General features: G+C 66.8%; 55 protein-coding genes and 1 tRNA gene (1 of these 56 cut by a window edge). 39 read left to right on the forward strand and 17 right to left on the reverse strand.

Annotated elements, in window-relative coordinates; genetic code table 11:
• Positions 1–225 precede the first annotated feature (225 nt).
• Positions 226–300 (reverse strand) — tRNA-Glu (locus BN1263_RS06320).
• 52 nt (positions 301–352) lie between these two features.
• On the opposite strand from BN1263_RS06320, the gene pcnB reads away from it, so the two are divergent.
• From pcnB to BN1263_RS06360, 8 genes are all read left to right on the forward strand, one after another.
• Positions 353–1,732, forward strand: a complete 1,380-nt coding sequence (gene pcnB / locus BN1263_RS06325) for a polynucleotide adenylyltransferase PcnB (protein WP_058980266.1) — start codon at positions 353–355, stop codon at positions 1,730–1,732.
• Between the two features lie 3 nt (positions 1,733–1,735).
• The gene (gene folK, locus BN1263_RS06330; RefSeq protein WP_058980267.1) at positions 1,736–2,221 is read left to right on the forward strand and encodes a 2-amino-4-hydroxy-6-hydroxymethyldihydropteridine diphosphokinase; all 486 of its coding nucleotides are present in this window, start codon (positions 1,736–1,738) and stop codon (positions 2,219–2,221) included.
• Positions 2,222–2,255: 34 nt separating this feature from the next.
• Positions 2,256–3,071 (forward strand): 3-methyl-2-oxobutanoate hydroxymethyltransferase, encoded by an 816-nt coding sequence (panB, locus tag BN1263_RS06335; protein ID WP_058980268.1) that lies wholly within the window; start codon positions 2,256–2,258, stop codon positions 3,069–3,071.
• The gene (gene panC / locus BN1263_RS06340) at positions 3,068–3,907 is read left to right on the forward strand and encodes a pantoate--beta-alanine ligase (RefSeq protein WP_058980269.1); all 840 of its coding nucleotides are present in this window, start codon (positions 3,068–3,070) and stop codon (positions 3,905–3,907) included. Before panB ends, panC begins: the two co-directional genes overlap by 4 nt.
• A gap of 159 nt (positions 3,908–4,066) precedes the next feature.
• Positions 4,067–4,447, forward strand: a complete 381-nt coding sequence (gene panD / locus BN1263_RS06345) for an aspartate 1-decarboxylase (protein WP_005409061.1) — start codon at positions 4,067–4,069, stop codon at positions 4,445–4,447.
• Entirely contained in the window at positions 4,444–5,958 is a 1,515-nt protein-coding gene (pgi, locus tag BN1263_RS06350) for a glucose-6-phosphate isomerase (RefSeq protein WP_058980270.1), read from the forward strand. Before panD ends, pgi begins: the two co-directional genes overlap by 4 nt.
• 280 nt (positions 5,959–6,238) lie before the next feature.
• Entirely contained in the window at positions 6,239–6,445 is a 207-nt protein-coding gene (locus BN1263_RS06355; RefSeq protein ID WP_010484314.1) for a DUF6229 family protein, read from the forward strand.
• An 80-nt stretch (positions 6,446–6,525) separates the two neighbouring features.
• Entirely contained in the window at positions 6,526–9,423 is a 2,898-nt protein-coding gene (locus BN1263_RS06360; protein ID WP_058980271.1) for a type 2 lanthipeptide synthetase LanM family protein, read from the forward strand.
• A gap of 21 nt (positions 9,424–9,444) precedes the next feature.
• Here the strand turns inward: BN1263_RS06360 and BN1263_RS06365 are convergent, their stop codons facing one another.
• Positions 9,445–10,008, reverse strand: a complete 564-nt coding sequence (locus tag BN1263_RS06365; protein WP_005409063.1) for a response regulator transcription factor — start codon at positions 10,006–10,008, stop codon at positions 9,445–9,447.
• Positions 10,005–11,231, reverse strand: a complete 1,227-nt coding sequence (locus BN1263_RS06370) for an ATP-binding protein (protein WP_019661188.1) — start codon at positions 11,229–11,231, stop codon at positions 10,005–10,007. Before BN1263_RS06370 ends, BN1263_RS06365 begins: the two co-directional genes overlap by 4 nt.
• Before the next feature lie 114 nt (positions 11,232–11,345).
• Between BN1263_RS06370 and ispG the strand changes: the two genes are divergently transcribed.
• The 3 genes from ispG to BN1263_RS06385 all read left to right on the forward strand — a co-directional run bounded on the left by ispG (position 11,346) and on the right by BN1263_RS06385 (position 14,189).
• The gene (gene ispG / locus BN1263_RS06375) at positions 11,346–12,611 is read left to right on the forward strand and encodes a flavodoxin-dependent (E)-4-hydroxy-3-methylbut-2-enyl-diphosphate synthase (protein ID WP_058980272.1); all 1,266 of its coding nucleotides are present in this window, start codon (positions 11,346–11,348) and stop codon (positions 12,609–12,611) included.
• Positions 12,592–13,341: a phosphatase PAP2 family protein gene (locus BN1263_RS06380; protein ID WP_058980273.1), complete on the forward strand. Its 750-nt coding sequence runs from the start codon at positions 12,592–12,594 to the stop codon at positions 13,339–13,341. Before ispG ends, BN1263_RS06380 begins: the two co-directional genes overlap by 20 nt.
• A 200-nt stretch (positions 13,342–13,541) precedes the next feature.
• Positions 13,542–14,189 (forward strand): response regulator, encoded by a 648-nt coding sequence (locus tag BN1263_RS06385; RefSeq protein WP_058980274.1) that lies wholly within the window; start codon positions 13,542–13,544, stop codon positions 14,187–14,189.
• Between the two features lie 328 nt (positions 14,190–14,517).
• Here the strand turns inward: BN1263_RS06385 and eda are convergent, their stop codons facing one another.
• From eda to zwf, 5 genes are all read right to left on the reverse strand, one after another.
• Positions 14,518–15,177, reverse strand: coding sequence for a bifunctional 4-hydroxy-2-oxoglutarate aldolase/2-dehydro-3-deoxy-phosphogluconate aldolase (gene eda, locus BN1263_RS06390; RefSeq protein WP_058980275.1), 660 nt, complete (start codon positions 15,175–15,177; stop codon positions 14,518–14,520).
• A 204-nt stretch (positions 15,178–15,381) separates the two neighbouring features.
• The gene (gene edd, locus BN1263_RS06395) at positions 15,382–17,298 is read right to left on the reverse strand and encodes a phosphogluconate dehydratase (protein WP_058980276.1); all 1,917 of its coding nucleotides are present in this window, start codon (positions 17,296–17,298) and stop codon (positions 15,382–15,384) included.
• Positions 17,299–17,356: 58 nt separating this feature from the next.
• On the reverse strand, positions 17,357–18,079 hold the full coding sequence (gene pgl, locus BN1263_RS06400; protein WP_058980277.1) for a 6-phosphogluconolactonase: 723 nt from the start codon (positions 18,077–18,079) through the stop codon (positions 17,357–17,359).
• Positions 18,076–19,083: a glucokinase gene (gene glk, locus BN1263_RS06405; RefSeq protein WP_019661196.1), complete on the reverse strand. Its 1,008-nt coding sequence runs from the start codon at positions 19,081–19,083 to the stop codon at positions 18,076–18,078. Before glk ends, pgl begins: the two co-directional genes overlap by 4 nt.
• Positions 19,080–20,516, reverse strand: coding sequence for a glucose-6-phosphate dehydrogenase (gene zwf, locus BN1263_RS06410; RefSeq protein ID WP_058980278.1), 1,437 nt, complete (start codon positions 20,514–20,516; stop codon positions 19,080–19,082). Before zwf ends, glk begins: the two co-directional genes overlap by 4 nt.
• A 352-nt stretch (positions 20,517–20,868) precedes the next feature.
• On the opposite strand from zwf, the gene BN1263_RS06415 reads away from it, so the two are divergent.
• The gene (locus BN1263_RS06415; protein WP_058980279.1) at positions 20,869–21,951 is read left to right on the forward strand and encodes an ABC transporter ATP-binding protein; all 1,083 of its coding nucleotides are present in this window, start codon (positions 20,869–20,871) and stop codon (positions 21,949–21,951) included.
• A gap of 159 nt (positions 21,952–22,110) precedes the next feature.
• Here BN1263_RS06415 and ygfZ read toward each other — a convergent pair whose 3' ends face one another.
• Positions 22,111–22,986: a CAF17-like 4Fe-4S cluster assembly/insertion protein YgfZ gene (ygfZ, locus tag BN1263_RS06420; protein WP_058980280.1), complete on the reverse strand. Its 876-nt coding sequence runs from the start codon at positions 22,984–22,986 to the stop codon at positions 22,111–22,113.
• Between the two features lie 39 nt (positions 22,987–23,025).
• Between ygfZ and BN1263_RS20025 the strand changes: the two genes are divergently transcribed.
• From BN1263_RS20025 to BN1263_RS06465, 10 genes are all read left to right on the forward strand, one after another.
• Positions 23,026–23,196: a DUF1674 domain-containing protein gene (locus tag BN1263_RS20025; protein ID WP_074901279.1), complete on the forward strand. Its 171-nt coding sequence runs from the start codon at positions 23,026–23,028 to the stop codon at positions 23,194–23,196.
• A 56-nt stretch (positions 23,197–23,252) separates the two neighbouring features.
• Positions 23,253–23,645 (forward strand): succinate dehydrogenase, cytochrome b556 subunit, encoded by a 393-nt coding sequence (gene sdhC, locus BN1263_RS06425; RefSeq protein ID WP_005416132.1) that lies wholly within the window; start codon positions 23,253–23,255, stop codon positions 23,643–23,645.
• Positions 23,642–24,028, forward strand: coding sequence for a succinate dehydrogenase, hydrophobic membrane anchor protein (gene sdhD / locus BN1263_RS06430; protein ID WP_005409077.1), 387 nt, complete (start codon positions 23,642–23,644; stop codon positions 24,026–24,028). Before sdhC ends, sdhD begins: the two co-directional genes overlap by 4 nt.
• Positions 24,029–24,059: 31 nt before the next feature.
• Positions 24,060–25,850 carry a succinate dehydrogenase flavoprotein subunit gene (gene sdhA, locus BN1263_RS06435; RefSeq protein WP_014036803.1) on the forward strand — a complete coding sequence of 597 codons (1,791 nt, stop codon included), beginning with the start codon at positions 24,060–24,062 and terminating at the stop codon, positions 25,848–25,850.
• Positions 25,851–25,916: 66 nt separating this feature from the next.
• Positions 25,917–26,702, forward strand: a complete 786-nt coding sequence (gene sdhB, locus BN1263_RS06440; protein WP_005409079.1) for a succinate dehydrogenase iron-sulfur subunit — start codon at positions 25,917–25,919, stop codon at positions 26,700–26,702.
• A gap of 98 nt (positions 26,703–26,800) precedes the next feature.
• Entirely contained in the window at positions 26,801–27,049 is a 249-nt protein-coding gene (locus BN1263_RS06445) for an FAD assembly factor SdhE (protein WP_019661201.1), read from the forward strand.
• Positions 27,000–27,449 (forward strand): hypothetical protein, encoded by a 450-nt coding sequence (locus BN1263_RS06450; protein WP_021202023.1) that lies wholly within the window; start codon positions 27,000–27,002, stop codon positions 27,447–27,449. Before BN1263_RS06445 ends, BN1263_RS06450 begins: the two co-directional genes overlap by 50 nt.
• A gap of 23 nt (positions 27,450–27,472) precedes the next feature.
• Positions 27,473–28,714, forward strand: a complete 1,242-nt coding sequence (locus tag BN1263_RS06455; protein WP_019661203.1) for a lipoprotein-releasing ABC transporter permease subunit — start codon at positions 27,473–27,475, stop codon at positions 28,712–28,714.
• Positions 28,707–29,420 (forward strand): lipoprotein-releasing ABC transporter ATP-binding protein LolD, encoded by a 714-nt coding sequence (gene lolD, locus BN1263_RS06460; protein WP_019661204.1) that lies wholly within the window; start codon positions 28,707–28,709, stop codon positions 29,418–29,420. The genes BN1263_RS06455 and lolD overlap by 8 nt, the downstream gene beginning before the upstream one ends.
• Positions 29,421–29,609: 189 nt before the next feature.
• Positions 29,610–30,059, forward strand: coding sequence for a DUF6491 family protein (locus BN1263_RS06465; protein WP_058980281.1), 450 nt, complete (start codon positions 29,610–29,612; stop codon positions 30,057–30,059).
• A gap of 72 nt (positions 30,060–30,131) precedes the next feature.
• On the opposite strand, the gene BN1263_RS06470 is transcribed toward BN1263_RS06465, so the two are convergent.
• The 3 genes from BN1263_RS06470 to ftsY form a co-directional block, all read right to left on the reverse strand.
• Entirely contained in the window at positions 30,132–30,401 is a 270-nt protein-coding gene (locus BN1263_RS06470) for an oxidative damage protection protein (RefSeq protein ID WP_058980282.1), read from the reverse strand.
• A 5-nt stretch (positions 30,402–30,406) separates the two neighbouring features.
• Positions 30,407–31,531, reverse strand: a complete 1,125-nt coding sequence (mutY, locus tag BN1263_RS06475; RefSeq protein ID WP_019661207.1) for an A/G-specific adenine glycosylase — start codon at positions 31,529–31,531, stop codon at positions 30,407–30,409.
• Between the two features lie 94 nt (positions 31,532–31,625).
• A complete protein-coding gene (gene ftsY, locus BN1263_RS06480) occupies positions 31,626–32,906 on the reverse strand; it encodes a signal recognition particle-docking protein FtsY (protein WP_058980283.1) in 1,281 nt (426 codons plus the stop codon).
• 129 nt (positions 32,907–33,035) lie between these two features.
• Here ftsY and BN1263_RS06485 point away from each other — a divergent pair, with 129 nt between their 5' ends.
• Positions 33,036–33,335: a hypothetical protein gene (locus tag BN1263_RS06485; protein WP_058980284.1), complete on the forward strand. Its 300-nt coding sequence runs from the start codon at positions 33,036–33,038 to the stop codon at positions 33,333–33,335.
• A gap of 180 nt (positions 33,336–33,515) precedes the next feature.
• On the opposite strand, the gene htpG is transcribed toward BN1263_RS06485, so the two are convergent.
• On the reverse strand, positions 33,516–35,408 hold the full coding sequence (gene htpG / locus BN1263_RS06490) for a molecular chaperone HtpG (RefSeq protein ID WP_058980285.1): 1,893 nt from the start codon (positions 35,406–35,408) through the stop codon (positions 33,516–33,518).
• 732 nt (positions 35,409–36,140) lie between these two features.
• Here htpG and rsmD point away from each other — a divergent pair.
• From rsmD to BN1263_RS06520, 6 genes are all read left to right on the forward strand, one after another.
• Positions 36,141–36,719 (forward strand): 16S rRNA (guanine(966)-N(2))-methyltransferase RsmD, encoded by a 579-nt coding sequence (gene rsmD / locus BN1263_RS06495; RefSeq protein WP_058980286.1) that lies wholly within the window; start codon positions 36,141–36,143, stop codon positions 36,717–36,719.
• Between the two features lie 26 nt (positions 36,720–36,745).
• On the forward strand, positions 36,746–37,255 hold the full coding sequence (gene coaD, locus BN1263_RS06500) for a pantetheine-phosphate adenylyltransferase (RefSeq protein ID WP_005416145.1): 510 nt from the start codon (positions 36,746–36,748) through the stop codon (positions 37,253–37,255).
• Positions 37,256–37,315: 60 nt separating this feature from the next.
• Positions 37,316–37,807 carry a hypothetical protein gene (locus tag BN1263_RS06505; protein ID WP_010484374.1) on the forward strand — a complete coding sequence of 164 codons (492 nt, stop codon included), beginning with the start codon at positions 37,316–37,318 and terminating at the stop codon, positions 37,805–37,807.
• Between the two features lie 132 nt (positions 37,808–37,939).
• Positions 37,940–38,221 carry a YfhL family 4Fe-4S dicluster ferredoxin gene (locus BN1263_RS06510; RefSeq protein ID WP_010484376.1) on the forward strand — a complete coding sequence of 94 codons (282 nt, stop codon included), beginning with the start codon at positions 37,940–37,942 and terminating at the stop codon, positions 38,219–38,221.
• Positions 38,218–39,948 (forward strand): gamma-glutamyltransferase, encoded by a 1,731-nt coding sequence (ggt, locus tag BN1263_RS06515; protein WP_058980287.1) that lies wholly within the window; start codon positions 38,218–38,220, stop codon positions 39,946–39,948. The genes BN1263_RS06510 and ggt overlap by 4 nt, the downstream gene beginning before the upstream one ends.
• A gap of 119 nt (positions 39,949–40,067) precedes the next feature.
• On the forward strand, positions 40,068–40,955 hold the full coding sequence (locus BN1263_RS06520; protein ID WP_019661213.1) for an MBL fold metallo-hydrolase: 888 nt from the start codon (positions 40,068–40,070) through the stop codon (positions 40,953–40,955).
• A gap of 40 nt (positions 40,956–40,995) precedes the next feature.
• On the opposite strand, the gene BN1263_RS06525 is transcribed toward BN1263_RS06520, so the two are convergent.
• Together BN1263_RS06525 and upp are read right to left on the reverse strand one after the other, a co-directional pair.
• Positions 40,996–41,289, reverse strand: coding sequence for a PsiF family protein (locus BN1263_RS06525; protein ID WP_019661214.1), 294 nt, complete (start codon positions 41,287–41,289; stop codon positions 40,996–40,998).
• Positions 41,290–41,475: 186 nt separating this feature from the next.
• A complete protein-coding gene (upp, locus tag BN1263_RS06530; RefSeq protein WP_005409099.1) occupies positions 41,476–42,108 on the reverse strand; it encodes a uracil phosphoribosyltransferase in 633 nt (210 codons plus the stop codon).
• Positions 42,109–42,326: 218 nt separating this feature from the next.
• Here upp and BN1263_RS06535 point away from each other — a divergent pair, with 218 nt between their 5' ends.
• From BN1263_RS06535 to BN1263_RS06550, 4 genes are read left to right on the forward strand one after another with little or no spacing between them, the layout of a single operon-like run.
• Positions 42,327–44,840, forward strand: a complete 2,514-nt coding sequence (locus BN1263_RS06535) for a TonB-dependent receptor (RefSeq protein ID WP_448226378.1) — start codon at positions 42,327–42,329, stop codon at positions 44,838–44,840.
• Positions 44,837–45,955 (forward strand): NHL repeat-containing protein, encoded by a 1,119-nt coding sequence (locus tag BN1263_RS06540; protein ID WP_058980289.1) that lies wholly within the window; start codon positions 44,837–44,839, stop codon positions 45,953–45,955. Before BN1263_RS06535 ends, BN1263_RS06540 begins: the two co-directional genes overlap by 4 nt.
• A gap of 14 nt (positions 45,956–45,969) precedes the next feature.
• Positions 45,970–47,319, forward strand: a complete 1,350-nt coding sequence (locus tag BN1263_RS06545) for a purple acid phosphatase family protein (protein WP_260832919.1) — start codon at positions 45,970–45,972, stop codon at positions 47,317–47,319.
• 10 nt (positions 47,320–47,329) lie between these two features.
• Positions 47,330–47,944 (forward strand): inorganic diphosphatase, encoded by a 615-nt coding sequence (locus BN1263_RS06550; protein WP_021203979.1) that lies wholly within the window; start codon positions 47,330–47,332, stop codon positions 47,942–47,944.
• Between the two features lie 19 nt (positions 47,945–47,963).
• On the opposite strand, the gene BN1263_RS06555 is transcribed toward BN1263_RS06550, so the two are convergent.
• Positions 47,964–48,548 (reverse strand): hypothetical protein, encoded by a 585-nt coding sequence (locus BN1263_RS06555; protein WP_058980291.1) that lies wholly within the window; start codon positions 48,546–48,548, stop codon positions 47,964–47,966.
• A gap of 109 nt (positions 48,549–48,657) precedes the next feature.
• Here BN1263_RS06555 and BN1263_RS06560 point away from each other — a divergent pair, with 109 nt between their 5' ends.
• Entirely contained in the window at positions 48,658–50,073 is a 1,416-nt protein-coding gene (locus tag BN1263_RS06560; RefSeq protein WP_058980292.1) for a cryptochrome/photolyase family protein, read from the forward strand.
• A gap of 140 nt (positions 50,074–50,213) precedes the next feature.
• Positions 50,214–50,909, forward strand: coding sequence for a YiaD family glycine zipper/OmpA-like lipoprotein (locus tag BN1263_RS06565; protein WP_005416156.1), 696 nt, complete (start codon positions 50,214–50,216; stop codon positions 50,907–50,909).
• Positions 50,910–51,102: 193 nt separating this feature from the next.
• Here BN1263_RS06565 and BN1263_RS06570 read toward each other — a convergent pair whose 3' ends face one another.
• Positions 51,103–52,134 (reverse strand): LysR family transcriptional regulator, encoded by a 1,032-nt coding sequence (locus BN1263_RS06570; RefSeq protein ID WP_005416157.1) that lies wholly within the window; start codon positions 52,132–52,134, stop codon positions 51,103–51,105.
• 146 nt (positions 52,135–52,280) lie between these two features.
• Between BN1263_RS06570 and BN1263_RS06575 the strand changes: the two genes are divergently transcribed.
• The 4 genes from BN1263_RS06575 to BN1263_RS06590 all read left to right on the forward strand — a co-directional run.
• Positions 52,281–52,508, forward strand: coding sequence for a hypothetical protein (locus BN1263_RS06575; RefSeq protein ID WP_058980293.1), 228 nt, complete (start codon positions 52,281–52,283; stop codon positions 52,506–52,508).
• The gene (locus BN1263_RS06580; protein ID WP_058980294.1) at positions 52,505–53,275 is read left to right on the forward strand and encodes an SDR family NAD(P)-dependent oxidoreductase; all 771 of its coding nucleotides are present in this window, start codon (positions 52,505–52,507) and stop codon (positions 53,273–53,275) included. Before BN1263_RS06575 ends, BN1263_RS06580 begins: the two co-directional genes overlap by 4 nt.
• Before the next feature lie 91 nt (positions 53,276–53,366).
• Entirely contained in the window at positions 53,367–54,593 is a 1,227-nt protein-coding gene (locus BN1263_RS06585; protein ID WP_019661223.1) for an efflux RND transporter periplasmic adaptor subunit, read from the forward strand.
• Between the two features lie 127 nt (positions 54,594–54,720).
• Positions 54,721–55,738: the beginning of an efflux RND transporter permease subunit gene (locus tag BN1263_RS06590; protein ID WP_058980295.1), read on the forward strand. 2,153 nt of this gene lie beyond the right edge of the window; only the first 1,018 of its 3,171 coding nucleotides appear in the window; its start codon is at positions 54,721–54,723; the stop codon falls past the right edge of the window.

Raw genomic sequence — 55,738 nt, forward strand, 5'->3', positions numbered from 1 at the left:
CGTCCAGAGCCGGTGGGGTCACCCAGGGCAGGAACGTTGGCGCCATGGATGGCGCCATCGAGCCCCCATGGATGGGTTTACGGCGTGTCCTGCCCTGGGTGACCCCACCGGCTCAAGCCGATTGCAGGGAGGCGCCAAAGCGACCAACCCGACCGCAATCACTGCAATCCCGGAAAACAGAAAAGCCCGCACAAGGCGGGCTTTTTCGGTTCCTGCTGCGGCGACTGGCGCTCCCTAGGGGACTCGAACCCCTGTTTTAGCCTTGAGAGGGCCACGTCCTAACCACTAGACGAAGGGAGCGTAACTGTGTCGCTGCCGAGGCAGGAGCGCTAGTATATGCACCTCGATGCCATTGGGCAATCCCGAAACTTCAACCGGAAGCGCCAACATCATTTCCTCTGCTACATCACCGTTCAGCCTGCGCGTCATCCCGCGCGACCAGCACACGATCTCCCGCAAGGACATCAGCCCGAACGCCCTGCGCGTGCTTTATCGCCTGCGCGATGCCGGCTTCGGCGCCTACCTTGTCGGCGGCGCGGTGCGCGATCTGCTGGTCAATGGCCAACCCAAGGATTTCGACGTGGCCACCGACGCCACGCCCGAGCAGGTCAAGCAGCTGTTCCGCAACTGCCGCCTGATCGGCCGCCGGTTCCGCCTCGCCCACGTAGTGTTCGGTCGCGAAATCATCGAAGTCGCCACCTTCCGCGCCAACAGCGATGACGGCAGCGGCGACCGCGAGATGGAAAACGGCATGCTCGTGCGCGACAACGTGTACGGGACCATCGAAGACGACGCCGTCCGCCGCGACTTCACCTGCAACGCCCTGTACTACGCCATCGAGGATTTCTCGGTGCGCGACTACACCGGTGGCTTCGAGGACGTGCAGGCGCGCCTGATGAAGCTGATCGGCGACCCGGTGCAGCGCTACCAGGAAGACCCGGTACGCATGCTGCGAGCGGTGCGCCTGGCGGCCAAGCTCGGCTTCCAGATCGAAGAGGGTACTGCCGCGCCGATCCCGCACCTGGCCGGCCTGCTCAACGAAGCCGCGCCAGCGCGCCTGTTCGAGGAAGTGCTCAAGCTGTTCCTGTCCGGACACGGCGTGGCCAGCTTCGAAGGCCTTGAGCGTTACGGCCTGCTCGACGTGCTGTTCCCGGAAAGCGCCAAGGCGCTGAAAGCCAACCGCACCGGCGCGCTGCGCCGCATGCTGGTCGAGGGCCTGGCCAATACCGATGCGCGGGTGGCCAACGACGAACCGGTCTCGCCGGCGTTCCTGTTCGCGCTGCTGCTGTGGCCGGCGTTCTGCCGTGCACAGGCGACCCTGCTCAAGCAGGGCGTGGCACCGGAAGAGGCGCAGCGCCGCGCCGCCGACCGCGTCACCGTGCAGCAGTTGAGCACCGTCGCGCTGCCGCGCCGCTTCTCGCTGCCGATGCAGGAAATCTGGCTGCTGCAGTCGCGCTTCAGCTCGCGCCAGCGCAAGCGCGTGTTCCGCACCCTGACCCATCCGCGCTTCCGTGCCGCGTTCGATTTCCTCAGCCTGCGCCAGGTGGCGTCGTCCGAGCACGCCGCCGATGTCGAGTTCTGGCGCGAAGCGCAGGCGCAGTCCGGGCGTGAGCTGGAGTCGTCGCTGGATGCGATGCACAGCGAAGAAGGCGATGACGAGAGCGGAGCGCCGCGCAAGCGCCGCCGTCGCCGCCGTCGTCCGGGTGCCCCGGCCGGTGCAGCGGGCGAGTAGGCGATGACCCCTGCCTGGATCGGCCTCGGCGCCAACCTCGGCGACGCGGCCGCCACCGTCGGCGCGGCGATTGCCGCGCTGGACGGCCTGCCCGGGACCCGGCTGCGCCAGGCCTCGCGGCTTTACGCAACGCCGGCCTGGGGCAATGAAGACCAGCCGCCGTTCGTCAATGCGGTGGCCTCGGTCGAAACCACCTTGCCGGCCGATGAGCTGCTGCAGGCCATGCTGGCGCTGGAGCAGCGCTTCGGTCGCGTGCGCGATCCGGCAGTGCACTGGGGCCCGCGCGCGCTGGACCTGGACCTGTTGTTGTACGGCGTGCAGGAGCTCGACCAGCCCGGGCTGAAGGTGCCACACCCGTACATGCACGAACGGGCCTTCGTGTTGGTGCCGCTGGCCGAAATCGCGCCGGATCTGGTCATTCCCGGCCACGGCCGCGTGCGGGACGCAGTGGTGCGGGTGGACGCCTGCGGGATTGCCCCGATAGGGTGATAATGCCCGGGTTATCTCCCCCGGTTATCAGCACATGAGCACCCACGCAGACAGCAAGCCCTGGACCGTTCCCGCCCTGGCCGAGGCCAAGCGCAATGGCCAGAAGCTGGTCATGTTGACCGCCTACGACGCCGGCTTCGCCCGCACTTTCGACGCCAATGGCGTTGACCTGATCCTGATCGGCGATTCGCTGGGCATGGTGGTGCAGGGCCATGATTCGACCCTGCCGGTGACCGTTGCCGACATGGTCTACCACACCCGCGCCGTGGCCCGGGTGCTGCAGCGTGCGCTGCTGGTGGCGGACCTGCCCTTCGGCGCCGATGCCACCCCGGAGCGCGCGTTGGATGCCTCGCTGCAGCTGCTGCAGGCCGGTGCCGAGATGGTCAAGATCGAAGGTGCCGGCTTCAAGGTCGACATCATCCGCTACCTGGTCGAGCGCGAGATTCCGGTCTGCGCGCACCTGGGCCTGACCCCGCAATCGGTGCTGCGCCTGGGCGGCTTCAAGATCCAGGGCCGCGGCGATGCCGCCCGTCGGCTGGTCGAGGACGCAAGGGCGGTGGCCGCTGCCGGCGCCAGCATCATGGTGCTCGAATGCGTACCGACCCCGGTCGCCGCCGAAGTGACCGCTGCGGTGGAGGTGCCGACCATCGGCATCGGTGCCGGCCCGCACTGCGATGGCCAGGTGCTGGTGCTGCACGATTTCCTCGGCCTGGACAGCGGTCATCGCCGCCCCAAGTTCGTCAAGGATTTCCTTGCCGAAGGCGGCTCGGTGGCCGGTGCCACCCGTGCCTTTGCCGACGCCGTGCGCGACGGCAGTTTCCCCGACGAACAGCACGCCTACGCCCAATGATCCAGACCTTCAACGAGCTCGGCGCGCTGCGCGGGCTGATCGCCCAGTGGAAGCGCGAGGGCCTGCGCGTGGCGCTGGTGCCGACCATGGGCAACCTGCATGGCGGCCACCATTCGCTGGTGACCCAGGCCCGCCAGTACGCTGACAAGGTGGTGGCCAGCATCTTCGTCAACCCGACCCAGTTCGGGCCGAACGAGGATTTCAGCCGCTACCCGCGCACGCCCGAGGCCGATGTGGCCGGGCTGGAACAGGTCGGCTGCGATGCGGTGTGGCTGCCCAGCGTGGAGGCGATGTATCCGCTGGGCGTGGACAAGACCACGCGCATGCACGCGCCGGGTGTCAGTGAAGTGCTTGAAGGTGCCAGTCGCCCGGGTCACTTCGACGGCGTGTGCACGGTGGTGGCGCGCCTGTTCCTGCAGGTGCAGCCTGACGTGGCCGTGTTCGGCCGCAAGGACTACCAGCAGCTGGCTGTCATCAGACAGATGGTGGCCGAACTGTCGTTCCCGATCCAGATCGTCGGTGCCGAGATCGTGCGTGACGAGGATGGCCTGGCCAAGAGTTCGCGCAACCAGTACCTGAGCGCAGAACAGCGCCCGGTCGCGACCGCCATTCACCGCACCCTGCTGGGCATGCGCGAGGGCTACGTGGCCGGTCACCCGCGCGAACGCATCGAGGCCGATGCCACCGCCGCACTGCAGGCGGCCGGTTTCCAGGTCGACTATGCGGTGCTGCGCACCCCGGAGCTGGCCGAGCCGACCTTCGACGGCGGTGGCCGCGTGGCGCTGATCGCCGCGCGACTGGGTACGACCCGGCTGATCGACAACCTGGAATTCTGAGTTCCGGCGGCGCCGCGCGATGCATGGGGTCAGATGCCTTTTCCAGGGGAAAGGGTTCTGACCCCGGTTTCACCGCCTACCTGAACAGGTTGCCGGCCGTGATGCCCCGCGCTGTACGGGTGCTAGAATCCGCTCTTCCTTTGCCGTTGCAGCGCCCCCATGCACCTGTCCCTGCTCAAGACCAAGATCCATCGCGCCACCGTCACCCATTCCGAGCTGAACTACGAAGGCTCGATCGCCATCGATGACAACCTGCTGGCTGCCACCGGCATCCGCGAGTTCGAGCAGGTGCACATCTGGGACGTGACCAACGGTGCGCGCTTCTCGACCTATGCCATCCGCGCCGAGGCCGGCAGCGGCGTTGTCTCGCTCAACGGTGGCGCCGCGCGCCACGTGCAGGTCGGTGACATCATCATCATCGCCGCGTTCGCCAGCATGACCGAGCAGGAAGCCGACAGCTTCAAGCCGAAGCTGGTGTACGTTGATGGCAAGAACCAGATCACCCACACCAACGACACGATCCCGACCCAGGCCGCATGACAACGAACAACGGATTCGACTCGCTGCATTCCCACGCCCAGCGCCTGAAGGGCGCAAGCATCCCCAGCCTGCTCGCCGCCGAACCCGGCCGCGTGCAGGATCTGGCGCTGCGGGTCGGTCCGTTGTACGTCAACTTCGCGCGGCAGAAATACGATGCCGCCGCGCTGCAGGCGTTGCTGGCGCTGGCTGCCGAACGTGATGTCGGCGGCGCCATCACGCGCCTGTTCCGTGGCGAGCAGGTCAATCTGACCGAGGGGCGCGCCGCACTGCACACCGCATTGCGCGGCGACGTGGTCGATGCACCGGTTGCCGCTGAGGCCTATGCCACCGCGCGCGAGATCCGCCAGCGCATGGGCGTGCTGGTGCGCGCGCTGGAAGACAGCGGCGTAACCGACGTGGTCAGTGTCGGCATCGGTGGATCCGACCTCGGTCCGCGCCTGGTCGCCGATGCGCTGCGTCCGGTCAGCGGTGCGCGCCTGCGCGTGCATTTCGTGTCGAACGTGGACGGCGCCGCCATGCAGCGCACGCTGGCCACGCTGGATCCGGCGAAGACCGCGGGCATCCTGATTTCCAAGACCTTCGGCACGCAGGAAACCCTGCTCAACGGCCAGATCCTGCAGGACTGGCTGGGGGGCAGCGAGCGCCTGTATGCCGTCAGCGCCAATCCGGAACGCGCGGCCAAGGCTTTCGCGATCGCCGCCGATCGCGTGCTGCCGATGTGGGACTGGGTCGGTGGCCGTTATTCGCTGTGGTCGGCCGTGGGTTTCCCGATCGCGCTGGCCATCGGTTTCGAGCGCTTCGAGCAGCTGCTGGAAGGCGCCGCGCAGATGGATGCGCATGCGCTGGATGCACCGCTGGAGCGCAACCTGCCGGTGCTGCACGGCCTGACCGACATCTGGAACCGCAACCTGCTGGGCCATGCCACGCACGCGGTGATGACCTACGACCAGCGCCTGGCGCTGCTGCCGGCCTACCTGCAGCAGCTGGTGATGGAAAGCCTGGGCAAGCGCGTGCAGCGTGACGGACAGCCGGTCACCACCGACACCGTGCCGGTGTGGTGGGGCGGGGCGGGCACCGACGTGCAGCACAGCTTCTTCCAGGCGCTGCACCAGGGCACCAGCATCGTTCCGGCCGACTTCATCGGCTGCGTGCACAGCGACGATCCCTACACGATCAATCATCAGGCCCTGCTGGCCAACCTGCTGGCGCAGACCGAAGCACTGGCCAATGGCCAGAGCAGCGACGACCCGCACCGCGATTACCCCGGGGGCCGCCCGAGCACGCTGATCCTGCTCGACGCACTGACCCCGCAGGCGCTGGGCGCACTGATCGCCATGTACGAACACGCTGTGTACGTGCAGTCGGTGATCTGGAACATCAATGCCTTCGACCAGTTCGGTGTCGAGCTTGGCAAGCAGCTGGCCAGTGGCCTGTTGCCGGCGCTGCAGGGTGAGGATGTGGCGATTGCCGATCCGATGACCCGCGAGATACTGGCGCAGCTGAAGCGCTGAGCCCGGTCGTGGATGCGCCGGCGACAGGCCGGCCATCCCATGCCTTCCGTTCCTGCCATTCCGGGGCCCTGCGGCGTTGCCCATGCAGCGTATTCGCGTGCCTGCGGCAGCGCAGCTTGACTACGCATGGCGTGCCAATGCAGTGTGCATGGGCGGCTGTACCTGTCATCCAGTATCGCTCGCAGCATGATGTTGATGCCAGGGACTGGCCGTATCCGAAGGGACGTGGAATCGATCCATGTCCTCAACGCCTCATGTTGTGAATGACAGGAGATTGCGAATGGATCTGAATGACGACGTTGTGTCCGGCTGGCTCAATGGCTCGGACGATGTGGATGGGTGCGCCAACCCTGCGGGTTCGCTGTTCATCTACGGTGCGGCAGCCACCGAAGCGGCCCTCACCGGGGCTTCGGACACCATGATCACCGGTGGCACCAACGAGTGCACCACCACGGTATCGGTGATCAACCACTGCCTGTGTTGCTGATGTAGCCCGTGCCGGCACGCAGAAGCATGCAGCTGCGTGCCGGCGACTGGAACAGACTCTTGAATCTCGCAGGGGGCGTAATGACCGCTTCTCCGGCTGCGGCCGCGTTTGCGCGCATCACCGAACATTTCCTTGCCCAGGCGCGCGCTGCGCTGGCTGCCGGCCTGCATGATCCCTCCATTGCCCTGCAGCCTGGCGAACGTGCGCTGCTGCATTCGCAGGGCGAGGCGGCGCTGCGTGAGCATGCCCAGCTCAAGCTCAACCGCGTGCTCCTGCTGGAGCTGCACGCCGCTGCACGCAGCGGTGACATCGGCCCGCTTGACAGTGCTGGTGCGCTGGACGAATTCGTTGCCCTGGCCACGAGCGAGGGCTTCCGCGCGCATCTGCAGCAACGTTATCCGGTACTGCTGCCGCGCCTGACGCGCATGCTCGAAGGACAATGCGCGGCCGTGGTGGAGCTCGCTGCACGCATCGGTAGTGATCGTGTTGCGTTGGCCGAGTTGCTGGGTGCGCCGGCGGGCACGCTGCATGCCGTTGCATTGGGCCGCGGTGACCTGCACGGTGGCGGCCGCACCGTGGCACGGCTGCAGTTCGAAGGCGGCACGGTGATGTACAAGCCACGCTCATTGCGCATCGATGCCACGCTCGATGGCCTGTTGTCCGCGGTCTTCGGTGACGCCCCTGACCGCGTACGCGTGCCGAAGGTGATCGATCGTGGCAGCCACGGCTGGGCTGCATTCGCCGCGCATCGCTATTGTTCCGGCGAGGCTGAACTGCGGTGCTATTACCGCGGCCTCGGCCACTGGCTGGCCATCCTGCGCCTGATCGGTGGCACCGACATCCATCTGGAGAATCTGATCGCGGTCGGGCCGGTGCCGGTGGTGGTCGACGCCGAAAGCGTGTTCTGCCGGGTAATCGAAATCGAGCCATCAGGGCTTGGCGATGCGTACGACACCGCCGTCAAGCTGATGCGAAATTCAGTGCTGCGTACCGGAATCGTGCCGTTCCGTACTGCCGGCCTGGGCATGGAGGGCGTGGACCTGTCTGCAGCCGGCGCGCTGCCCGGCGAGCAGCCACGGGTGCAGGTGCCGGTGATCGTCGACGACGGGACGGAACCGGCCCGGTTGGGCATGGTCGAGGCCGAGGTCTCCATTGCGCAGAACCATCCCAGCGCACAGCCCGATGTGTCGTTGTACTGGGACCACATCAGCGAGGGCTTCATCGACGCCAGTCGGCGTCTGCGCGCGCTGGACGCGAACGGCGAACTGATGCCGCTGCTGACGGCCTTCGAAGGCTGCCAGGTGCGGGATGTACGGCGGCCGACAATGGCCTACGCCGAGCTCGGGCGGATGCTCTGGCATCCAGCATCGCTTCACAACGAAGCTCGGGCGGTTGAGCGCGCGATCGACCTGCTGGTGCGGAATGCGGCGGTGTCGCCCGCTGCGCCATCGGACCTGGAAACCGTACGCGGAGAGGTCGATGACCTGCGCCACGGTGACATTCCGATCTTCGCATCGCAGCTGGACGCGGCGCGTATCCACTCCGTCGTCGCCAACTGGCGCGCGATGCGGATCGACCTGGAAGACGTGACGATCCGCAGCACGCTGGTCGCCACCGACCTGAACCAGCATGCACTGGCCCGAGCCGAGGCCCGGTCCGGCTACAGCTATGCAGCACGGCATCCGCGCGCCGACGACCTGGACGCACGCCGTCGCACGCTGGCCACGCGCGCGGTGGAAAGCCTGCTGCGGCTGGCGGTGCACGGCGAAGACGGCTCGATGACCTGGATCACACCTGAAGTGACGCGTACCGGATGGACCGTCCAGCCGGTGCAGCCAGACCTGTACTTCGGGCTGGGCGGCATCGCTTTCGCACTGGCAGCCTATCGCCACGAAGTGGAGCAGGGGCGTGCCGATCCGGTGGCCGGGCTGGATCCGGCCATCGAGGGCGCCCTTGCGGTGTTCCAGACCCTGTGCGAGCGGCACCCCGCCGAAATTGACGGTGGATTCGTCGGAACCGGTTCGCAAATGTGGGCATTGCTGGCATTGCACGACCTGTTGCAGCGACCGGCGCTGCTGGCGCTGGCAGAGCGCTGCGCGGAAGCCGCGGAGCATCGCGGTTTCCAGCAGGCGGCAAAGTTCGAACTGATTGATGGTGTGTCCGGCATGATCCTGCCGTTGCTGGCGCTGGCTGAAGCCACCGGCAACGCACGCTGGCTGGAACTGGCGGCCGCAGCGGGACGCCGCATGCAGGACGCTGCGATTGTCGACGCAGACGGTACGCGCTGGCCGACGCCACAGTTCAGCGAGCCGATCGGTGGTTTTGGCCACGGTGCGATGGGCATGGGCTGGGCGCTGGCACGACTGGCCCGCTCCGAGGCTGGCAGCGTGCCCGAGCGGGCCGCATGGCGGCGGCTGGCCGAAGGAGCATTTGCATTCCAGGCAGCCCTGTTCGAGCCACATACCGGGCACTGGCGGGACATCCACCTGCAGGATGGGCAGAAGAACTTCCCGACCTGGTGCCACGGCAGCGTGGGCATCGGCCTGGCGGCGGCGGACCTGTATGCCCGCACCGGTGATGCCGCGCAATTGCGCGACATGCGTCGCGCCGTGGCCGATGCGCGCGGCAAATGGGGGTTCAGCCACACCCTGTGCCATGGCGATGTGTCCACCCGGGAACTGCTGGTGCTGGCCGCTGCGCTGGATCCGGCAGGGTGTCCCTATCCGCAGGACGAGGCCGCCATCGAGATCATTTCTTCGATCGAGGAGCACCAGGGGATGGTTGGCGGCCTCACCCGTGCGGCCTTTACCCCGGGCCTGATGATCGGCCTGGCGGGTTCGATCTACGGCTTCCTGCGCATGCATCCGGCCTGCGTACTGCCATCGCCGCTGCTGCAGGAGACGAAGGCCACGCGGGCCGATGCGTGTGCGGTGCGCTTCAGCGCCGCGCAGTACCGGCCGGCGCTGGCCGAGGCCTGAGCCGGACCGGTCCGTCAGCGATCAACGGCTCGGATCGCGTTCCGGGCTCGGCCGCTTTGCAAGCTTGCGCTGCAGCGAACGCCGGTGCATGCCGAGCAGGCGTGCCGCTGCGGACACGTTGCCGCCGGTCTCGTGCATCGCCTGCTGGATGTGTTCCCACTGCAGGCGGCTGATCGGCGTCATCGCGTCCGGCACTTCCATTTCGCCATCGTCGGCCGGGCCGTCGTCTTCCTCGCCAAGCGCGCGCAGGATCATCGGTACCGTGGCCGGCTTCGGCAGGTAATCGTCGGCCCCCAGCTTGATCGCCTCAACGGCAGTGGCGATGCTGGCGTAGCCGGTCACCAGCAGGATACGCATGTCAGCGCGCAGCGCGCGCAGCGGCTGGATCAGCGCCAGGCCGGAATCACTGCCCAGCTTCAGGTCGATCAGCGCGAACGCCGGCGGATGCTGGCGGGCCAATGCCAGCGCGCTGGCGGCATCCTGCGCGGTCTGCGTTTCCAGTCCCTTGCGGGCCAGGCTGCGCTGCAGGGTGCGCAGGTACAGTTCGTCGTCGTCGACCAGCAGGCCGAGGGTTGAGGCGCTCATGGGGTTTCCTCGCGTGGGACCAGCGGCAGGCGGAAGCCGACGCGGCTGCCGGCGCCTTGGGCCGGGCGCATCCACATCTCGCCGTCGAGGCGTTCGATGGTGGCATGGGACAGGGCCAGGCCAACGCCCATGCCCTCGCTCTTGCTGCTGCCGAACAGCTTGCCTGGCAGCACCGCGGCACGGGCATCGAAGCCGTGGCCGTAGTCGCGGACTTCGCCGATCAGGTCGTCGCCTTCGATGCGCAGGTCCAGGTCTACCCGTGGCCGCCCGGCCTGTTCGCCGGCATCTGCGGCATTGTTGAGCAGGACCATCAGCAGATGGCCCACGCCCGGATCCAGTGGTAACCGCAGCGGCGCATCGTCATTGCGATGCAGGTCGATGGTCGGCCGCACCAGGCGCCACTGTTCCAGTACCTGCTGGGCGCTGGAGTGGCTGCGGCCCGGTGCGTCGGCCGAGGCCGGTGCGGCCAGCGCCAGCACGCGTTCCCGGCACTGCACCAGCAGTTCGCGCAGGGTCTCCATGTCTTCGCGCACTTCGGGCTCTTCGCTGCGCTCGGCGACGTCATCGGCAAGCAGGGTCATGGTCGCCAGCGGCGTGTTCAGTTCATGCGCCACCGAGGCGGCATGGGTGGCCAGGGCGACGATGCCTTCGTTGCGGGCGAAGCGTTCCCTGAGTGCCGACAGTTCCAGTTCGCGCTGTCGCAGCGCCAGCGCCAAGCGGGTGGAGAAGGTCAGCACGACCGCTGCGGAAATGAGGAAGTTGGCGACCACGCCCCAACGGTTGAGGTCCTGCGCGCGGAAATAGCCGTCCGGCAGCGGCTGGCCGAAGATGCCGCTGGCGGCGTAGCCGAGCAGGCAGGCCAGGGCCACTGCCAGTGCCCAGCGCAGGGGCAGGGCGAAGGCGGCCAGCGCGATCAGGATCAGGAACAGTGAACTGAACGGGTTGGCCATGCCGCCGCTCCAGCCCACCATCCAGGTCAGGATGATCACGTCCACCAGGATATGGCCGAATGCGGTCAGCGGGGCGGTGTCGGCCGCTTCCGGGCGCAGCTGGGTGTAGATGTTGAACAAGGTGAGCACGGCCACGCCGGCCCATAGTGGTAGCTGGGGCAACGGCAGGCCCAGCACCCAGCTGGCGACCAGGATGGTGGCGGCCTGGCCGCCTACGGCAAGCCAGCGCAGGCTGCACAGGGTACGGAGGAACGGGGCGTCGGGACCGGTCATTCATGCTCATCGTATGCGTTCACGGGCGCGCGTGCCTGCGACAATCGGCCGCAGCCGTGCCGCCGGCTGAATGCGAGTCACCCCGAATGCGGGAGCGGGCGGTAGAATGCGCCCATGCACGACGCCGTTACCCGCCCTACGCCTCCCTCCGATGCCACCTCCTGGCCCCGCCGCCAGACCCATGCCGTGCAGATCGGCGGGGTCACCGTAGGCGGAGGCAAGCCGGTAGTGGTGCAGTCGATGACCAACACCGACACCTCCGACGTGGCTTCCAGCGTCAAGCAGGTGGCCGAGTTGTGGCGCGCGGGTTCGGAAATGGTGCGGTTGACCGTCAACACCGTGGAAGCGGCTGCGGCGATCCCGCGCATCGTCGACAAGCTGGCGATGATGGGTATCGACGTGCCGCTGATCGGTGACTTCCATTACAACGGCCACCAGCTGCTGACCGCCGAACCGGCGTGTGCCGAAGCGCTGGCAAAGTACCGCATCAACCCCGGCAACGTCGGCTTCGGCAAGAAGAAGGACCTGCAGTTCGCGCAGTTGATCGAGTTTGCGATCCGCTACAACAAGCCGGTGCGCATCGGCGCCAACTGGGGCTCGCTGGACCAGGCCCTGGCGGCGAAGCTGATGGACGAGAACAGCCTGCGCGAACAGCCCTGGGATGCCGGCCGCGTGCTGCGCGAAGCGCTGATCCGCTCGGCCCTGGATTCGGCCGAGCAGGCGGTGGAACTCGGCCTGCCGCGCGACCGCATCGTGCTGTCGGCCAAGGTCAGCGGCGTGCAGGAGCTGATCGCGGTATACCGCGACCTGGCCCAGCGCTCGGAATTCGCCCTGCACCTGGGCCTGACCGAAGCCGGTATCGGCAGCAAGGGCATCGTCGCGTCGGCGGCGGCGCTGGGCGTGCTGCTGCAGGAAGGCATCGGTGACACCATCCGCATCTCGCTGACCCCGGAACCGGGCCAGTCGCGCACGCAGGAAGTGATCGTCGCCCAGGAACTGCTGCAGACCACCGGCCAACGCGCCTTCACGCCGCTGGTCACGGCCTGCCCGGGCTGCGGCCGCACCACCTCGGAGTTCTTCCAGGAGCTGGCCAAGGTCGTGCAGAACCACGTGCGCGAGAAGATGCCGCTGTGGAAGATCCACCACCCGGGGGCGGAGAACATGACCCTGGCGGTGATGGGCTGTATCGTGAACGGGCCGGGCGAGTCACGCCATGCCAACATCGGCATCTCGCTGCCGGGCACGGGCGAAACACCCGCAGCGCCGGTGTTTGTCGATGGCGAGAAGAAGGCGACCCTGCGCGGCGACAACATCGCCCAGGAGTTCGTCGCCCTGATCGACGACTACGTCGAACACACGTATGTCCGAAGCGCCGGATAAGCCTGCAATCCTCGCTGCACCGGAGTCCGCCTCCGGTTTCCGCCACTGGATGGCGCGCAATGCCTGGCGCCTGGTCCTGCTGTTCGGCGGCGTGCTGCTGCCGTTGGCTGGCTTCGTCGCCCTGGCGGACGAGGTGCACGAGTTTGAATCGTTCCATTTCGACGCGCCGCTGCTGTGGCAGATGCATGGCCTGCACTCGCCACTGCTGGACCGCTTCTTCGTGCTCATTTCCAAACTGGGCTATGAGTGGTTCCTGATCCCGGCCGACGTGCTGATCATCGGCGTGCTGCTGGGCTACCGGCGCTGGCGCGAGGCGACCTTCGTGGCGGTCAGCTTCGTCGGCTCGGCGCTGCTGAACATGGGCAGCAAGCACTTCTTCCAGCGCCAGCGCCCCAGCCTGTGGGAATCGATCGCGCCGGAATCGACGTTCAGCTTTCCCAGCGGCCACGCGATGGGCTCGATGACCCTGGCGGTGACCCTGGTACTGCTGGCCTGGAACACCCGCTGGCGCTGGCCGGTGCTGCTGCTGGCACCGGCATTCAGCCTGCTGGTCAGCGTCTCCCGGGTCTATCTGGGGGTGCATTACCCCTCCGATATCCTGGCCGGATGGTGTGCCGCGCTGGTTTGGGTGGTAGGGTGCTATCTGGTCATGTTCAGTCGCCGGCACCCTTGGCGGCATCATGGCACGCGGCCAGCGAAGGCCAGCGAAGCATCATCACAGGGGGATTGACGTGGATGCCCCGCGCGGGACGTCTACGTGATAGATCAGTTGTTTCGTTGCAGCAGGTTCTGCAAGACAGGGGGCAAGCACAACGCGCGGTACTGTGATGCGCAAGGCAGATTGCCGGGGCCGCATTCCGAACGCGCTTGCAGGGTATCGGCACCCTGCCTAGCTTGACCTGCAATGGCCGCATTCGAAGAGGTACGTGAATGACGATTCGAGTCTACCTGGTGGATGACCACGCGCTGGTCCGCACCGGGATGAAGATGATTCTGTCGGGGGAAGCCGACATCGAGGTGGTGGGCGAAGCCGAGACCGGCGAAGAAGCGCTGCGTGAAGTCCGCCAGCTGCTGCCGGATGTGGTGCTGTGTGACCTGCACCTGCCGGGTGTGAGCGGCATGGAAGTGACCGAGCGCATCGTGCGCAGCCACCGCAATACCCGCGTGGTGATCGTGTCGGTGCTGGAAGATGGCCCGCTGCCGAAGCGGCTGCTCGAAGCCGGCGCGGCCGGATATATCGGCAAGGGCTGTGATGCGCAGGAACTGCTGCGCGCGGTGCGTGACGTGGCAGGTGGGCGCCGCTACCTGGGCACCAGCATCGCGCAGAATCTGGCGCTGTCGACGGTGGAAGGCAACGGTTCGCCGTTCGACAGCCTGTCGCCGCGCGAGCTGGAAGTGGCGTTGCTGCTGACCCAGGGCCTGCGCCAGGAAGATATCGCGCGGCGGCTGAGCCTGAGTGCGAAGACGGTGAACACGCACAAGGCGCGGCTGTTCGAGAAGATGGGGATCCACGACAACATCGCGCTGGCGCGGATGGCCAGCCAGTACGGGCTGGTGGATCCGGCGCGACCGCTGTAAGGGTTTCGGCCAACGGCTGAGCCCCTCGCGGTGTGCGGCAGGATTCGTGGGGTTGGCCCTGCGGAGGGATTGCGCGGGGGACGCCGTGAACCCATCCCTGGAGGCTCGGTCGCGCCATCCATGGCGCTCACGTCCCTGCGCAATCCCTCCGCAGGGCCAAGGACGGTTTTCGTGCGCCGCCACCGCGGAATGAAGAAGGAAGAGCGGGAGCGGTCGCGCGCTGCGCGCGCTCTGGATGCTGGTCCTGTAGAGCTGAGCCATGCTCGGCTGCTTTCCATTCCGCTGGCGTGGAGCCGAGCGTGGGCTCGGCTCTACAGCTGCGTTGGGCTCAGTGGCCGCGAACGCGCTTGATGATCTTCGCGGCGTCGGCGGCGCTGGCGCGCACCTTGTCCCATTCGCCGTTGGCAATCCAGTTGCCCGGCACCATCCACGAACCGCCGATGCAGACCACGTTTTTCTGCTCGAGGTATTCGGCGGCGGTGTTTTCGGTGATGCCGCCGGTCGGGCACAGCTTCAGGTCCGCCACCGGGCCGGCCAGTCCCTTGATCATCGCCAGCCCGCCCACGGCCGTGGCCGGGAACAGCTTGCACACGCGGAAGCCCCGGGCGTAGAGCGACAGCAGCTCGGTCGGCGTGGCCGCACCCGGCACCACCGGTAGCGGCGCAGCAGCCAGTGCATCGGCCAGCGCTGGCGGCGTGCCCGGGGTCACCAGGAAGTCCGCGCCCGCATCGATCGACTGCTGCATCTGCTCCACGGTCAGCACCGTGCCTGCACCCACCACCACATCGGGCAGCTCGCGCTTGAGCATCGCCAACGCTTCCATCGCCACCGGCGTACGCAGCGTCAGCTCGATCGTCGGCAAACCACCGTCCAGCAGCGCCGCACTGACCGCCCGCGCCTGGTCCAGCGTATGAACCGTCACCACCGGCAGGATGCCCGCCGCATGCAACAGCTCCGCCGCCTTCACCTGATGTTGTTCGATACCCATGCTTTTGCCCTTGCCTTTGCTCTTCTTGATTCAGTGGCCGCAGCGCAAATGACGCGCCGGGAATTGTCCAAGGGCAGTGGAGCGCCCTGGCCGGGACCGTGAGCGGCATGGATGCCGCGATCGAGCCCCATGGATGGGTTTGCGGCGTGTCCCGGCCAGGGCGCTCTACTGCCCAAGCCGGGAAGCCTGCCGCGGCTTTTCGCTTCAGGCGTCTTTCGCCTCATGCGGCGCTGCCGCCGCCGCGGCATCATGCCCCAGCTCGTACTCCGCGTCGTACTCCCACGGCCCGCCATCGGCCGCCGCCGGCCCGCACGAAATCGACATCGCGCCTTGGTCGGCCGGGCCCACCACGCGACGGTTGACCGCGAACAGATTGCGGCCCAGGTCATGCGCGGCCGGCGCAGTGTTCGGTGCCAGCGGACGCGCCGCCCATTCGGCCGGGTCCACCAGCACTTCCAGCGTGCCGGCCTCGCCGTCCAGCCGGATCATGTCGCCTTCGCGCACCTTCGCCAGCGGGCCGCCGCGCGCCGCTTCCGGCGTCACGTGGATCGCCGCCGGAATCTTGCCCGAGGCGCCGGACAGGCGACCGTCGGTGACCAGCGCCACGCGTCGGCCCTGGTTCTGCAACAGGCCCAGCAGCGGCGCCAGCGAATGCAGTTCCGGCATGCCGTTCGCACGCGGGCCCTGGTACCGCACCACCGCCACGAAATGCTCGGGCAGCAGGCCACCGGCGTGCAGCTTGTTCAGCACCTGCGGTGCATCGACCACCACGGCCGGTGCTTCGATCGTGCGGTACTGCGGCTTCACCGCCGACAGCTTGATCAGCGACTTGCCCAGGTTGCCGCGCAGCAGGCGCAGGCCACCCTGGTGTTCGAACGGATTGTCGACGCCACGCACCACCTCGTCATCGGCGCTGCGTTCCAGGCCCGGCAGATAAACCAGTTGGCCGTCGCGCAGCTGGGGTTCGCGGGCGTAGTCGGCCATGCCGCCACGGGCCACGCTGACCAGGTCGCCATGCATCAGGCCGGCCTTGATCAGCTCGCCGAACACGAACGCCGGGCCACCGGCGGCGGCGAAGCGGTTCACGTCGGCCTCGCCGTTCGGGTAGACGCGGGCCAGCAGCGGAATCAGCTGCGACAGCTCGTCGAAGTCGTCCCAGGTCAGCACGATGCCGGCCGCACGCGCCACCGCGATCCAGTGGATGGTGTGGTTGGTCGAACCGCCGGTGGCCATCAGCGCGATGACCGCGTTGATGATCGCGCGCTCGTCGATGATCCGGCCCAGCGGACGGAAGTCATCGCCAAGCGCAGTGATGTCCAGTGCACGTTCGGTCGCTTCGCGGGTAAGAGCGTCGCGCAGCGGGGTGCCCGGATTGACGAACGACGCGCCCGGCAGCTGCACGCCCATCGCTTCCAGCAGCACCTGGTTGGAGTTGGCCGTGCCGTAGAAGGTGCAGGTGCCGGCGCCGTGGTAGGAGGCCGACTCGGCTTCCAGCAGTTCTTCACGGGTGGCTTCGCCGGCGGCATAGCGCTCGCGAACTTCCGCCTTCTGCTTGTTGGGTATGCCCGGGGTCATCGGGCCGGCCGGCACGAACACCGCCGGCAGGTGGCCGAAGGCCAGTGCGCCGATCAGCAGCCCCGGCACGATCTTGTCGCAGACACCGAGGTAGACGGTGGTATCGAACATGTCGTGGCTGAGCCCGATCGCGGTGGCCTGCGCGATCACATCGCGCGAGAACAGCGACAGCTCCATGCCACCACGGCCTTGGGTGACCCCGTCGCACATCGCCGGCACACCGCCGGCCACCTGCGCGGTGGCGCCCAGCTCGCGGGCGATCTGGCGGATCTGCTCGGGATAGGACTCGAACGGCTGGTGCGCCGACAGCATGTCGTTGTAGGCGGTGATGATGCCAAGGTTCGGTGTCACCCCACCGCGCAGGCGGCTCTTGTCGGTACCGCCGCAGGCGGCGAACCCATGGGCGAGGTTGCCGCAGCTCAGGCGGCTGCGGAACGGGCCCTCGCGCAGGGAGGCGTCGATCGCGGCCAGATAGGCGGCGCGCGAGGCCGCGCTGCGGCGGATGACGCGCTCAGTGATGGCTTGCAGTTGCGGATGGAGGCTCATTGGCTACCGGCGTTCGTGGTGGCGAGAGGCAAGCGGCGGCGTGGCGCCGCCGCCGACATCAATCAGCCCAGTGGACGCGCAGGCGCGCGCCTTCCAGGTTGATTGCATTGAGGATCGGGTACTGCTGGGGGTCATTGCTGTCCAGTGCCTGGCGCAGTACCTGCAGCTTCTGCTTGCCGCGCAGCAGCAGCAGACGCTGGCGGCACTGGCGCAGGCCGTGCGGGGTCAGGGTGATGCGCAGCGGCCACTGGTTCGCGCCCGGGCAGCCGGTGGCATCCAGTGCCGCATAGGGCAGGGTGCTTTCCAGTGCACGGGCCAGGTCCTTCGAACCCGGGAACAGCGAGGCGGTGTGGCCATCGTTGCCCATGCCCAGTGCCACCAGGCTGGGTGGCTGGCTGTGCTGGGCCTGCAGGTTGGCGGTGTAGACGCACTCCGTCAGCGGCTTGCCGATCCGCACCAGCGGATCGAAGTGCGCACCCTCGGCACGCTTGAGCAGGTGCTCGCGCACCAGCCAGGCGTTGCTGTCGCGATCCTGCGGCGACAGCCACCGCTCATCGGCCAGGCTCACTTCCACCCGGTCCCAATGCACGTCCAGTTCGGCCAGTGCCTGGTATACCGGCGCCGGCGTGGTGCCACCGGAGAGCAGGATGCGGGCCCGGCCCACTTCATTGATGTCGTGGTTGAGGGTCTGCGCCATTTCGGCGGCCACCGCCTCGATCCAGCCATCGGCGTCGCCGTGCTGGATGAACTCGATGCGGTCGTCGTGGAAGGTGGGGCTCATGCGGCAACTCCTGGTGCGTCACGTTCGGCGTCGGCAGCATAGGCGGCAGCGCCCAGCAGTCCGGCGTGGGGATGCATCACGGCAAGCGATGGCACCCTCGCCATGATCGAAGAGAACCGCCCCTTGTGTTCGAAGCGCTGGCGGAAGCCGGAGTGCTGCAGTGAATCGAGCATCTTCGGGGTCAGGCCGCCCGTCAGGAACACGCCGTCCCAGGCGCCCTGGGTCAGTACCAGATCGCCGGCGATGGCGCCGAACACCGCGCAGAACACGTCCACGGTGCGCATTGCCTGCGGATCACCGTGCAGGGCACGCGCGGTCACGTCCACCGGCTGCAGCTGGCCGGGGTCGATGCCGGCCATCTCGCACACGGCGCGGTGGATGTTGACCAGCCCGGGTCCGCAGATCAGGCGTTCGTTGGAGACGCGGCCGAACTGCTCGGACAGGATTTCCAGGATGCGGATTTCCTCCGGTGTGCCCGGTGGGAAACTGACATGACCGCCTTCGGTTTCCAGCGGATAGCAGCGGCCGTGGCGCATGATCAGGCCACCGACGCCGAGCCCGGTACCGGGCCCGATCACCGCGTAGTTGCGCGGCTGTCCCGGCTTGCCCGGTACCCAGGCGGCGCCGCCGACCTGGACGACGTCCTCGGGCTGCAGCAGCGAAATCGCCATCGCCTGTGCGGCGAAGTCGTTGATCAGGTGCAACTCGTCGAACCCCAGCATCGCGGCGGTGCGGCTGCGCGAGATCACCCACGGATGATTGGTGATGCGCGCCTCGTCACCGTCGACGCGGCCGGCCACTGCGAACACGCCGCGGCTGGCCGCAGCGCCGATCTGTTCCAGGTGGTGGCGCGCGGCATCACCCAGCGACGGGAATTCCGCCACCGCGTACTCGCGGATGCTCTCCTTGAGCAGCGGCGCGTCCTGTGAGGTGTCGGCCAGGGCGAAGCGGGCATTGGTGCCGCCGATGTCGGCAACCAGCACCGGCTGCGAGATGGCACTCATGCCGAGGCCCCGCTGTCCGGCGCGTCCACGCCCTGCGGCAGGAACTCGCCTGCATTGCTTGGGCCCCACTGGCCAGCAGGATACGGTTCCAGCGGCAGCTTGGCCTCCTTCCAGGCGTCGGCAACGCTGTCGATCCAGGCCCACGCTGCGCGCACTTCGTCGTCGCGCACGAACAGCGTGTGGTTGCCGTTGAAGGCATCCAGGAACAGGCGTTCGTAGGCGATGCGGCGATGCAGGCCGGTCGGCACCGACAGTTCCAGTTCCAGCGGATGCAGTTCCAGGGCACCCCATTCCGGGCCGGCCAGGCTGCTCATCAGGCCCAGTTCGATGTTCTCCTGCGGCTGCAGCTGGAACACCAGGCGGTTCGGTGCGGCCTGCGCGCGCTGCGGGCGCTCGAACAGCCAGTGGGTGACCGGCTTCAGCGTGACCACCACGCGGGTGGTGCGCTCGGGCAGGCGCTTGCCGGTGACCAGGTGGAACGGCACGCCGCTCCAGCGCCAGTTGTCGATATGCGCGGTGACACCGGCGAAGGTTTCCACGTCGCTGCCTTCCGGCGGCTGGTAGGCCTGGGCCGGCTGGCCGTTGATGTTGCCAGCGGTGTAGCGGCCCCGGATGCTGTCGCGCGCGGCGTGCCTGGCATCGAGCGGGCGCAGGGCCCGCAGCACCTTGACCTTCTCGTCGCGGATGCGGTCGGCTTCCAGCGAGGCCGGCGGTTCCATCGCCACCATGCACAGCAGCTGCAGGATGTGGCTCTGCACCATGTCGCGCAGCGCGCCGGAGCGGGCGTAGTAGGCGTCACGGCCGTCCACGCCTTCGCTCTCGGCCACCAGGATGTGCACCGATTCGATGTAGTTGCGGTTCCACACCGCTTCCAGCAGCGTGTTGCCGAAGCGCAGCGCGATCAGGTTCTGCACTGCCGCCTTGCCCAGGTAGTGGTCGAGGCGGAACACGCGGTCCTCGTCGATCCACTGGCCGATGGTGCTGATGATTTCCTCGGCGCTCTCGCTGTCGCTGCCGATCGGCTTCTCCAGCATCAGGCGTGCCGGCGCGGCGAGGGCGCCGCCCTTGGCCAGGCCTTCGCAGGTGGAGATGTACAGGCCCGGCGGAATGGCCAGGTAGCTGACGCACTTGCGGTGCACCAAGTCGGAGACTGCGGCGGCAACCGAGTCGACATCGCGCAGGTCCACCGAACGGTAGTCTATGCGGCGCAGCAGGGCAGCGATGTCGTCCTGCGTGGCCATCGGCATGGCCTGCTGCAGGCGCGGCCGGAGGATGTCATGGAAAGCTTCGGTGTCATGCCCGGACAGGGCCAGTGCGCGGATGCGGAAGTCCTCCGGCAGCAGGCCGTCGCCAAGCAGGCGAAGCAGCGAAGGGAACAGGTAGCGCTGGGCCAGATCACCTGTGGCACCGAACAGGAAGAGGGTGTCGTGCATCGCTCGAGTTTCAGATCCGGGTGACATCGTTGTCAATCGCTTCATGGCTGGGTTCGGGGGACATCCGCGCAACTGCCTGTCCGAGGTTCGTCAGGGGCGATCTCCGGTGTTGCGGAAGATCGTTCCATTCGAAACCACTACCTCGGCGGAACCTTCGTTCAACCGCCGACGCAGATCGGTGCGCACCGATCATCGGATAGTGCCACGTGAAAACGTTTACATGGCAGAATGGGCAACTGTATTCGATTGCAGTGCTCGCCGTCATGCGGCAGGCGCGCAATCATCACTGCCATCGGGAGGGCCGAGGCAGTCCCAAAAGACAGCCCGGCTTCGGGCGGACCGGATAGGTGATATGGCAAAAGTGCAGTTGCAGGGTGTGCGCAAGGTCTATGACAACGGCCAGGTCGCGGTGAAGGACGCCACCTTCGAGGTAGCCGATGGCGAGCTGATGGTGCTGGTCGGACCGTCCGGCTGTGGCAAGTCGACCCTGTTGCGGATGGTGGCCGGCCTTGAAGAGATCAGCGGTGGCACGCTGACCATTGGTGATCGCGTGGTCAACGACGTGGCGCCGAAGGATCGCGACATCGCCATGGTGTTCCAGAGCTACGCGTTGTACCCGCACATGACCGTGGCCGAGAACCTGGCCTTCGGCCTGAAGCTGCGCGGGCATGACAAGGCGACCATCGACAAGCGCATTGCCGAGGCGGCGCAGACGCTGGGCCTGACCGAGATGATGGACAAGCTGCCCAAGGCGATGTCCGGTGGCCAGCGTCAGCGCGTGGCACTGGGCCGGGCGCTGGTGCGCGAGCCGGCGGTGTTCCTGCTCGACGAGCCGCTGTCCAACCTCGACGCCAAGCTGCGTCACAGCGTGCGTACCGAGATTGCGCAGCTGCACCGGAAGCTGGGCACCACCATGATCTACGTGACGCACGACCAGGTTGAAGCGATGACCCTGGGTCAGCGCATCGTGGTGCTGAAGGACGGCATCATCCAACAGATCGATACGCCGATGGCGCTGTACGACCGCCCGGCCAACCTGTTCGTGGCCGGTTTCCTCGGCAGCCCGGCGATGAACGTGCTGCGTGGCACGCTGCAGGGCGATGCCGGTGGCGTGACCGTGGTCGACGGCCAGTGGCGTGCACCGCTGGGCCAGGCCACGATCGATCCTGCATGGCTGCAGAAACCGATCGCGGTGGGTGTGCGCCCGGAGCACCTGCAGCCTGCTGCTGCCGATAACGCGCACGCGTTCATCGCGCGTATTGAAGGCATCGAACCGGTCGGCAACGAGATCTTCGTCAACATGAGCAGTGGCCAGCACGCGCTGACCATGCGCGTGGCGCCGCAGTCGCTGCCGGGCGTGGGTGAAGACATCCGGGTGGCCATCCACCCGCAGGGCCTGCACTTCTTCAACGCGGAAACCGGCGAGCGCCTGTAACCGGTAGTGCCGGCCGCTGGCCGGCAACCTCAATCATGCGTGGTTGCCGGCCAGCGGCCGGCACTACCATTCCTTCACCGAAGGCGTGCGGACCAACGGTCCGCACCCACCGGGTCGGTCAGTAGATCCACGCCATGCGTGGATGAGGGCGCGTCAGATTCAGCGCGCCAATCCATCCAGCAGCGGCACGCGCTGCGCAATGGCATCACCCACCTGCAGCTCGGCGTCGCCAGCCTCCAGTGGCAGCACCGCCAGCGCCAGCTCGCCGGCCACGCTGGCGATTGTGCCCAGCGTCGCGCCGTCCTGCTGCACGCCATCGCCGGCACGTGCGGGTGCCGCGGTATGCAGCAGTTGCACCGCGCGCTTGGCCTTGCCGAGGAAATGGGTGCGGGCGACGATTTCCTGGCCGGGGTAGCAGCCTTTCTTCACGCTGTAGCCATTCAGGCGGTCCAGGCCCAGCTGCTGCGGGGTCCACACTTCGCGCTGGCTCTCTTCCAGCCTTGGCAGGCCGTAGCGCAGGTCGGCCTGGCGCCAAGCGAGAGCGAAGGCGGCCTCATCGGCTTCAGAACTGGCGGCGAACGCTTCGGCGCTGCCGATGCGCAGGGTGCGCGGCAGTGCATCGCTGCCCAGGTCCAGCTCCCAACCCTCATCTGCGGCCTGCGCAATCGCCGCGCCGCTGGCGGCCTCGGGCGCGGTGAAGGCGCCGGCAGCTGCCAGATCGCTGCGCACCTGTACCTTCACCTTGCGACGGAACACGAAGCGCTGCAGTTGCGACGCAATCGCATCGGCATCGCCGTCGGCCAGCACCAGCATCACGTGATCGTCGGCCAGCCGGAGCAGCTGGAACACCGCCAGAGTGCGGCCCTTGGCACTCAGCCAGGCACTCCACTGCCAGTGCAACAGGGGCAGGGCGGTGACATCGCTGCTGAACTGGGCGTGGGCGAAGGCGGCCGCATCCGGGCCCTGCAGGCTCAGCAGCTGGTGGCCGGGCAGGCGCGGATATCCGACGAAAGCAGGGGGCAGGTTGTCAGGCACGTGAACGAGGTCTAAAATTTGTGCGTTGCGAGACCGAACATGATAGGCCAAACAACCCCCACTCCCGACGACGAAACTGAAGCCCCGCTGGTCCCTGCGGCACCCGTGCCCGTGGAGCAGGAAAAGGCAGAAGAATTCGGCGGCCGCGGCGGACTTGATCCGGTGCGGTATGGCGATTGGGAGAAAAACGGACGCTGCATCGATTTCTGATCAGCATTGAGCCAACGCGGCCGCGTGCCGCCCAGCCGAGACAACGAGCCCAGCGAATGGCGACCAGACAACGCCCACTTTCCCCGCACCTGCAGGTGTATCGCTGGCAGATTCAGATGGCCACCTCGATCCTGCATCGAGCCACCGGCATCTTTCTGTCTGTTGGTGCCCTCATCATCGCTGCCGGCCTGCTGGCCCTGATGATGGGGCCCGAGTCCTGGAACTGCTTCACCGGCCATGCCGGGGCCTGGTATGGCCGCGTGTTCCTGTTCGCGTGGACATGGTCGTTCGCCTATCACCTGTGCAATGGCATCCGCCATGTGGTGCAGGACTTCGCCATTGGTTTCAGCATCCCCGCCTTCATCCGCAGCAGCTGGCTGTCGGTCATCGGCAGCCTGGTGATCACCCTGCTGGTGTGGGCCTATGTGATGTTCGGAGGTGCCGCGTGAGCAAGTTCCGTACCCCGTTGAAGAACGTGCGCGGCCTGGGCTCGGCCAAGACCGGCACCGAGCACTTCGTGCACCAGCGCCTGACCGCCGCCGCACTGGTGGTGCTGGGCATCTGGTTCCTGGTCTTCGTGCTGGGCCTGCTCGGCTCGGACTACGCGACCGCCGCCGCCGCCGTGGCCAAACCGTGGAACGCGGTGCCGCTGATCGGCCTGCTGATCGCCATGTTCTGGCACGCGCAGCTCGGCATGCAGGTCGTGCTGGAAGACTATATCCACGAATCGCTGCTGGCCCTGGTGCTGCAGACCGCGGTGAAGTTCGTCGCCGTGCTCGGCATGATCGTCAGTGTGTTTGCGGTGGGCCGCATCGCCCTCGGCGTTGCCTGAGCCCAGGCACCTACACAGGAATCCAGATTAGATGTCCGCTTACAAGATCACCGAACACAAGTACGACATGGTCGTGGTCGGCGCCGGCGGTGCCGGCCTGCGCGCCACGTTCGGCCTGGCCGCCAAGGGCCTGCAGACCGTGTGCCTGACCAAGGTCTTCCCGACCCGTTCGCACACCGTTGCCGCCCAGGGCGGTATTTCGGCCGCACTCGGCAACATGGGCGAGGACGACTGGCGCTACCACTTCTTCGACACCATCAAGGGGTCGGACTGGCTGGGTGACCAGGACGCCATCGAGTACATGTGCCGTGAGGCCATCCCGGCCATCATCGAACTTGAACACTACGGCGTGCCGTTCTCGCGCACCGCCGAAGGCAAGATCTACCAGCGTCCGTTCGGTGGCATGACCACCAAGTACGGCGAAGGCCCGGCGGCGCAGCGTACCTGCGCGGCGGCCGACCGTACCGGCCACGCGATGCTGCACACCCTGTACCAGCAGTCGCTGAAGCACGATGCGCGCTTCATGATCGAGTACTTCGCGCTCGACCTGATCTTCGACGACGAAGGCGCCTGCCGCGGCGTGCTGGCCCTGGACATGTCCGATGGCACGCTGCACCTGTTCCGCGCCCAGGGCGTGGTGCTGGCCACCGGCGGCTACGGCCGTGCCTACTTCAGCGCCACCTCGGCGCACACCTGCACCGGCGACGGTGGCGGCCTGGCCATGCGTGCCGGCATCGCCATGCAGGACATGGAGTTCGTGCAGTTCCACCCGACCGGCATCTACGGCGCCGGCTGCCTGATCACCGAGGGTGTCCGCGGTGAAGGCGGCATCCTGCGCAACAGCAGCGGCGAGCGCTTCATGGAGCGCTATGCACCGCACTACAAGGACCTGGCCTCGCGCGACGTGGTCAGCCGTTCGATGACCATCGAGATCCGCGAAGGCCGCGGCGTCGGCGAGCACAAGGACCACATCCTGCTCGACCTGACCCACCTCGGCCCGGGCGTGATCGACGAGAAGCTGCCGGGCATCGCCGAGAGCGCTCGCATCTTCGCCGGCGTCGACGTGCACAAGCAGCCGATCCCGGTCATTCCGACCGTGCACTACAACATGGGCGGCATCCCGACCAACTACCACGGTGAAGTGGTGCAGAAGGTCGGCGACAACGACAACGCCGTGGTGCCGGGCCTGTACGCCATCGGCGAAGCGGCCTGCGTCTCCGTGCACGGCGCCAACCGCCTGGGCTCGAACTCGCTGCTCGACCTGGTGGTGTTCGGCCGTGCGGTGGCCAACCGCTGCGCCGAGACCATCAAGCCGGGTGCCGCGCACAAGCCGCTGCCGGCCGATGCCTGCGACAAGGCGCTGGGCCTGCTGGACAAGCTGCGCCACGCCAACGGCGATACCCCGACCTCGGTCATCCGCGACCGCATGCAGCGCACCATGCAGGCCGACGCGGCGGTCTTCCGCACCAGCCAGACGCTGAAGGAAGGCTGCGAGAAGATGGACAAGATCTTCGACTCGTTCCAGGACGTGAAGGTCTCCGACCGCTCGCTGGTCTGGAACTCGGACCTGATCGAGACCTACGAGCTGAACAACCTGCTGCTCAACGCGGTGGCGACGATCAACTCGGCCGAACAGCGCAAGGAAAGCCGTGGTGCGCATGCGCACGAGGACTATCCGGACCGCGACGACGTCAACTGGCAGAAGCACACTCTGGTCAGCGTCGACGAGAAGGGCAAGTGCAGCTTCGACTACCGTCCGGTGCACATGTACACGTTGACCGACGACGTGTCCGTGGTGCCGCCGAAGCCGCGCGTGTACTGATTCGACCCCGCCTACCATGCAATCCGCGCCCACGGGCGCGGGCCGCCTGAGCCAACGAGAGCAGCCATGGCCGAGTTTTCACTCCCCAAGAATTCCAAGATCACGAAGGGCAAGCACTTCCCCGTCAAGAACGGCGGCAAGAATGTGCGCACCTTCAAGATCTACCGCTGGAGTCCGGACGACGACAGCAACCCGCGCACCGATACCTATGAGGTCGATCTGGATGCGTGTGGCCCGATGGTCCTGGACGCCCTGATCAAGATCAAGAACGAGATCGACCCGACCCTGACCTTCCGCCGCTCGTGCCGCGAAGGCATCTGTGGTTCGTGCGCGATGAACATCGACGGCACCAACACCCTGGCCTGCACCCGAGCCATCTCGGACTGCGGCAAGAAGGAAGTGCCGATCTACCCGTTGCCGCACATGAACGTGGTCAAGGATCTGGTTCCGGACCTGACCCACTTCTACGCGCAGTACGCCTCGATCAAGCCGTGGATCCGCACCCAGACTCCGGCACCGCCGGACCGCGAGCGCCTGCAGTCGCCGGAAGACCGCAAGAAGCTGGACGGCCTGTACGAGTGCATCCTGTGCGCCTGCTGCTCGACCAGCTGCCCGAGCTACTGGTGGAACGGCGAGCGTTACCTGGGCCCGGCAATCCTGCTGCAGGCCTACCGCTGGATCATCGACTCGCGCGATGAGGACACCGGTGCGCGCCTGGACGATCTGGAAGATCCGTTCAAGCTGTACCGCTGCCACACCATCATGAACTGCGCCCGTACCTGCCCGAAGGGCCTGAACCCGGCGCTGGCGATCGCCGAGATCAAGAAGCTGATGATGGAACGCCGCGCCTGATCAGGCCTGGCTGTACCCGGTAGAGCCACGCCATGCGTGGCTGCACCACCTCAGTAGAGCCACGCCATGCGTGGCTTTGCTGTATCTGGAGAAGCACGATGGAAGAAGACGTTCTGCTGAAGAAGCTGCGCTGGCGCTGCCGCCGCGGCATGCGTGAGCTGGATCAGCTGTTCGAGCGCTATCTCGACCACGAATGGCGCACTGCGCCGACCGAAGAGCGCGAGGTTTTCCTGTTCCTGCTCGACTGCGAGGACGATAAGTTGTGGCGCTGGTTCATGGGCTACGAGGCCTGTCCGCATGCGCACGCGATCCCCCTCATGCAGAAGATCCTCACCCTCAAGCCTTGAGTGGCGCCCTTCGAGGCTGCAGGCCGCCGCTCAGTTGGCGGTGCTGCTGGCCGCACCCTGGCTGTTGCGCGCCTCGGATCTGCCTGCGCGGCTGCTGATGCCCGCGCTGCTGCTGGCCTGGGGCGTCGGCTTGGCCGAACTGGCCTGGCGCCAGCGCAGGCCACGCGTACAGGTGCTTCTTGCGCCGCTTCCCGAACCACTGCAGGTGGCCGGGCAGGACGTTGATACGCCACGGCTGGTGGTGCGTGGCCCATGGCTGTTGTTGCTGTGGTGTGAGGATCGGCGCCGCCGGCGCCTGCTGTTCTGGCCCGATGTGCTCGATTCCGGGCAGCGACGTGAACTGCGACTGGCCGTGGCCGCACGCGGCGTTTCCCGTCGGCCCCGGTCAATGGCACCATAAGCTGAATTGACTGGCGTGCCTGCATGTTCAAACCCATTCCCGTGGCGATCGGCCTGCGCTACCTGCGTGCCAAGCGCCGCAACGGCTTCATCTCCTTCATCTCGATGGCATCGATCCTGGGCATCGCGCTCGGCGTTACGGTGCTGATCACCACCTTGGCCGTCATGAGCGGTTTCCAGAAGGAAATCCGCAGCCGCCTGCTGCAGATGACCGCGCACACCACCATCAGCCGCGACGGCGAACCGATGCCGGACTGGATGCGGGTGGTCGACGTGGCCAGGAAGGACCCGCGTGTGGCCGGCGCCGCACCGTACATCGAGATCCAGTCGATGATCAGCGGCCCGCGCGTGCAGGGCGCGATCATCCAGGGCATCGATCCGGCGCTGGAGCCGAACGTCTCGGTGATCGACAAGAAGATCACCAAGGGCAGCTATGACAGCCTCAAGCCGGGCAGCTTCAACCTGCTGCTGGGCAAGGAGCTGGCGATCTGGCTGGGCGTGGACGTTGGCGACCAGGTGCTGGTGACCTTTGCAGAAGTGCAGGGCACGCCGGCCGGCGCGGTGCCGCGGATGAAACGCTTCACCGTCAGTGGCCTCTTCGAGGCCGGCTACAACGAGGTCGATCGCGGCGTCGGCTTCGCCAACATGCAGGACCTGGAGCGCGTGCTGCGCAGCGACGGTGCCACCGGCGTGCGCCTGAAACTGCACGACATGGACCGCTCGCTGGAGGTGGGCGTGGATCTTGCGCAGAACCTCGGTGGCGCCTACCGCGTAAGCGACTGGACCCAGCAGAATGCCAACCTCTACCACTCACTGCGCATGGAAAAGGTGGTGATGGGCATCCTGCTGTCGCTGATCATCGCCATGGGTGCGTTCAACCTGGTGTCTTCGCAGGTGATGCTGGTGACCGACAAGCAGGCCGACATCGCCATCCTGCGCACCCTCGGCCTGACCCCGGGTGGCGTGATGCAGGTGTTCATGGTGCAGGGTTCGCTGATCGGCATCTTCGGTACGCTGGCTGGCCTGATCGGCGGCATCACCCTGACCCTCAACCTGGAACGCATCCTCGGCGCCATCGAGAGCGTGTTCAACGTCAAGCTGCTGCCGGAGGATGTGTACTACATCACCGGCCTGCCGACCGACATGCAGACGGGCGACGTGGTGGCGATCACCGTGGTCGCGCTGCTGATGAGCTTCCTGGCCACCCTGTATCCCGCCTGGCGGGCAGCACGCACCCAGCCGGCGGAGGCCCTGCGTTATGAATAAGGTCTTCAACCGCGGCGACGAAGTGATCCGTGCCGAAGCACTGGGCAAGACCTACGCTGAAGGGCGCATGCAGACCCCGGTGTTCGATGGGCTGGACCTGACCGTGACCGCCGGCGAAACGGTGGCGATCATCGGTGCCTCCGGCGCCGGCAAGAGCACGCTGTTGCACCTGCTGGGTGGCCTGGACATTCCCACTGCCGGTGAGGTCTATGTGACCGGCCAGCGCATGTCGGCGCTGTCGGACACCGCGCGCGGCCTGCTGCGCAACCAGGCGCTGGGCTTCGTCTACCAGTTCCATCACCTGCTGCCGGAGTTCACCGCGCTGGAAAACGTGATGATGCCGGTGCTGCTGGCTGGCACCGCGGTGGCCGAAGCGAGCAGCCGCGCCACCATGCTGCTGGAAGCGGTCGGCCTCGGCCATCGCCTGGACCACAAGCCGGGCGAGCTGTCCGGCGGCGAGCGGCAGCGTGCTGCGGTGGCGCGGGCACTGGTCAATCACCCAGCCTGCGTGCTGGGCGACGAGCCTACCGGCAACCTGGATGACCGCACGGCGGCAACGGTGTTCGAGCTGATGCTTGAACTCAACCGCGCGCGCCATACCAGCCTGGTGCTGGTGACCCATGACCGCAGCCTGGCGCGTCGCCTGGACCGGGTGCTGGAACTGCGGGAAGGGCGCCTGCACGCACTGGCCCACGCCGACGTCTGAGGCGCTGGGCCCGCTTTGGTGGAAGCCGACCTGGGTCGGCTGCTCCTTGCAGGGCAAGCGCCAAGCAAGGTTGGCGTCTACCGTGGTCCGGCCAGCAGCCGCCGACCGGCGGCTGAATGGGCTGCCGGTCGTCGCGCCAGCGTTGCGAGCCCGGGCGCATGATGGCGACAGTTCCCCGAGGAGATCGCCATGAAGACCCCGATCCTGCTGGCCGGCCTCTGCCTCGCCCTGGTCGCCTGCGCGACCACCGGCCGGCTCAGCAGCGCCGAGAAGCTTGACCTTTACCGCGCCCACGCCGGTGCGCCGCAGAGCGACATGCAGTTCTTCGGCACCCTCAATGGCTGGACCGAACTGGGCGACAGCGCACTGGCGGTCTGGACGCGCCCGAGCGAGGCCTACCTGCTGGAGCTGAGAGGCCCCTGCCAGGACCTGCCGTATGCCACCGCCATCGGCCTGACCAGCCAGATGAATCGTGTTTCGGCGCGCTTCGACAAGGTGCTGGTGCGCGACCCTACCGGTGGCCCGCGCATGCCGTGCTTCATCGACAGCATCCGCAAGCTGGATGTGAAGGCGCTGCGCGCGTCCGAGCAGGAGCTGCGACAGGCGCAGGTGCAGGAGCGCGAGGAAAACACGAAATAACGCGGTAGTGCCGGGCGCTGGCCGGCAACTTGGCATGCGCGATGCCGGCCAGCGGCCGGCACTACCTGTGGGTCAGGCTTCCGGGGTGAAGCCAGCCGGCTTCTCTGCGTCCTTCTCGAACAGGAACTTGACCAGTTCGCCTTCAAGAAACGCACGATGCTCCGGGGTGCGCGGCGACAGCCGGTTCTCGTTGATCAGCATGGTCTGGTGCGCCAGCCATGCGGTCCAGGCCTGCTTGCCGATGTTGTTGAAGATGCGCTGGCCCAGCTCGCCGGGGTAGGGCACGAAGTCCAGGCCCTCGGCATCGCGTTGTTCGTACTGGCAGAAGACGGTTCGGGGCATGGCACTCACTCGTGGTTGCGGGATTTCTTGGAAGTTCGTTTTGGCGTCCTGATCGTGGCGCCGTCGAGCAGTTTGCGGATCGGCGCTGGCAGGCCCAATGCGGGTAGCTCGTCGTTGGCGACCCAGCGCAGCGTGGGTTCTTCCACGCGCAGGCCGCGCACCTTCCGTGACAATATCTGCAGGTGCAGCCTGTAGTGGCTGAAGGTGTGCTGCAGCACCGGCAGTTCCTCTGCATCTTCCAGCGAGCCGTCGACATGTGCGTCGAACCAGTCCTGCAGGTCGCTGCCGGCCTCCGCCTGCGGCAGCGTCCACAGCTGCGCCCAGATGCCGGTGTCCGGCCGCTTCTGCAGCAGCACGCGCTGCTGGGCGTCACGCAGCAGCAGAGCCACGGCTTCGCGCTCGGGCAGGGTCTTGCTGGGCTTGGGCGTGGGCAGTTCAGCGGTGCGGCCTTCGCGGCGTGCCACGCACGTGTCCTGCAGCGGGCAGATGACGCAGGCGGGCTTGGCCCGGCTGCATACGGACGCGCCCAGGTCCATTTGTGCCTGGGTGTAATCGGCCATGCGACCGGCCGGCACCTTCGCCACGTGTGCCTCGGCGATCGCCCATAGCTGCTTTTCGATGACTGGCAGGCCTGGGAAGCCGTCGATGCCGTGATAGCGGCTGAGCACGCGCTTGACGTTGCCGTCAAGGATCGCGAACGGGTCGTTCCAGGCCTGGCTGAGGATCGCGCCAGCGGTGCTGCGGCCAATGCCGGGCAGGGCATGCAATGCATCGAAATCGCGCGGCAGGTCGCCGCCGTGAAGTTCCACGCAGCGCTTTGCAGCGGCATGCAGGTTACGCGCACGGGCGTAGTAGCCAAGCCCTGCCCACTGCGCCATCACCGCGTCATTGCTGGCGGCGGCGAGGTCGGGCAGGGTCGGGAAGTGCTGCAGGAACCGCAGGAAGTACGGGATGACCGTGGTCACCTGGGTCTGCTGCAGCATGATCTCCGACAACCAGACCCTGTAAGGGCTGCGCGGGTGCTGCCAGGGCAGGTCGTGGCGGCCGTGGTCGTCGAACCAGTGCAGCAGGCGAGCGATGAAGTCGTCTTGCTGGGGGTTGTCGGCGCTGGCGTGCGGCTGGCGGGGCATGGGTGTTCCGGGGAAGGCAGCCACCCGTAGGGTGGCTCTACTGGATTGCGGTTGCGGTGCAGTAGAGCCACGCCATGCGTGGCTGCATGGTGTATCAGGTGCCCAGCGCTTCGGGCAGCAGGGCGTCGACGAAGGCTTCCGGGTCGAACACGCGCAGGTCTTCCGGGCGCTCGCCGATGCCGGCAAAGCGGATCGGAATGCCGAACTCGCGGGCCAGTGCGAACACCACGCCGCCCTTGGCAGTGCCGTCCAGCTTGGTCACCACCAGGCCGGTCACGTTCACCGCAGCATTGAACTGGCGCAGCTGCGACAGCGCGTTCTGGCCGGTGGTGCCATCGATCACCATCAGCACTTCGTGCGGGGCGGTGGGATCGATCTTGCCGAGCACGCGGCGGATCTTGCCCAGCTCGTTCATCAGGCCGGACTGGGTGTGCAGGCGGCCGGCGGTATCGGCGATCAGCACCGAGGTGCCACGGGCCTTGCCGGCCTGCAGCGCGTCGAACGCCACCGACGCGGCATCGGCGTTCTGCCCCTGCGCGACCACGGCCACGCCGTTGCGCTCGCCCCAAGCCTGCAGCTGCGCCACGGCAGCGGCACGGAAGGTATCGCCGGCGGCCAGCATCAGGCTGTGGCCATCATCCTTGAAGCGCTTGGCCAGCTTGCCGATGGTGGTGGTCTTGCCGACACCATTGACGCCGACGGTGAGCACCACGAAGGGCTTGGCGTTGCGGTCGATCACCAGCGGCTTGGCGACCGGTTGCAGGATCGCGATCAGCTCGGCGCGCAGCGCGGCCAGCAGTGCATTGGCATCAGCGAACTCGCGCGACTTCATGCGCTTGCGCAGGCCCTCGACCAGATCGGTAGTGGCACCCACGCCGACGTCGGCAGTGATCAGTGCGGTTTCCAGTTCGTCCAGCAGGTCGTCGTCGAGCTTGGGATTGCGCGAGAACAGGCCACCGAAGCTGCGCGCGATGACGCTGTTGCGCAGGCGCTCGCGCCAGCCGGGCTTGCCGGCCGGGGCTGGCGGGGCATCCACCAGAGCTGGCAGGTCGGCGGCCGGGGCGGTTGGTTCCTCGACCGAAATGACCGGAGCCAGAGGGGCCAGCACGGCGGCCGCAGCCAGCACTTCGGCCTGGACGTCCTCCGGCGCGGTGACCGGCTGCGCAGCCGGTACGGCAGGCCATTCGGCGACGGGCGCCGGTTCCGGTACAGGTGCCGGTGCTGCGGCTTCGACTACCGGGATCGTGGCGGCGTCTTCGGCCGGGGCGGCTGACGGGAACGCCGCCGCCAGCTCTTCAGCCGAGTAGTGCTGGGTCTTGGGTGCCTCCGCGGCGGGGGCATCCTGGGGCTTCTTGCGGCGGAAAAAACTGAGCATTGGCAAAAGGCGCTGAAATCAGGGGGATATGCTACCACTCGGGCCTGTCGGGCTGATGTGGACTCAAGGTCGCGGCCCGCCGGCCGTTAACCGGTCCGAAGGGCTGCGCAGCGCGGCCCGGAGACCGCCATGAACGACGTGATGGGAATCGCTCTCGGCGGGATGCGCGCGGCCCACCAGGGCGTGCAGGTGGCCGCGTACAACGTGGCCAACCTGGCGACTCCTGATGCCCGACGCCTGCAACTGCTGCGCAGTGAGGCGGAGCAGGGCGGGGTGCAGGCCGCGATGACCCCTGCCGACGCCGATGCTGGCGCGCCATTGGGGGACCTGCTGGCGGCGAAAGCCGAGGTGGTGGCCTTCGCCGCCAATGCCATGGTGATACGGCGCCAGGACCAGATGCTGGGTTCGCTGCTGGATCGGGAGGTCTGAGCCGCCCGGCTTTGGTGGGTGTCAACCTGGGTTGACACGCTCCCCCCTGGTAGGTGCCAACCTTGGTTGGCACGCTTTTGGGGCGCCAACCAAGGTTGGCCTCTGCCAGGGCTGCAGTGCCAACCAAGGTTGGCACCTACCAGAGCATCGCCGGGCCATGCCCGGCGACCACCGCCTCGATCAGGCCGACAACTCCAGCAGCAGCTTGTTCAGGCGCGCCACATAGGCGCCGGGGTCTTTCAGGCTGTCACCGGCGGCCAGTGCGGCCTGGTCGAACAGCACCCGGCCGAGATCATCGAAGCGTGCGCCGTCGGCTTCTGCATCCAGCTTGGCGATCAGCGGATGGCCCGGATTGATCTCCAGCACCGGCTTGCTGTCCGGCACCTTCTGCCCGCTGGCCTCCAGGATCTGGCGCATCTGCAGGCCCAGGTCCTGTTCGCCGATGGCCAGCACCGCCGGCGAATCGGTCAGGCGGTGCGAGACGCGCACGTCGGCCACGTCATCGCCCAGTACCGTCTTCAGGCGCTCGACCAGGCCCTGCTTGTCCTTGGCCGCCGCTTCCTGTTCCTGCTTGTCCGCTTCGGTTTCCAGCGCGCCCAGGTCGAGGTCGCCACGGGCGATGTCGACGAAGCCCTTGCCGTCGAAATCGGTCAGGTAGCCCATCAGCCACTCGTCGATGCGGTCGGTCAGCAGCAGCACTTCCACGCCCTTCTTGCGGAACACCTCCAGGTGCGGGCTGTTGCGTACCTGGCTGTAGCTCTCGCCGGTCAGGTAATAGATCTTGTCCTGGCCTTCGCTCATGCGGCCGAGGTAATCGGCCAGCGACACAGTCTGTGCATCGCCGTCGCCACGGGTGGAGGCGAAGCGCAGCAGCCCGGCCACCTTCTCACGGTTGTTGTAGTCCTCGGCCGGGCCTTCCTTCAGCACCTGGCCGAATTCCTTCCAGAACGTGGCGTACTGCTCCGGCTTGTCGGTGGCCAGCTTTTCCAGCATGTCCAGCGAACGCTTGGTCAGCGCGGCCTTCATCGAATCGATGACCGGGCCGGACTGCAGGATCTCGCGCGAGACGTTCAGCGAAAGGTCGTTGGAATCGACCACGCCCTTGATGAAGCGCAGGTACAGCGGCAGGAACTGCTCGGCCTGGTCCATCACGAACACGCGCTGCACATACAGCTTCAGGCCCTTGGGCGCATCACGGTGATACAGGTCGAACGGCGCGCGGCCAGGCACGTACAGCAGCGAGGTGTACTCCAGCTTGCCTTCGACCTTGTTGTGGCTCCACGCCAGCGGATCGCTGTGATCGTGTGCAACGTGCTTGTAGAACTCGGTGTACTCGGCGTCGCTGATCTCGGTGCGCGGACGGGTCCACAGCGCGCTTGCACGGTTGACGGTTTCCCATTCGGCCGCGGCGCCTTCTTCGCCACCTTCCTTCGGCATCTGGATCGGCAGGCCGATATGGTCCGAGTACTTCTTGAGGATGCTGCGCAGGCGCCAGCCATCGGCGAAGCCGTGCTCGCCGTCCTTCAGGTGCAGCACGATGCGGGTACCGCGCTCGGCCTTGTCGACGGTGGCCACTTGGAAATCGCCTTCGCCGCGCGAGGTCCAGCGCACGCCTTCGCCTGCGGCCAGGCCGGCGCGGCGCGAGGTCACTTCCACTTCGTCGGCAACGATGAAGGCGCTGTAGAAGCCGACGCCGAACTGGCCGATCAGCTGCGAATCCTTCTTCTGGTCGCCGGACAGCTGGCGCAGGAAGTCGCCGGTGCCGGACTTGGCAATCGTGCCCAGGTGGGCGATGGCTTCGGCGCGGCTCATGCCGATGCCGTTGTCGTCGATGGTGATGGTATGGGCGGAGGGATCGAAGCTGACGCGCACGCGCAGTTCGCTGTCGCCTTCCAGCAGCGCCGGCTGGGTCAGGGCCTCGAAGCGCAGCTTGTCGGCGGCGTCGGCAGCGTTGGAGACCAGCTCGCGGAGGAAAATTTCCTTGTTGGAGTACAGCGAGTGGATCATCAGCTGCAGCAGCTGCTTGACTTCGGTCTGGAAGCCAAGGGTTTCGGTCTGGATGGTGTCGGTCATCGATAGGGCTCCATGTGCAATGCCGCGCCAGCGCGTGCGGCCTCGCCAAGGGGTATGGCTGATTGTCCCGAAATCAAGGGGTTGGTCGGCCGGGCTTGCAGCCCTGCACCTGCAGAGGCCGATGCAACAGCAACAGCAACAGCAATAGCGGGCGTTCCGTGGGATGGCGGGGCGGTGTGGGTTGGCAGGACACGCCGTAAACCCCGCTCCGCGGTCCGGCCCAGCCGCTGGCGGCTGTGCGTTCGGGCGCTTGCGAAGCAGTGCTTCGCAAGCAAAGCGCCCTCACCCTTGGGGGCTCGATGGCGCCATCCATGGCGCCAACGGTCCTGCCAACCCACACCGCCCCGCCTCTGACCGGTTCACGCGGCTGTTGGCAGGTGTCGACCTTGGTCGACACATCTGTCAGATATCGATACATCAAATGGGGTCAGATCCGTTTTCCGCAGGAAAACGGATCTGACCCCAAGAGACGTTCCGGCAGATCGCAGGAAACTGTCGAAGGCGGGGTGGGGCAGGTTGTGGGGGTGTCCGCGGCATGGATGCCGCGGCCAAGCCCCCAGGGACGGGTTTACGGCGTCCCCCACAACCTGGCCCACCCCGCCTACCCACAGGAAACCAGCTTTTGCCGTTGCTCTGGCTGTTGCTTCGGCCTCTGCGGGTTCCGGGCGCCGCCCGGACGACTACAATCCCGCTCATGCTGAAATTCTCGAATGAACCCCGCCGGGGGCGCCTGTGAGCGGCCGTGGGGGCAATGACGGTCAGGTCCGCATCATCGGTGGTCGCTGGCGTAACACCCGCCTGCCGGTGCCGACCCTGCCGGGGCTGCGTCCCAGCAGCGACCGCGTGCGCGAAACCCTGTTCAACTGGCTGATGCCCAAGCTGGGCGGGGCGCGGGTGCTGGACCTTTTCGCCGGCAGTGGCGCGCTGGGCCTGGAGGCGGTTTCGCGCGGCGCTGCTCACGCCACCCTGGTCGAGCGTGATGCTCAGCTGGGGCGCAACCTGACCGCCGCCGTGACCAGGCTGCAAGCCAGCGACCAGATCACCGTGGTGCAGGCCGATGCCCTGCGCTGGCTGCAAGGGGCGCAGGCGCAGCAGGCCGATCTGGTCTTCATCGACCCGCCGTTCGCCGATGGCCTGTGGCAGGACGTGCTGGCCCAGCTGCCGCGGCACCTGGCCGCCGATGCCTGGCTGTACCTGGAATCGCCGGCCGGCCACGTGCCGATGCTGCCGCCGGACTGGCTGCTGCACCGCGAGGGCGGCACCCGCGAGGTGCGCTTTGCCCTGTACCGCCGCGCCACTGCTACACTTTGACCTCATCTGAACATCTGCACCCGCCCATGACCGTGGCCAACCGCCGCATTGCCGTGTATCCCGGCACATTCGATCCGATCACCAACGGTCATATCGACCTGGTCAGCCGGGCCGCGCCGCTGTTCGAAAAAGTCGTGGTCGGCGTGGCGCAGAGCCCGTCCAAGGGCCCGGCGCTGCCGCTGGAGCAGCGCGTGCAGCTGGCACGCGGCGCCCTGGCCCATCACGGCAATGTCGAGGTCATCGGCTTCGATACCCTGCTGGCGCATTTCGTACGTTCGGTGCAGGGCGGGGTGCTGCTGCGCGGCCTGCGCGCGGTGTCCGACTTCGAATACGAATTTCAGATGGCCAGCATGAACCGCCACCTGATCCCCGAGGTCGAGACCCTGTTCCTGACCCCGGCCGAGCAGCACAGCTTCATTTCGTCCTCGCTGGTCCGCGAGATCGCCCGCCTGGGTGGCGACGTGTCCGGCTTCGTGCCGGCCGCGGTGCTCGAAGCCCTGCGCAAGGTCCGCGAAGCGAAGGCGGCACAGTCGTAAGCCCCGCTGTACCCGCACCCCATTACGTACACCACCACGCACCATTCCGGGAGGAAACCCATGAACACCACCATGCGCGCGATGCTGATCGCTTCGTTGGCCCTGGCCTTCACCGCCTGCAAGAAGGAAGAGGCCGCTCCGGTCGACGAGGCCAAGCAGGCCCTGGTCGCGCCGTCCAAGGATGACGATGCAGGCTGGAAGAAGTACCTGCAGGAAGTGGCCATCCAGAACATGGGCAACATCAGCAACAGCCCGTTCCTGTACTACCTCTCGCCGGAATCGGACCCGGACTTCCAGGCCAAGTACGAGCGCCAGACCGAGAGCGCGACCCAGGCGGTGGCCCGTGGCGTGCAGCCGGGCAACATGCTGGCCTTCGGTTCGTCGGCCTCGGGCAAGATGGCTGACATGATCCAGGCTGTGTTCAAGGACGTGGCGCCGGATTCGATGAAGGGCGTGCGCGTCGTCTTCATCGGCCAGTCGGCCGACAACGCTCGCGTGCAGGCGGCGGTCCAGCCGACCGGCGCCGAGTACATTTTCGTCGAAGCCAAGTAATACCGAGCCATGGCGGCCATGCTCCGGCATGGCCCGGGCGGCACCCCGCAAGGGTGCCGCTGATGACCTGACCGGCCCGCGCGCCCGCGCTGGCCGGTCCTTTGTCCCAAGGCGCGGGCGAGGAGTATCGCCATGTCGCTGAAAATCAACGAGCTCTGCGTCAACTGCGACGTCTGCGAGCCGGCCTGCCCGAACCAGGCCATTTCGATGGGTGAAACCATCTACGTGATCGACCCTGCGCGCTGCACCGAATGCGTGGGTCATTTCGACGAGCCACAGTGCGTGGTCGTCTGCCCGGTCGAGTGCATCGACCCGGATCCGGAGATCGTGGAAACGGAAGACCAGCTGCTGGCCAAGCTGCGCCAGCTGCAGCACGATCACCCCGAACTCTACGCGGAGCCCCCATCCGAATGAAGACGCTGATCGTTCGCCCCCTGTTGCTGCTCGGCCTGCTGCTGAGCCCGATTGCCTGGGCCGGCAGCCCGGTCCGTGCCGAGCGCCCGGATGGCGCCGCCATTGCCAGCGGCCATGCGCTGGCCACCCAGGCCGGTATCGACATCCTGGCCCAGGGCGGCAACGCCTTCGACGCAGCAGTGGCGGTGTCGTCCACGCTGGCGGTGGTCGAGCCGATCAGTTCCGGTCTGGGCGGTGGCGGCTTCTTCCTGCTGCACGATGCGGCCACCGGAAAGGACGTGATGCTGGACGCGCGCGAGACCGCGCCGGCCGCCGCGACCCCGCAGGCCTTCCTCGACAAGCAGGGCAACCTCGACCGTGACCGCTCGGTCAACGGTGCGTGGTCGGCCGGTATTCCGGGCCTGCCTGCGGCGCTGGTCGAGCTGTCGGCCAAGCACGGCAAGCTGCCGCTGTCGGCATCGCTGCAGCCGGCGATCCGCATCGCGCGCGAAGGCTTCCCGGTCTACGACCGCATGGCCAAGGGCTATGCCTCTCGCCGTGAGGTGATGGAGCGCTATCCCGGCACGCGTGAGGTCTACCTGCGCAACGGCAAGCCGATCGCCAGCGGTGACCTGTTCAAGCAGCCGGAGCTGGCACAGACGCTGGAGCGCTTGGCCGCAGGTGGCTTCGATGGCTTCTACAAGGGCCAGACCGGAAAGCTGTTGCTGGCCGGCGTGAAGCAGGCCGGCGGCCAGTGGACCGCTGAAGAGCTGGCCGGCTATCGCGTGAAGCAGCGCGAACCGATCGTGTTCAACTACAACGGCTGGAAGATCACAACCGCGCCGCCGCCGTCGTCCGGTGGCATCGCGCTGGCCAGCATGCTGCAGATCCTGGAAGGCTGGGACATCAAGAAGATGGACCCGGCGCACCGCACCCACCTGGTGGTGGAATCGATGCGCCGTGCCTACCGTGACCGCACCTTCTTCCTCGGCGACCCGGACTTCGTGCAGATCCCGCAGAAGGTGCTGACCAGCAAGGACTACGCACAGGGCCTGCGGGCGACCATCCATCCGGAGAAGGCCACGCCCAGCGACCTGCTGTCGGGCAACCCGACCCCGCTGGAAGATGACGAGACCACGCACTTCTCGATCATCGACCGTGACGGCAACCGTGTCGGCGCCACCCAGACCGTCAACCTGCTGTACGGCTCGGGGCTGATTCCGAAGGGCACCGGCGTGCTGCTGAACAACGAGATGGACGACTTCGCGCTGAAACCAGGCACGCCCAATGCATTCGGCGTGATGGGCTACGAGGCCAATGCGCCCAAGCCGGGCAAGCGCATGCTCAGCTCGATGACGCCGACCTTCATGGAAAACAGCGAAAAGGTGATCGTGCTGGGCACCCCGGGTGGCAGCCGTATCATCACCATGGTGCTGCTGGGCATCCTCGGCTACGACGCCGGCCTGGACGCGCAGCAGGTTGCTGCGCTGCCGCGCTATCACCACCAGTGGCTGCCGGACCTGATCGAAGCTGAGGACGATGCATTCGACGCGGCGACGGTGAAGCAGCTGCAGGCGATGGGCCACAAGATCGACCTGCCGGGCAATGTCGCCGCAGGCGGCCGCGGTTCCAGCCACGTGTGGGGCAACCTGCAGACCGTGGAATGGGACCGCAAGGCGAACCGACTGTTCGGCGGCAGCGACCCGCGCAATCCGGTGGGCAGTGCCCAGGTCGTGCCGGCCCATTGACGTGAGAGTGCCGGCCACTGGCCGGCACTTCGGCGGATATCGAAACCCCGTCTTCGCCGGCGGGGTTTTCCGTTTACTTTCTAGCGATTATTTAACGGTCCGGCGCCGATAATCGACACATGAAACTCTGGTCTATTCGTGGAAACTCGCAACGCCTTGATGGCGGCGCGATGTTCGGAAACGCGCCGCGCGCGTTGTGGGAAAAATGGGCGGCTCCGGACGAGCTCAATCGCATCGAGCTGGCCTGCCGTGCGCTGCTTGCCAGTCCGCTGGAAGGCAAGACCGTGCTGTTTGAAACCGGTATCGGGGCGTTCTTCGATCCGCGCATGCGCGAGCGCTACGGCGTGCAGGAAAGTCAGCACGTACTGATCGATTCGTTGCGCGAAGCCGGCTTCGAGCACGAGGATATCGATGTGGTGGTGCTCAGCCACCTGCATTTCGATCATGCTGGCGGCCTGCTGGCGGCATGGAGCGAAGGGCGTGAACCCGAGCTGCTGTTCCCCAACGCGACCTACGTGGTCGGTGCGCAGCATTGGCAGCGCGCCGTGCAGCCACACCCGCGCGATCGGGCCAGTTTCATTCCTGAGCTGCCCGGCCTGCTGCAGGCCAGTGGCCGCCTGGAAGTGGTGGAGGGGGAGTACTCGAAGGCACTTGGCCGCAGCGTGCGCTTCAGCTACAGCGACGGGCATACGCCGGGGCTGATGCTGGCCGAGATCGTTGGTCATGCGCATGCCGGTGAAGATGCGCACGGTGGCGTGGTGTTCTGTGCCGACCTGATCCCGGGGCGCTCATGGGTACACGTGCCGATCACCATGGGCTACGACCGCAACGCCGAGCTGCTGATCGACGAGAAGCGGCAGTTCCTTGAAGACAAGCTGGCGCGCAACGTGCGGCTGTTCTTCACCCACGACCCGCAGGTGGCGCTGGCGCAGCTGGGCCGTGATGACAAGGGACGTTTCGTGACCCTGCACGAACAGGGCGAGCTGAAGGCGCGCGCCCTGGGTTAATGGCAGAGCCGAGCGTGGGCTCGGCTCTACATCACTCTCGTTACGACGCCTTCAGGCAGCTGCTCATGAAGGTCTTGCGCGCATCGCCCGCCAGCTTCTTCGCACCCGCGTCGGCATTGCACTTGCGCATGCGTTCCTGCTGTGGATTGACCGCCTTGGTTTCGGCGGCGTGGCCGCTGAGGCAGGAACTCTGCGCGGTCTTGTAGGCATCACCCTTCAGCCCCTTGTTCTTGGCCGAACATTCGGCCATGCGCTGCTGCTGCGGGGTGGTGGCGTTGGCAGCCAGGGGCAGGCCAACCAGCAGGACGGCGGCCAGCAGGAAAGCGGCTTTCATCGGAATGCTCCAAGCGGTGGCGGGTGCGCGGAGCATTCGCTTCCGACCGGTAAGGCCACGTGAAGAACCACGCGTCGGCCACGCCCGCGTCCACGGGCGTTCACGTGCCGCGGCGAAGCGCGCCCGCGAGTGGTTGGCGGGTCAGAGCCCTCTCCTGCGGAGAGGGATCCGAGCCGTTCACCGGGATTACCCGACGCGGGTTCCGAAGATGCGGTCGCCGGCGTCGCCCAGGCCCGGCAGGATGTAGCCCTTGTCGTTGAGCTGGGCATCAATGGCCGCGGTGTAGATCTCCACGTCCGGATGCACGGCCTTCACTGCTTCGATGCCTTCAGGCGCGGCCACCAGGAAGATGCCCTTGATGCGACGGGCGCCGGCGCGCTTGAGCATGTCGATGGTGGCGATCAGCGTGCCGCCGGTGGCCAGCATCGGGTCGAGGATCAGTGCGTCGCGCTCTTCCAGGCGGCCGGTCAGGCGCTCGAAGTAGGGCACCGGCTGCAGGGTTTCCTCATCGCGCTGCAGGCCCACCACGCTGACACGGGCCGCCGGGATCAGCGACAGCACGCCGCTGAGCATGCCCAGGCCGGCACGCAGGATCGGCACCACGGTGATCTTGGCGCCGGCAATGCGCTGAACCGTCACCGGGCCGGCCCAGCCGGGCAGGGTGTGCGGCTCGGTGTCCAGGTCGGCGGTGGCCTCGTAGGCCAGCAGGGTACCCAGCTCGTTGGCCAGTTCGCGGAAATCCTTGGTGCTGAGCGCGGCATTGCGCATCAGGCCGATCTTGTGCTGCACCAGCGGGTGGCGCACTTCGACGATCTTCATGGTCGGGAAGGGGGAAAGGAGAGAGAGGAGGCCATTTTGCCGGATTGGCGTGTCGAATCCCAAACCGGCCCCGGAGCGGCGTGACCGGAAATGTGCAGGTGCATGTCATGGCCATGCAACCTTGCGGACATATCGTGCAGACCCATTCTTAACAGGAATGGGGATTCCCAGTGCATATCAAGACTCCGTTGGCCGTTGCCATCACCCTGACCCTGGCAATGGGGGCCGCAGCACCGCTGCAGGCGGCCGGGCAGCAGGCGGTAGCCGCCACCGGCGCCGTGGCCGCCGACGCGGTCGACCTGGACCGCATCGAAGTACGCGCCCAGCTCGAGTCGCAGATCCGCGCAGTCGACCTCAAGCGCAGCAGCGACGCCATCGAGGATGCAGTGTCCTCCGACGCACTGGGCCAGTACCCGGACAAGAACGTGGCCGAGTCGCTGCAGCGCCTGCCGGGCATCAGCGTGACCCGCGACCAGGGCGAGGGCCGCTTCGTGGTCATCCGCGGCCTGGATGCCAATCTCAACAGCGTCAGCGTGGATGGCATCGCCGTCGGCACGCCGGAAGATTCCAGCCGCGCCGCGCCGCTGGACGTTATCCCGTCCGACTCCACCGAACGCCTGCGCGTGGTCAAGTCGCCGACCCCGGACATGCCCGGTGATGCCATCGGCGGCGCCGTACTGGTGGAATCAGCTTCGGCCTTCGACCGCGACGGTCGCAGCCTGCGTGGCAAGATCGAAGGCAGCCACCAGCAGTTGTCCGGCGAGACCAGCCCCAAGGCCGCCTTCAACTACAGCGAAGTGTTCAACGACACCTTCGGCGTGGCCCTGGGCGTGAACTACCAGAAGCGGAAGTTCGAGTCGGACAACACCGAAGTGGAGTACGACGGCGAGGATGACGCCGCACCTGGCGACGTCACCGCGATCAACCTGCAGCACCGCAAGTACGAGATCGAGCGCAAGCGCATCGGCGCCAACCTCAACCTCGACTGGCGGCCGAACGAAAACAGCAAGTACTACCTGCGCACGCTGTACAGTCAGTTCGATGATGCGGAGACCCGTCAGCGCGTGATCTTCAACTTCGATGACGCGAAGATGGTCAAGACCGGCACCGACCAGTACCGCCTGGACGGCATGCCGAAGGATTCCATCGACAAGCGCATGCGCTATCGCACCAAGAAGGAAAACACCTTCGCGGCCAGCCTGGGCGGCGAGAACAAGTTGACCAATGCCGTGGTCGATTACCGGATCGGCTACACCCGTACCGAAGAGCGGGTAAATGACGAGATGGAGGCGCGCTTCAAGCTCAACGGAAAGGCCTTCAACGGCACGCTGGACCAGCGTAGCCGCCTGCCCAGCTACAGCTTCGACAATCCGCAGTGGCTGGACAATGCCAACTACGCGTTCGATCGTTTCGTGATCTCGCCGAAGCAGGTGAATGACAAGGAACACAGCGCGCAGGTCAACGTGCGCTTCGACGGCGACAGCAGCAGCATCAAGTTCGGCCTGCTGGGCCGCTGGCGCGACCGCGACGTGAATGTGGACGAGCGCGAACTGCGTGTCGGCCCGAAGGTGGCGCTGTCGAGCTGGACCACCACCTCGCCGGAACACCGCCACGGCGATATCGGTGACGGCATGGATTCGCCCGCGATGCGTGCCTATTGGGGTGCCAACGGCGGCCAGTACAGCGCCCGCCCGCAGGACGCCGGTGGCAATGCGATGACGTCGCTGGAAGAGGATTACGTGGCAAGCGAGGACATCTTCGCCAGCTATGCCATGGGTACCTGGGACGTGGGCGCACTGCGCATCATCGGCGGTGTTCGCGTGGAAAACACGCAGTTCAAGGCGATCGGCAACCAGGTGGACGTCGCTGCCAACGGCCGCAGCTTCACCGTTGCCCCGCGCGTGGCCAACAGCAGCTACACCAACGTGCTGCCGGGCCTGCACCTGCGCTATGACGCGGCCGATGACTGGGTGCTGCGCGCCTCGGCCAACAAGACCGTATCGCGCCCGTCCTTCGGCGACGTTTCGCCGCGCGTGGGTTACAGCCGGGGTGACGAGGAAGTGCGCCTGGGCAACCCGGACCTGGACCCGTACGAGTCGAAGAACATCGACCTCTCGGTGGAGAAGTACATCGGCAGCAGTGGCATCGTTTCGCTGGGCCTGTTCCATAAATCGATCGACGGTTACATCGTGGAGACCGTGCGCACCAATGATCCGGCCTACGGCGGATACGACGCGACCCAACCGATCAATGGCCGCAAGGCCACCGTGCGTGGTGCCGAATTCAATTGGCAGCAGCAGCTGGCCTTCCTGCCGGAGGGCCTGGATGGCCTGCTGGTCGGCGCCAGTGGCACCTGGCTGGATACCGAGTTCGATGCCGGCATCAAGGACCGTGCGGGCGAGGACTTCACGCTGCCGCGCGCTTCCAAGCATGTCTACAGCGCACACATCGGCTATGAAAAGTATGGTGTAAGCACGCGCCTGGCGGCCGTGTACCGCAGCGAGTATCTGGACAGCATCGGCAAGGGCCGCGCGTTCGACATCTACGTGGCACCCAACACCCAGCTCGATTTCTCGCTTGACTACAAGTTCACCCCGCGCGTGAGCGTGTACTTCGAGGCGCAGAACCTGCTGGACAAGCCATTGGAGCTTTACCAGGGCACCCGTTCGCGCACCCTGCAGATGGAAGAGTACGGCCGCACCTATGCGCTGGGCCTGAAGGTGGCGCTGTGAGGGGGCGTGGCTTCACCGTCCTGGCCGCCGCGCTGGCAGCCGCGCTGGTCGCCGGCTGCACGCCGGCCACCGGCACCGATCCGGTTGCGGGACTAGCCGCGCCGGCCGCCGGGGGCGAGCGCGTGGTGACCACCATCGCCGAGGCCTTCCTGTCACCGATGACCCCGGCCGACAACATCGACTCGCCTGCAGCCTGGCGCGCGCCGGACGGCGCGCTGTGGCTGATCGCCACCGCCAAGGCCACCGACAAGCTGGTGGTCTACGACGGCAGCACCGGGCAGCACCTGCGTGACGTCGGCAGCAGCGGCACCGCACCGGGGCAGTTCGACCGCCCAAACGGTATCGCGGTGATCGACGACCTGCTGTGGATCGTGGAGCGCGACAATCACCGTGTGCAGGTGCTGAGCCTGCCGGACTTCACGCCGCTGGCGACGTTCGCTGCCGACGACCTGCGCAAGCCGTACGGGCTGTGGGTCGACCGCCGTGCCGATGGCTACAGCGTCTACGTCACCGACTCCTGGGACAACGGCGAGGATGCGCAGGGGCGTGACATCCTGCCGCCGCTGGCCGAGCTGGACAAGCGCGTGCGCCAGTACCACGTGTCCCGCAATGGCGCGAAGGTCGACGCGAAGCTTGTCGCCAGCATCGGTGACACCACCGAGGCCGGTGCGCTGCGCGTGATCGAGTCGATCTGGGGCGATCCCGAGAACGACCGCCTGCTGATCGCCGAAGAGGACGAGAGCTACGCCAGCGAGTTCAAGGTCTACACCCTGGCGGGCCGCTTCACCGGCACCACCTTCGGCCGCGACGTTTTCAAGGCACAGGCCGAAGGCGTGACCCTGCGCACCTGTGGCAAGGACGGCTGGTGGATCACCACCGAACAGGGCAAGCAGCGCAGCGTGTTCCACCTGTTCGACCGGCACACGCTGAAACCGGTCGGCGCGTTCCAGGGCAATACCGTGGCCAACACCGATGGCATCTGGATGATGCAGCAACCCAGCGCGCGCTTCCCGCATGGTGCGCTGTACGCCGTGCACGACGACCAGGGCGTGGTGGCCTTCGACTGGGAGAGCATCGCCAAGCAGCTGGCGCTACCGCTGGAGTGTGGTGCATGAGCCGGCACTGCGTGATGCCTACGTTGGCACTGGGCCTGCTGCTGGCCCTCCCGTCGCTGTCGTTCGCAGCAGCCGAAGCCAATACCCAGGTGCCGGCGGGCAGCCGCCACTACGCGGCGACGACGGTACCGGACCGCATCGTCGCCTCCCCGTCGGCCGATCCCAGCCATGGGTTCGCCGTGGCCTGGCGTACCGACGGCAGCGTGCAGGCACCGCTGCTGGAGATTGCCCCCGCCGCAGATTCGCCCGCCATCGAGGGCATCCGCCAGGTGCGCGCAACGACCCGTTCGCTACAGACCGAGAACGGTCTGTCGCATCATCATCGCGCCGACATCAGCGGCCTGCGGCCGGATACCCAGTACGTCTATCGGGTGCAGGGCAACGGCAGCTGGAGCGCCTGGAACCAGCTGCGTACGCTGGCCGCCGCCGACCAGCCGCTGACCCTGCTGTACTTTGGCGACACCCAGAACAAGAACGTCAGCCATGTCAGCCGAGTGGTGCGCGCCGCGCAGAAGGCCGCACCCGAGGCGCGCATGAGCTTGTTCGCTGGCGATCTGGTCAGTGGAGGTGATGGTGCCGATGACAGCGAGTGGGGCGAATGGTTTGCCGCCACCGGTTGGCTGGCGCAGGAGACCCTGGTGGCGCCGGCCATCGGCAACCACGAGTACTTCGAGGAATTCGAGGACACCCCGCAGGAGCGCCGCGTGCTGGGCCGCCACTGGCCGGTGACGTTCGCGCTGCCGGGCAATGGTGCCACCGCTGCGCAGCAGACCAGCTACTGGTTCGATGCGCAGGGCGTGCGCGTGGCCGTGGTCGATGGCACATCGGCACTCGACCTCGGCACCGCCAAGGCACAGGCACAGTGGCTGGACAAGGTGCTGACCGGCAATCGGCAGGCGTGGACCATCGTGCTGCTGCACCAGCCGTTCTACTCGCCGCGCGAAGGGCGCGAGAACGCCGCATTGCGTGACGTGCTGCTGCCGGTGGTGCGCCGCCACAATGTTGACCTGGTGTTGCAGGGCCACGATCACACCTACGGCCGCCGTGGCGAAGGGCAGGCCGCAACCCCGCAGTACGTGGTGACCGTGGCCGGGCCCAAGCAGTACCGTCTCTCCGACGAGGCGCGAAAGACGATGGATCCGGTCGCCGAGGACACCCAGCTGTTCCAGGTGTTGAACATCGATCCGCAGCGCCTGCGCTATGAGGCGCGTACCGTGACCGGTCGTCTCTACGATGCCTTCGAGTTGCGCCGCGATGCCAAGGGGGGCAAGCAGCGCACGGAGCTGACCGAAGGCCGCATTACGCCACGCGACTGCCCGCGCGCACAGACCGCCAAGGGTCGTACCGACCGCTGCTGGGAATGAGGAGATGCCGATGACCACGCACCGCCGTATCGTTCCTCTCGCTGCCATCGGTGCGGCACTGCTGTTGCTGGCCAGTGCAGTGACCGCTGCCGATACCGTGCTGCACCCGTTCCTGGCCGACCAGCCGAAGCAGGCCCCGGATGAAGTTCACCTGGCGGTGGAGATTCCTGCCGGCAGCTTCACCAAGTACGAGATCAAGGAAGACGGCCTGGTGCATGTGGATCGCTTCCAGTCGATGCCGGTCGCCTATCCGGCCAACTACGGTTCGATGCCGCGCACGCTGGCTGGCGACAACGATCCGCTGGACGCGCTGGTGCTGACCCGTGAACCCCTGCATCCGGGCGTGATCGTGCGCTTCCGGCCGATCGGTTACCTGAAGATGATCGATGGCGGCGAGCACGACGAGAAGATCATCGGCGTACCGACCGACAAGGTCGACCCGACCTACGCCACGATCCGCGATCTGAAGGATCTGCCGGAGGTCGAGCGCCAGCGCATCGAGGCCTTCTTCCGGGTCTACAAGGACCTGCCGGCCGGGCGCAACCCGGTGCAGCTCAACGGTTGGGGCAACGCCGCCGAGGCGAGGGCACTGATCAGCGAAGCGATGAAGCGCTTCGAAAAGTAGATCCACGCCATGCGTGGATTCAGTCCAGCAACGTCTCGATGAACGATTCGGCCTGCAGGCGGTCGCCCAGTACCCGGGCCACCGCCTGTACTGCTGCCTCCTGGTGTTCAGGGCGGATGCCGCCATCATCATCGTCGTTGTAGAGGTCATCGCCGGCATCGAGGTATACCGTGCCCGCTGCAGCCAGAGCCGCCATCAGGGTCGGCACATCGGCGGTGATCTCGCCGGCATCCAGCAGGCCGGCACCGTGATGGCTGAACAGTACACGGCCATCGTCCAGGTCGAGGATGAACGGATCGGCGCTGCGATCGGCAATCACCAGCCAGTTCGATGGCCAGTCGTTGATCCGTTCGCCGCTGACGCCGTGCCATCGATAGCCGGCCTGCTGGCTCCACAGGCGTTGCAACGGCGGTATCCAGACATCAAGGCCGGGAACGGTGATGCCGGCGCGGCCAACCCTGGCATTGATCTCTTCGCCCAGCGGCCCCACCTGCGCGTAAAAACGTGCCAGTACGGGGGGCAGCGGGAACGGACCCTGCCAGTCACGCTCGTCCTGGGCATGCAGCAGCCCGAAGCGGGCGAATGAGGCGTGCAGATCTTCCATGTCAGAGTCCAACGGGTAGCGGCCGTGCAGCCTAGCAGACGGCGTCTGCGCGCATCGCCTTCACCACCGCTGGCTATCATGTGCGCCTTCCACAACGAAGGCAGTGCCTGTGTCGGTAGCGTTGGTATGGTTCCGCCGTGATCTGCGGCTGCAGGACAATCCGGCCCTGCAGGCCGCGCTGGATGCAGGTCACGATGTGGTGCCGGTCTACATCCACGCGCCGCACGAGGAAGGCGAATGGGTGCCCGGTGCGGCCTCCGATGCCTGGCGCCACCGTTCACTGGCCGCGCTGGATGCGGACCTGCGCGCGCGGGGTTCCTCGCTGGTGCTGCGCAGCGGCGATAGCCTGCCGGCCCTGCAGTTGCTGATCGAGCAGGCGGGCGCCGAGGCGGTGTACTGGAACCGCAAGTACGAACCGGCCACACAGCCCCGCGACGCGGCCATCAAGCGCACGCTGCGCGAGCAGGGCATCGACGCGCAGAGCTGCAATGGCAGCCTGTTGTTCGAACCCTGGGACATTGCCACGCAGCAGGGCCAGCCGTACAGGGTATTTACGCCGTACTGGCGCAATGTACTCAGTCATTGGCGCCTGCCGGCACTGCAGGCTGCACCGGAAGCACTGGCGCCGCACGCGGTCGACAGCCTGGCATTGGATGATCTCCAGCTGGCACCGACGCTGGACTGGGATACCGGCTTCTGGGCGCACTGGCAGCCGGGTGAAGCCGGTGCGCTGGAAGCACTGTCCGTCTTTGAAGACGGTGCCCTTCGCGGGTATCGCGAGCAGCGTGACCTGCCGGACCGTGTCGGGACCTCGCGGTTGTCGCCCCATCTGCACTTCGGCGAGATCGCGCCGTGGCGCATCGCGCAAGCCCTGGAAGGGCTGCGCAGTGCGGCCACCGATGCCGACATCGACGGCTACCTGCGCCAGCTGGGCTGGCGCGACTTCGCCTACCACCTGCTGCATCACTTCCCGAAGACGCCCACCGATAACCTCAACCCGCGCTTCGACCGTTTCCCGTGGGCCACTCCGAGTGCCACGCAGCTGCACGACTGGCAGCGCGGCAATACCGGCGTGCCGATCGTCGATGCCGGCCTGCGCGAGCTGTGGCACACCGGCTACATGCACAACCGGGTGCGGATGATCGTGGCCAGCTACCTGTGCAAGCACCTGCGCGCGCACTGGCTGCATGGCGCGCGCTGGTTCTGGGACACCCTGGTCGACGCCGACCTGGCCAATAACACCATGGGCTGGCAATGGGTGGCCGGGACTGGCGCCGATGCCGCGCCGTACTTCCGGGTGTTCAACCCCGTGACTCAGGCCGAGAAATTCGATCCGCAGGCACGGTACATCAGCCGCTGGGTGCCCGAACTGGCCGCGCTGCCGGTGAAGGCCCGGTTTGCGCCGTGGCAGCATCCGCTGCTGCTGGCGGCGCATGCCCCGGGCTATCCGCGTACGCCGCTGGTGGACCTGGCCGCGGGCCGCGACGCCGCATTGGCGGCATACCGCCAGTCGGGGGCGGGGTAAAGGGTGACCCGAGCGATCCGGTCAGTTAGCTGAACGCGGCCCTGTCGGCGCACCGGATCATCATCCCGACGTCGCATCGGGCTGTTTATTCTCTCTGCGCCCGCAAGCCGCCGGCCCGTCCGGAAACCAAGGAGAACCTCATGATCCGCAACACCACCCGCAACGTCGCACTGGCCCTGATGAGTGCGGCCGTCCTGTCGGCCTGCGCCACCGGCGGCTCCTACGTGCAGAGTGACCAGTACGGCAATCCGACCGAGCAGCAGAACCGCACTGGTCGTAACGCGCTGATCGGTACCGCCATCGGCGTGGCTGCCGGCCTGTTGACCGGCGACAGCGCCACCGAGCGCCGTCAGCACGCATTGATCGGTGCCGGTATCGGTGCGCTCAGCGGCGCCGCGGTCGGCCAGTACCAGGATCGCCAGGAACGCGCGCTGCGCGAGCGCACCGCCAACACCGGCATCGATGTGCAGCGCCAGGGCGACAACATCATGCTGAACCTGCCGGACGGCATTACCTTCGACTTCGGCAAGGCCACCCTGAAGCCGCAGTTCTACGGCTCGCTCAACGGCGTCGCCGGTACGCTGCGTGAGTACAACCAGACCATGATCGAAGTGGTCGGCCACACCGACAGCATCGGCAGCGACGCTGTGAACAACCGACTGTCGAAGGAACGCGCCGACTCGGTCGCCCAGTACCTGATCGGCCAGGGCGTGCAGAGCGTACGTATCGAAACGCTGGGCGCCGGCAAGGCGTATCCGATTGCCGACAACAGCACCGACGCCGGCCGTGCCAAGAACCGCCGCGTCGAGATTCGGGTGATTCCGCTCAAGCAGTAACGCGTAGCGTTATTGCTTGAGCCGGTCCGGCCATCGGCCGGAGCGAAAATGCCGCCCTTGCAGGCGGCATTTTTGTGGGTGCCGAGCGTTGCTCGGCACGCCGATGGCGTATGCGGAGTCGAGCGTGGCTCGACTCTACAGAAACCGGCATCGCGCGCCCGGGTAGAGCCACGCCATGCGTGGATACCCCCGGCTACGCCGCCGAAGCCGCCACCTTCTCCAGGATCCGCTTGCCACTGCTTTCCAGCGCGGCATCTTCCTGTGCCTTCTGCTGCTGTGCCAGCTTCGCGCCAGGGCACTGCGCCAGCATGTAGTTGGCATCGAAGTTGAGCTTCTCGACCAGGAAGTCGACAAACGCACGCACCTTTGGCGAGACCAGGCGGCCGCCGGCGAACACGGCGTTGAAGTCCACTTCCGGGCCGGTCCAGCCGGCCAGCACGCGGCGCACCATGCCCGATTCAACGAACGGCTTGGCCATCACGTCGCCGGTCAGCAGCAGGCCTTCGCCACAGACCAATGCACCATTCAACGCAGACATGTCGTTGGCGGTCATCAGCGGGGTAACCGGGAAGTCGCGCAGTTCCCCACCGTTCTCGCCCAGCTGCCAGGTGAAGCGCGGCGAGTTGCCGGTGTGGTACGGCTTGCGCATCGCAAGGATGCGATGGAACTGCAGTTCTTCCGGATGCAGCGGCTCGCCGTAGCGCTCGATGTAGGCCGGGCTGGCGAACACCTGCGTCCGCAGGCTGCCCAGCTTGCGCGCGACCAGATTGGAATCGGGCAGGGCACCCACGCGCAGCGCCAGGTCCGCTTCACCGGCAATCAGGTCCAGCTTTTCGTTGCCCATGTGCATGTCCAGGCGGATCTCCGGGTACTGCGCATGGAACTGGCCCAGCAGCGGGGCGATCCAGGTGATGCCGATCGAATAGGGCACGGTGAAGCGCAGCCAGCCGCGCGGGCCGGACTGCAGCTGGCTCACCGCGCTTTCGGCCTCTTCAAGCTCGCGTGCGATGCGCTGGCAATGTTCGTGGTAGATCGAACCAGCTTCGGTCAGGCCGAGGCGGCGTGTGGTCCGGTGCAGCAGGCGCGCGCCCAGGCGCGTTTCCAGCTCCTGCACTTTGCGGCTGACCGTGGTCTTGGGCAGGCCGAGCGATTTGGCAGCGGCAATGAAGCTGCCTTGCTCGACCACTTTGACGAAGATCAGCGTCTCGTTGAGATCGTGGGACATGGTCGGGATCCTGGACGACGGGGATGGGACAATCGTGACAGAACGATTGGACCGGGAGCGGGATGATTATTCCCCTTAATCAGGACTAATCAAGTAAAGGTTTGAGGTCTATCGTGGCGCCATTCGTTAGTTGGAGCCCGTCCGCCATGAGCCTGCGCAACATTCTTGCCCGACTCCGGAACGCCGGCCAGAGCACCCTGGACCTGGCGATGACCGTCGAAGCCCGTCCGAGTTCCTTGGTACACAAGGACTTTCGTGAGTTTACCGCGCCCATGCGTCAGCAGCGTGGCGGCGCCATCCGCTTGGCCCCTCCCAAGGGTGACCGGCTGCGCCGGATCGGGACTATCCCGGATTTGGGAGGAAATGTCCCGTGAATGGGATACTGACGCCTGAAGTTCTGGTCCTCGGTGGTACCGGTGCCGTGGGCCAGGGCGTGGTCGGCGCCTTGCTGGAAGCCGGCAGCCCGGTGCTGGTGGTCGGTCGCGATCCGGGCCGGCTGGCTGCGCTGCATGAGCAGTTCGCCGATGAGCCGGGCCTGGAGACGCTGCTGGGTTCACTCAGCGATGATGGCTCGGCACGCGCCCTGGCCGAACGCATCGGGCAGCGCCCGCGTCCGTTGGCCGCGGTGATCGCGGCCATGGGCGGGCCCTACCGTCGCGGCCGGGTGATCGACCGCAAAGGCGATGAGCTGCTGGGCGCGATGCAGGCCGACCTGATGCCGCACGTGCACGCGGTGCGCCACCTGTTGCCGCTGCTGCAGGACAACGTGCATGCACGGCGCTACGTGATGATCGGCAGCCCGGCCAGCGCCAAGCCCTGGGCGGGCTACGGCGAGACTTCGATCACTACTGCCGCGCTGCGCATGTACGCGCAGGTGGTGCATCAGGAAGCGCAGGCGCTGGGCGTGCGCGCGCAGATGCTGGAAGTCTGCAGCCCGGTGTGTACCCCGGCCAACGCGGCCAACGCCTGCATCGAGTGGCCCAGCTCGCTGCTGGTCGGCCGCCGCGTGGTCTCGCTGCTCGATGGTTGCCGGGACAACCGCGCCATCGTCCGCTGCGACAGCAGCGATGCCGAACTGCCACGCGGCCTGCTGCACCTGGAAGTTCCCCCTTTGTGGCGCGATACCGCAGGCGTCGCTTGACCTCGACCAAGGTTGAGGTCGCAGTATGCGCCGCCGATTTTTGCAACACGTTCCCATATTGCTGTACCACCCCTCCGTACGGATGCATGCCATGACTTCCCCCAATACCACCCCACATCGTTTCGGCCATCGCATTGCGATGGTTGGCGTATCGATCCTCGCCGCGGCCGTGCTGGCGGCCTGCAGCGGCGGCCATGCCGAAGAGGCCGGTGCCCCGCCGCCGCCGCAGGTCAGCGCCGCGCCGGTGCTGGTCAAGCAGGTCAGCCAGTGGGACGAGTTCAGCGGCCGCGTCGAAGCGGTACAGAGCGTTGAACTGCGCCCGCGCGTGTCCGGCTACATCGACAAGGTCAACTACGTCGAAGGCCAGGAAGTGAAGAAGGGCGATGTGCTCTTCACCATCGACGCCCGCAGCTACCAGGCCGAGTACGACCGCGCAGCCGCCGAGCTGGCCCGTGCCCGCACCCAGGCCAGCCTGGCCCGCAGCGAGTCCGAGCGTGCCAAGCGGCTGTCCGAGCAGCAGGCGATCTCCACCGAGACCGCCGAGCAGCGTCGCGCGGCTGCCGACCAGGCGGGGGCTGCCGTGCAGGCCGCACAGGCGGCCCTGGATGCAGCCCGGCTCAACCTGGAATTCACCAAGGTGCGCGCGCCGATTGACGGCCGTGCCGGCCGCGCGATGGTCACCGCCGGCAACCTGGTCACTGCTGGCGACAGCGCCAGCGTGCTGACCACGCTGGTCTCGCTGGACACGGTGTTCGTCTACTTCGATGCCGACGAGAGCACTTTCCTGCGCTACGCCCAGATGGCGCGCAAGGGCGAGCGCCCGAGCGAGCGGGACAGCGAGCTGCCGGTGAAGGTCGGCCTGTCGGGGGAAGAGGGCTATCCGCACTCGGGCAAGGTCGATTTCCTCGACAACCAGGTGGCGCGCAGCACCGGCACCATCCGCGTCCGTGCGCTGCTGGACAACGCCGACCGCCAGTTCACACCGGGCCTGTTCGCCCGCGTGCAGCTGCTTGGCAGCGGCCAGTTCCAGGCCCTGCTGATCGACGACAAGGCCGTGCTGACCGACCAGGACCGCAAGTACGTCTATGTGGTCGACAAGGATGGCAAGGCCCAGCGCCGCGACATCCAGCTCGGCCGTACCGCCGACGGCCTGCGCATTGTCGAGCATGGCCTGGCCGCAGGTGACAAGGTCATCATCGACGGTGTGCAGAAGGTCTTCATGCCGGGCATGCCGGTGCAGGCCAAGGCGGTGGCCATGCAGCCACCGGCCGCAAAGCCCGCACCGGGCCGCGATGCCACCGCTGCGCTGAACCACTGATCCGCCCGCTCCTGATCCGCGTCCCCGCTTAGCTGCCGGCGCCAGCGGCAGCCTTCCCTGCCTTCGTCATATTGGCGAGGGGCGGGGCGGCTGTTGCCCGCCGAATGCCTTTCCCAGGAATTCCTCCATGGACTTTTCCCGCTTCTTCATCGACAGGCCGATCTTCGCGGCGGTGCTGTCGATCGTGATCTTCGCCGCAGGCCTGATCACGATTCCAATCCTGCCGATCAGCGAGTACCCCGAAGTGGTGCCGCCGTCGGTGGTCGTGCGCACGGTCTATCCGGGCGCCAACCCCAAGGTCATTGCCGAGACCGTTGCTACCCCGCTCGAAGAGGCGATCAACGGCGTCGAAGGCATGATGTACCTGAAGTCGGTTGCCGGCTCGGACGGCGTGCTGCAGATGACCGTCACCTTCCGCCCGGGCACCGACCCGGACGCGGCGGCGGTGAAGGTGCAGAACCGCGTGGCGCAGGCACAGGCACGCCTGCCCGAGGACGTGCGCCGGCAGGGCGTGACCACGCAGAAGCAGTCGCCGACCTTCCTGATGGTGGTGCACCTGACCTCGCCGCAAGGCAAGTACGACACTCTGTACCTGCGCAACTACGCGCGCCTGCACGTCAAGGATGCGCTGGCGCGTATTCCGGGCGTGGGTGACGCGCAGATCTTCGGTGGCGGCGACTACGCCATGCGTGCCTGGCTGGACCCGGACAAGGTGGCTTCGCGCGGCCTGACCGCCAGCGACGTGGTGCGCGCCATGCGCGAGCAGAACGTGCAGGTGTCGGCCGGCCAGCTCGGCGCCGAACCGCTGCCGGACAGCAAGTTCCTGACCCTCATCAATGCCCAGGGCCGGCTGAAGACCGAAAAGGAATTCGGCGACATCGTGCTCAAGAGCGGCACGGATGGCGAGATCGTGCGCCTGTCCGACGTGGCCCGCCTGGAACTGGGCGCAGGCGACTACACCCTGCGCTCGCAGCTGGACGGCAAGAACGCGGTGGGTATCGGCATCTTCCAGTCGCCGGGTGCCAACGCGCTGGAAATCCGCGACCAGGTCATCTCGACGATGGACGAGATGCAGAAGACCATGCCGGCCGATGTGAAGTACGAAGCGGTGTATGACACCACCATCTTCGTGCGCGACTCGATCA

Source organism: Stenotrophomonas thermophila (assembly GCF_001499715.1).
GTDB lineage: Bacteria > Pseudomonadota > Gammaproteobacteria > Xanthomonadales > Xanthomonadaceae > Stenotrophomonas > Stenotrophomonas hibiscicola.

Excerpts from the sequence above, each read along its gene's own strand:
- folK (WP_058980267.1), top strand. The coding sequence starts at position 1,736 with ATGACCCCTGCCTGGATCGGCCTCGGCGCCAACCTCGGCGACGCGGCC.
- panB (WP_058980268.1), top strand. The coding sequence starts at position 2,256 with ATGAGCACCCACGCAGACAGCAAGCCCTGGACCGTTCCCGCCCTGGCC.
- panC (WP_058980269.1), top strand. The coding sequence starts at position 3,068 with ATGATCCAGACCTTCAACGAGCTCGGCGCGCTGCGCGGGCTGATCGCC.
- panD (WP_005409061.1), top strand. The coding sequence starts at position 4,067 with ATGCACCTGTCCCTGCTCAAGACCAAGATCCATCGCGCCACCGTCACC.
- pgi (WP_058980270.1), top strand. The coding sequence starts at position 4,444 with ATGACAACGAACAACGGATTCGACTCGCTGCATTCCCACGCCCAGCGC.
- BN1263_RS06355 (WP_010484314.1), top strand. The coding sequence starts at position 6,239 with ATGGATCTGAATGACGACGTTGTGTCCGGCTGGCTCAATGGCTCGGAC.
- BN1263_RS06360 (WP_058980271.1), top strand. The coding sequence starts at position 6,526 with ATGACCGCTTCTCCGGCTGCGGCCGCGTTTGCGCGCATCACCGAACAT.
- BN1263_RS06365 (WP_005409063.1), bottom strand. The coding sequence starts at position 10,008 with ATGAGCGCCTCAACCCTCGGCCTGCTGGTCGACGACGACGAACTGTAC.
- BN1263_RS06370 (WP_019661188.1), bottom strand. The coding sequence starts at position 11,231 with ATGACCGGTCCCGACGCCCCGTTCCTCCGTACCCTGTGCAGCCTGCGC.
- ispG (WP_058980272.1), top strand. The coding sequence starts at position 11,346 with ATGCACGACGCCGTTACCCGCCCTACGCCTCCCTCCGATGCCACCTCC.
- BN1263_RS06380 (WP_058980273.1), top strand. The coding sequence starts at position 12,592 with ATGTCCGAAGCGCCGGATAAGCCTGCAATCCTCGCTGCACCGGAGTCC.
- BN1263_RS06385 (WP_058980274.1), top strand. The coding sequence starts at position 13,542 with ATGACGATTCGAGTCTACCTGGTGGATGACCACGCGCTGGTCCGCACC.
- eda (WP_058980275.1), bottom strand. The coding sequence starts at position 15,177 with ATGGGTATCGAACAACATCAGGTGAAGGCGGCGGAGCTGTTGCATGCG.
- edd (WP_058980276.1), bottom strand. The coding sequence starts at position 17,298 with ATGAGCCTCCATCCGCAACTGCAAGCCATCACTGAGCGCGTCATCCGC.
- pgl (WP_058980277.1), bottom strand. The coding sequence starts at position 18,079 with ATGAGCCCCACCTTCCACGACGACCGCATCGAGTTCATCCAGCACGGC.
- glk (WP_019661196.1), bottom strand. The coding sequence starts at position 19,083 with ATGAGTGCCATCTCGCAGCCGGTGCTGGTTGCCGACATCGGCGGCACC.
- zwf (WP_058980278.1), bottom strand. The coding sequence starts at position 20,516 with ATGCACGACACCCTCTTCCTGTTCGGTGCCACAGGTGATCTGGCCCAG.
- BN1263_RS06415 (WP_058980279.1), top strand. The coding sequence starts at position 20,869 with ATGGCAAAAGTGCAGTTGCAGGGTGTGCGCAAGGTCTATGACAACGGC.
- BN1263_RS20025 (WP_074901279.1), top strand. The coding sequence starts at position 23,026 with ATGATAGGCCAAACAACCCCCACTCCCGACGACGAAACTGAAGCCCCG.
- sdhC (WP_005416132.1), top strand. The coding sequence starts at position 23,253 with ATGGCGACCAGACAACGCCCACTTTCCCCGCACCTGCAGGTGTATCGC.
- sdhA (WP_014036803.1), top strand. The coding sequence starts at position 24,060 with ATGTCCGCTTACAAGATCACCGAACACAAGTACGACATGGTCGTGGTC.
- sdhB (WP_005409079.1), top strand. The coding sequence starts at position 25,917 with ATGGCCGAGTTTTCACTCCCCAAGAATTCCAAGATCACGAAGGGCAAG.
- BN1263_RS06445 (WP_019661201.1), top strand. The coding sequence starts at position 26,801 with ATGGAAGAAGACGTTCTGCTGAAGAAGCTGCGCTGGCGCTGCCGCCGC.
- BN1263_RS06450 (WP_021202023.1), top strand. The coding sequence starts at position 27,000 with ATGCGCACGCGATCCCCCTCATGCAGAAGATCCTCACCCTCAAGCCTT.
- BN1263_RS06455 (WP_019661203.1), top strand. The coding sequence starts at position 27,473 with ATGTTCAAACCCATTCCCGTGGCGATCGGCCTGCGCTACCTGCGTGCC.
- lolD (WP_019661204.1), top strand. The coding sequence starts at position 28,707 with ATGAATAAGGTCTTCAACCGCGGCGACGAAGTGATCCGTGCCGAAGCA.
- BN1263_RS06465 (WP_058980281.1), top strand. The coding sequence starts at position 29,610 with ATGAAGACCCCGATCCTGCTGGCCGGCCTCTGCCTCGCCCTGGTCGCC.
- BN1263_RS06470 (WP_058980282.1), bottom strand. The coding sequence starts at position 30,401 with ATGCCCCGAACCGTCTTCTGCCAGTACGAACAACGCGATGCCGAGGGC.
- mutY (WP_019661207.1), bottom strand. The coding sequence starts at position 31,531 with ATGCCCCGCCAGCCGCACGCCAGCGCCGACAACCCCCAGCAAGACGAC.
- ftsY (WP_058980283.1), bottom strand. The coding sequence starts at position 32,906 with ATGCTCAGTTTTTTCCGCCGCAAGAAGCCCCAGGATGCCCCCGCCGCG.
- BN1263_RS06485 (WP_058980284.1), top strand. The coding sequence starts at position 33,036 with ATGAACGACGTGATGGGAATCGCTCTCGGCGGGATGCGCGCGGCCCAC.
- htpG (WP_058980285.1), bottom strand. The coding sequence starts at position 35,408 with ATGACCGACACCATCCAGACCGAAACCCTTGGCTTCCAGACCGAAGTC.
- coaD (WP_005416145.1), top strand. The coding sequence starts at position 36,746 with ATGACCGTGGCCAACCGCCGCATTGCCGTGTATCCCGGCACATTCGAT.
- BN1263_RS06505 (WP_010484374.1), top strand. The coding sequence starts at position 37,316 with ATGAACACCACCATGCGCGCGATGCTGATCGCTTCGTTGGCCCTGGCC.
- BN1263_RS06510 (WP_010484376.1), top strand. The coding sequence starts at position 37,940 with ATGTCGCTGAAAATCAACGAGCTCTGCGTCAACTGCGACGTCTGCGAG.
- ggt (WP_058980287.1), top strand. The coding sequence starts at position 38,218 with ATGAAGACGCTGATCGTTCGCCCCCTGTTGCTGCTCGGCCTGCTGCTG.
- BN1263_RS06520 (WP_019661213.1), top strand. The coding sequence starts at position 40,068 with ATGAAACTCTGGTCTATTCGTGGAAACTCGCAACGCCTTGATGGCGGC.
- BN1263_RS06525 (WP_019661214.1), bottom strand. The coding sequence starts at position 41,289 with ATGAAAGCCGCTTTCCTGCTGGCCGCCGTCCTGCTGGTTGGCCTGCCC.
- upp (WP_005409099.1), bottom strand. The coding sequence starts at position 42,108 with ATGAAGATCGTCGAAGTGCGCCACCCGCTGGTGCAGCACAAGATCGGC.
- BN1263_RS06535 (WP_448226378.1), top strand. The coding sequence starts at position 42,327 with ATGGGGGCCGCAGCACCGCTGCAGGCGGCCGGGCAGCAGGCGGTAGCC.
- BN1263_RS06545 (WP_260832919.1), top strand. The coding sequence starts at position 45,970 with ATGCCTACGTTGGCACTGGGCCTGCTGCTGGCCCTCCCGTCGCTGTCG.
- BN1263_RS06550 (WP_021203979.1), top strand. The coding sequence starts at position 47,330 with ATGACCACGCACCGCCGTATCGTTCCTCTCGCTGCCATCGGTGCGGCA.
- BN1263_RS06555 (WP_058980291.1), bottom strand. The coding sequence starts at position 48,548 with ATGGAAGATCTGCACGCCTCATTCGCCCGCTTCGGGCTGCTGCATGCC.
- BN1263_RS06565 (WP_005416156.1), top strand. The coding sequence starts at position 50,214 with ATGATCCGCAACACCACCCGCAACGTCGCACTGGCCCTGATGAGTGCG.
- BN1263_RS06570 (WP_005416157.1), bottom strand. The coding sequence starts at position 52,134 with ATGTCCCACGATCTCAACGAGACGCTGATCTTCGTCAAAGTGGTCGAG.
- BN1263_RS06575 (WP_058980293.1), top strand. The coding sequence starts at position 52,281 with ATGAGCCTGCGCAACATTCTTGCCCGACTCCGGAACGCCGGCCAGAGC.
- BN1263_RS06585 (WP_019661223.1), top strand. The coding sequence starts at position 53,367 with ATGACTTCCCCCAATACCACCCCACATCGTTTCGGCCATCGCATTGCG.